The organism is Blastococcus jejuensis (genome assembly GCF_039534705.1).
GTDB lineage: Bacteria > Actinomycetota > Actinomycetes > Mycobacteriales > Geodermatophilaceae > Blastococcus_B > Blastococcus_B jejuensis.
Genome location: NZ_BAAAVV010000004.1, coordinates 56,298 through 112,196, shown reverse-complemented (window position 1 = coordinate 112,196; position 55,899 = coordinate 56,298). Strand labels below are relative to the sequence as shown.

At 74.3% G+C, this 55,899-nt stretch carries 59 protein-coding genes (2 of these 59 running past the window's edge); 27 read left to right on the top strand and 32 right to left on the bottom strand.

Annotation, left to right across the window (positions count from 1 at the left end; all coding sequences use genetic code 11):
* The 3 genes from ABD644_RS10125 to ABD644_RS10115 all read left to right on the top strand — a co-directional run.
* Window positions 1-441: the final stretch of a diacylglycerol/lipid kinase family protein gene (locus tag ABD644_RS10125; RefSeq protein WP_344688723.1), read on the top strand. The gene continues 447 nt to the left of window position 1, outside the view; 441 of the gene's 888 nt are visible here — the last part of the coding sequence; its start codon lies beyond the left edge, outside the window; the stop codon is at window positions 439-441.
* Window positions 442-512: 71 nt separating this feature from the next.
* Entirely contained in the window at window positions 513-3,362 is a 2,850-nt protein-coding gene (locus ABD644_RS10120; protein WP_344688722.1) for a DEAD/DEAH box helicase, read from the top strand.
* A gap of 100 nt (window positions 3,363-3,462) precedes the next feature.
* Window positions 3,463-4,074: a DUF4333 domain-containing protein gene (locus ABD644_RS10115; protein ID WP_344688721.1), complete on the top strand. Its 612-nt coding sequence runs from the start codon at window positions 3,463-3,465 to the stop codon at window positions 4,072-4,074.
* 21 nt (window positions 4,075-4,095) lie between these two features.
* Here ABD644_RS10115 and ABD644_RS10110 read toward each other — a convergent pair whose 3' ends face one another.
* On the bottom strand, window positions 4,096-5,013 hold the full coding sequence (locus tag ABD644_RS10110) for a 5'-3' exonuclease (protein WP_344689003.1): 918 nt from the start codon (window positions 5,011-5,013) through the stop codon (window positions 4,096-4,098).
* 77 nt (window positions 5,014-5,090) lie between these two features.
* Here ABD644_RS10110 and ABD644_RS10105 point away from each other — a divergent pair, with 77 nt between their 5' ends.
* The 4 genes from ABD644_RS10105 to ABD644_RS10090 all read left to right on the top strand — a co-directional run bounded on the left by ABD644_RS10105 (window position 5,091) and on the right by ABD644_RS10090 (window position 8,313).
* Window positions 5,091-6,245, top strand: a complete 1,155-nt coding sequence (locus ABD644_RS10105; protein ID WP_344688720.1) for a M24 family metallopeptidase — start codon at window positions 5,091-5,093, stop codon at window positions 6,243-6,245.
* Entirely contained in the window at window positions 6,220-6,714 is a 495-nt protein-coding gene (locus ABD644_RS10100) for an Lrp/AsnC family transcriptional regulator (RefSeq protein ID WP_425547423.1), read from the top strand. Before ABD644_RS10105 ends, ABD644_RS10100 begins: the two co-directional genes overlap by 26 nt.
* 18 nt (window positions 6,715-6,732) lie before the next feature.
* Entirely contained in the window at window positions 6,733-7,182 is a 450-nt protein-coding gene (locus ABD644_RS10095; RefSeq protein ID WP_344688719.1) for a nitroreductase/quinone reductase family protein, read from the top strand.
* Between the two features lie 126 nt (window positions 7,183-7,308).
* Window positions 7,309-8,313: a DUF2157 domain-containing protein gene (locus tag ABD644_RS10090; protein WP_344688718.1), complete on the top strand. Its 1,005-nt coding sequence runs from the start codon at window positions 7,309-7,311 to the stop codon at window positions 8,311-8,313.
* 6 nt (window positions 8,314-8,319) lie between these two features.
* On the opposite strand, the gene ABD644_RS10085 is transcribed toward ABD644_RS10090, so the two are convergent.
* The 3 genes from ABD644_RS10085 to ABD644_RS10075 form a co-directional block, all read right to left on the bottom strand.
* On the bottom strand, window positions 8,320-9,072 hold the full coding sequence (locus ABD644_RS10085) for an ABC transporter permease (protein WP_344688717.1): 753 nt from the start codon (window positions 9,070-9,072) through the stop codon (window positions 8,320-8,322).
* Complete coding sequence (locus ABD644_RS10080) at window positions 9,069-10,073, bottom strand: ABC transporter ATP-binding protein (RefSeq protein ID WP_344688716.1); 1,005 nt, start codon at window positions 10,071-10,073, stop codon at window positions 9,069-9,071. The genes ABD644_RS10085 and ABD644_RS10080 overlap by 4 nt, the downstream gene beginning before the upstream one ends.
* A 73-nt stretch (window positions 10,074-10,146) precedes the next feature.
* Complete coding sequence (locus ABD644_RS10075; RefSeq protein WP_344688715.1) at window positions 10,147-10,992, bottom strand: hypothetical protein; 846 nt, start codon at window positions 10,990-10,992, stop codon at window positions 10,147-10,149.
* 277 nt (window positions 10,993-11,269) lie between these two features.
* Here ABD644_RS10075 and ABD644_RS10070 point away from each other — a divergent pair, with 277 nt between their 5' ends.
* Together ABD644_RS10070 and ABD644_RS10065 are read left to right on the top strand one after the other, a co-directional pair.
* Window positions 11,270-12,451, top strand: coding sequence for a carboxylate-amine ligase (locus tag ABD644_RS10070; RefSeq protein ID WP_344688714.1), 1,182 nt, complete (start codon window positions 11,270-11,272; stop codon window positions 12,449-12,451).
* 10 nt (window positions 12,452-12,461) lie between these two features.
* The gene (locus ABD644_RS10065) at window positions 12,462-13,322 is read left to right on the top strand and encodes a lysophospholipid acyltransferase family protein (RefSeq protein ID WP_344688713.1); all 861 of its coding nucleotides are present in this window, start codon (window positions 12,462-12,464) and stop codon (window positions 13,320-13,322) included.
* Window positions 13,323-13,329: 7 nt separating this feature from the next.
* Here ABD644_RS10065 and ABD644_RS10060 read toward each other — a convergent pair whose 3' ends face one another.
* Together ABD644_RS10060 and ABD644_RS10055 are read right to left on the bottom strand one after the other, a co-directional pair.
* Window positions 13,330-13,860 (bottom strand): GNAT family N-acetyltransferase, encoded by a 531-nt coding sequence (locus ABD644_RS10060; protein ID WP_344688712.1) that lies wholly within the window; start codon window positions 13,858-13,860, stop codon window positions 13,330-13,332.
* Window positions 13,861-13,907: 47 nt separating this feature from the next.
* Window positions 13,908-15,317, bottom strand: a complete 1,410-nt coding sequence (locus tag ABD644_RS10055) for a KamA family radical SAM protein (protein WP_344688711.1) — start codon at window positions 15,315-15,317, stop codon at window positions 13,908-13,910.
* A gap of 130 nt (window positions 15,318-15,447) precedes the next feature.
* Between ABD644_RS10055 and kdd the strand changes: the two genes are divergently transcribed.
* The 8 genes from kdd (at window position 15,448) to ABD644_RS10015 (ending at window position 24,388) form a co-directional block, all read left to right on the top strand.
* The gene (gene kdd / locus ABD644_RS10050) at window positions 15,448-16,476 is read left to right on the top strand and encodes an L-erythro-3,5-diaminohexanoate dehydrogenase (protein ID WP_344688710.1); all 1,029 of its coding nucleotides are present in this window, start codon (window positions 15,448-15,450) and stop codon (window positions 16,474-16,476) included.
* On the top strand, window positions 16,473-17,987 hold the full coding sequence (locus ABD644_RS10045) for an amidohydrolase (RefSeq protein WP_344688709.1): 1,515 nt from the start codon (window positions 16,473-16,475) through the stop codon (window positions 17,985-17,987). The genes kdd and ABD644_RS10045 overlap by 4 nt, the downstream gene beginning before the upstream one ends.
* A gap of 82 nt (window positions 17,988-18,069) precedes the next feature.
* A complete protein-coding gene (gene kamD, locus ABD644_RS10040; RefSeq protein WP_344688708.1) occupies window positions 18,070-19,662 on the top strand; it encodes a lysine 5,6-aminomutase subunit alpha in 1,593 nt (530 codons plus the stop codon).
* A complete protein-coding gene (gene kamE, locus ABD644_RS10035) occupies window positions 19,655-20,401 on the top strand; it encodes a lysine 5,6-aminomutase subunit beta (RefSeq protein ID WP_344688707.1) in 747 nt (248 codons plus the stop codon). The genes kamD and kamE overlap by 8 nt, the downstream gene beginning before the upstream one ends.
* The gene (gene kal / locus ABD644_RS10030; RefSeq protein ID WP_344688706.1) at window positions 20,398-20,787 is read left to right on the top strand and encodes a 3-aminobutyryl-CoA ammonia lyase; all 390 of its coding nucleotides are present in this window, start codon (window positions 20,398-20,400) and stop codon (window positions 20,785-20,787) included. The genes kamE and kal overlap by 4 nt, the downstream gene beginning before the upstream one ends.
* A gap of 586 nt (window positions 20,788-21,373) precedes the next feature.
* On the top strand, window positions 21,374-23,032 hold the full coding sequence (gene lnt / locus ABD644_RS10025) for an apolipoprotein N-acyltransferase (protein WP_344688705.1): 1,659 nt from the start codon (window positions 21,374-21,376) through the stop codon (window positions 23,030-23,032).
* A complete protein-coding gene (locus tag ABD644_RS10020) occupies window positions 23,029-23,817 on the top strand; it encodes a polyprenol monophosphomannose synthase (protein ID WP_344688704.1) in 789 nt (262 codons plus the stop codon). Before lnt ends, ABD644_RS10020 begins: the two co-directional genes overlap by 4 nt.
* A gap of 67 nt (window positions 23,818-23,884) precedes the next feature.
* Window positions 23,885-24,388, top strand: coding sequence for an FxsA family protein (locus ABD644_RS10015; RefSeq protein ID WP_344688703.1), 504 nt, complete (start codon window positions 23,885-23,887; stop codon window positions 24,386-24,388).
* A 187-nt stretch (window positions 24,389-24,575) separates the two neighbouring features.
* On the opposite strand, the gene ABD644_RS10010 is transcribed toward ABD644_RS10015, so the two are convergent.
* The 6 genes from ABD644_RS10010 to ABD644_RS09985 form a co-directional block, all read right to left on the bottom strand.
* Window positions 24,576-24,920 carry an RNA polymerase-binding protein RbpA gene (locus tag ABD644_RS10010; protein ID WP_091322337.1) on the bottom strand — a complete coding sequence of 115 codons (345 nt, stop codon included), beginning with the start codon at window positions 24,918-24,920 and terminating at the stop codon, window positions 24,576-24,578.
* A 191-nt stretch (window positions 24,921-25,111) separates the two neighbouring features.
* A complete protein-coding gene (locus tag ABD644_RS10005) occupies window positions 25,112-25,804 on the bottom strand; it encodes a thymidine kinase (RefSeq protein WP_344688702.1) in 693 nt (230 codons plus the stop codon).
* A 47-nt stretch (window positions 25,805-25,851) separates the two neighbouring features.
* Window positions 25,852-27,216 carry an MFS transporter gene (locus ABD644_RS10000; RefSeq protein ID WP_344688701.1) on the bottom strand — a complete coding sequence of 455 codons (1,365 nt, stop codon included), beginning with the start codon at window positions 27,214-27,216 and terminating at the stop codon, window positions 25,852-25,854.
* Window positions 27,217-27,287: 71 nt separating this feature from the next.
* Entirely contained in the window at window positions 27,288-28,169 is an 882-nt protein-coding gene (locus tag ABD644_RS09995) for a lysophospholipid acyltransferase family protein (RefSeq protein WP_344688700.1), read from the bottom strand.
* Window positions 28,166-28,942: a glycerophosphodiester phosphodiesterase family protein gene (locus ABD644_RS09990; RefSeq protein ID WP_344688699.1), complete on the bottom strand. Its 777-nt coding sequence runs from the start codon at window positions 28,940-28,942 to the stop codon at window positions 28,166-28,168. The genes ABD644_RS09995 and ABD644_RS09990 overlap by 4 nt, the downstream gene beginning before the upstream one ends.
* A gap of 45 nt (window positions 28,943-28,987) precedes the next feature.
* Window positions 28,988-30,187 (bottom strand): MalY/PatB family protein, encoded by a 1,200-nt coding sequence (locus ABD644_RS09985; protein WP_344688698.1) that lies wholly within the window; start codon window positions 30,185-30,187, stop codon window positions 28,988-28,990.
* A gap of 94 nt (window positions 30,188-30,281) precedes the next feature.
* On the opposite strand from ABD644_RS09985, the gene ABD644_RS09980 reads away from it, so the two are divergent.
* On the top strand, window positions 30,282-30,689 hold the full coding sequence (locus ABD644_RS09980; RefSeq protein WP_344688697.1) for a hypothetical protein: 408 nt from the start codon (window positions 30,282-30,284) through the stop codon (window positions 30,687-30,689).
* 7 nt (window positions 30,690-30,696) lie between these two features.
* Here the strand turns inward: ABD644_RS09980 and ABD644_RS09975 are convergent, their stop codons facing one another.
* Complete coding sequence (locus tag ABD644_RS09975; RefSeq protein ID WP_344688696.1) at window positions 30,697-30,894, bottom strand: hypothetical protein; 198 nt, start codon at window positions 30,892-30,894, stop codon at window positions 30,697-30,699.
* A 654-nt stretch (window positions 30,895-31,548) separates the two neighbouring features.
* Between ABD644_RS09975 and ABD644_RS09970 the strand changes: the two genes are divergently transcribed.
* Together ABD644_RS09970 and ABD644_RS09965 are read left to right on the top strand one after the other, a co-directional pair.
* On the top strand, window positions 31,549-32,304 hold the full coding sequence (locus tag ABD644_RS09970; RefSeq protein WP_344688695.1) for a glycerophosphodiester phosphodiesterase family protein: 756 nt from the start codon (window positions 31,549-31,551) through the stop codon (window positions 32,302-32,304).
* A 21-nt stretch (window positions 32,305-32,325) separates the two neighbouring features.
* Complete coding sequence (locus ABD644_RS09965) at window positions 32,326-32,922, top strand: DUF4231 domain-containing protein (protein WP_344688694.1); 597 nt, start codon at window positions 32,326-32,328, stop codon at window positions 32,920-32,922.
* On the opposite strand, the gene ABD644_RS09960 is transcribed toward ABD644_RS09965, so the two are convergent.
* Window positions 32,912-33,466, bottom strand: coding sequence for a cysteine hydrolase family protein (locus ABD644_RS09960; protein ID WP_344688693.1), 555 nt, complete (start codon window positions 33,464-33,466; stop codon window positions 32,912-32,914). The genes ABD644_RS09965 and ABD644_RS09960 overlap by 11 nt on opposite strands.
* A gap of 130 nt (window positions 33,467-33,596) precedes the next feature.
* Here ABD644_RS09960 and ABD644_RS09955 point away from each other — a divergent pair, with 130 nt between their 5' ends.
* The gene (locus ABD644_RS09955; RefSeq protein ID WP_344688692.1) at window positions 33,597-33,959 is read left to right on the top strand and encodes a VOC family protein; all 363 of its coding nucleotides are present in this window, start codon (window positions 33,597-33,599) and stop codon (window positions 33,957-33,959) included.
* A 64-nt stretch (window positions 33,960-34,023) separates the two neighbouring features.
* Window positions 34,024-34,197, top strand: coding sequence for a hypothetical protein (locus tag ABD644_RS09950; protein WP_344688691.1), 174 nt, complete (start codon window positions 34,024-34,026; stop codon window positions 34,195-34,197).
* 4 nt (window positions 34,198-34,201) lie between these two features.
* Here the strand turns inward: ABD644_RS09950 and ABD644_RS09945 are convergent, their stop codons facing one another.
* Window positions 34,202-34,849: a LysE family translocator gene (locus ABD644_RS09945; protein ID WP_344688690.1), complete on the bottom strand. Its 648-nt coding sequence runs from the start codon at window positions 34,847-34,849 to the stop codon at window positions 34,202-34,204.
* 83 nt (window positions 34,850-34,932) lie between these two features.
* Between ABD644_RS09945 and ABD644_RS09940 the strand changes: the two genes are divergently transcribed.
* Window positions 34,933-35,637: a M50 family metallopeptidase gene (locus tag ABD644_RS09940; RefSeq protein ID WP_344688689.1), complete on the top strand. Its 705-nt coding sequence runs from the start codon at window positions 34,933-34,935 to the stop codon at window positions 35,635-35,637.
* A gap of 22 nt (window positions 35,638-35,659) precedes the next feature.
* Here the strand turns inward: ABD644_RS09940 and ABD644_RS09935 are convergent, their stop codons facing one another.
* Together ABD644_RS09935 and ABD644_RS09930 are read right to left on the bottom strand one after the other, a co-directional pair.
* Entirely contained in the window at window positions 35,660-38,020 is a 2,361-nt protein-coding gene (locus ABD644_RS09935) for a glycoside hydrolase family 65 protein (RefSeq protein ID WP_344688688.1), read from the bottom strand.
* Entirely contained in the window at window positions 38,017-38,748 is a 732-nt protein-coding gene (locus tag ABD644_RS09930; RefSeq protein WP_344688687.1) for an HAD family hydrolase, read from the bottom strand. Before ABD644_RS09930 ends, ABD644_RS09935 begins: the two co-directional genes overlap by 4 nt.
* Before the next feature lie 187 nt (window positions 38,749-38,935).
* Between ABD644_RS09930 and ABD644_RS09925 the strand changes: the two genes are divergently transcribed.
* A complete protein-coding gene (locus tag ABD644_RS09925) occupies window positions 38,936-39,478 on the top strand; it encodes a YbhB/YbcL family Raf kinase inhibitor-like protein (protein ID WP_344688686.1) in 543 nt (180 codons plus the stop codon).
* Window positions 39,479-39,624: 146 nt separating this feature from the next.
* The gene (locus ABD644_RS09920; RefSeq protein ID WP_344688685.1) at window positions 39,625-40,512 is read left to right on the top strand and encodes a serine hydrolase; all 888 of its coding nucleotides are present in this window, start codon (window positions 39,625-39,627) and stop codon (window positions 40,510-40,512) included.
* 28 nt (window positions 40,513-40,540) lie between these two features.
* Here the strand turns inward: ABD644_RS09920 and ABD644_RS09915 are convergent, their stop codons facing one another.
* Window positions 40,541-41,356, bottom strand: a complete 816-nt coding sequence (locus ABD644_RS09915; RefSeq protein ID WP_344688684.1) for a GNAT family N-acetyltransferase — start codon at window positions 41,354-41,356, stop codon at window positions 40,541-40,543.
* Between the two features lie 123 nt (window positions 41,357-41,479).
* Between ABD644_RS09915 and coaA the strand changes: the two genes are divergently transcribed.
* Together coaA and ABD644_RS09905 are read left to right on the top strand one after the other, a co-directional pair.
* Window positions 41,480-42,442 carry a type I pantothenate kinase gene (gene coaA / locus ABD644_RS09910; RefSeq protein ID WP_344689001.1) on the top strand — a complete coding sequence of 321 codons (963 nt, stop codon included), beginning with the start codon at window positions 41,480-41,482 and terminating at the stop codon, window positions 42,440-42,442.
* A 266-nt stretch (window positions 42,443-42,708) separates the two neighbouring features.
* Window positions 42,709-42,900, top strand: coding sequence for a DUF5999 family protein (locus ABD644_RS09905; protein ID WP_344688683.1), 192 nt, complete (start codon window positions 42,709-42,711; stop codon window positions 42,898-42,900).
* Between the two features lie 16 nt (window positions 42,901-42,916).
* Here ABD644_RS09905 and ABD644_RS09900 read toward each other — a convergent pair whose 3' ends face one another.
* The 14 genes from ABD644_RS09900 to ABD644_RS09835 form a co-directional block, all read right to left on the bottom strand.
* Window positions 42,917-43,519 (bottom strand): DinB family protein, encoded by a 603-nt coding sequence (locus ABD644_RS09900; protein ID WP_344688682.1) that lies wholly within the window; start codon window positions 43,517-43,519, stop codon window positions 42,917-42,919.
* Window positions 43,520-43,628: 109 nt separating this feature from the next.
* On the bottom strand, window positions 43,629-46,628 hold the full coding sequence (gene gcvP / locus ABD644_RS09895; RefSeq protein ID WP_344688681.1) for an aminomethyl-transferring glycine dehydrogenase: 3,000 nt from the start codon (window positions 46,626-46,628) through the stop codon (window positions 43,629-43,631).
* Between the two features lie 141 nt (window positions 46,629-46,769).
* The gene (locus ABD644_RS09890; RefSeq protein ID WP_344688680.1) at window positions 46,770-47,342 is read right to left on the bottom strand and encodes a MerR family transcriptional regulator; all 573 of its coding nucleotides are present in this window, start codon (window positions 47,340-47,342) and stop codon (window positions 46,770-46,772) included.
* Between the two features lie 300 nt (window positions 47,343-47,642).
* Window positions 47,643-48,131 carry a bifunctional nuclease family protein gene (locus tag ABD644_RS09885; protein ID WP_344688679.1) on the bottom strand — a complete coding sequence of 163 codons (489 nt, stop codon included), beginning with the start codon at window positions 48,129-48,131 and terminating at the stop codon, window positions 47,643-47,645.
* A 72-nt stretch (window positions 48,132-48,203) separates the two neighbouring features.
* The gene (ftsR, locus tag ABD644_RS09880) at window positions 48,204-48,941 is read right to left on the bottom strand and encodes a transcriptional regulator FtsR (protein WP_344688678.1); all 738 of its coding nucleotides are present in this window, start codon (window positions 48,939-48,941) and stop codon (window positions 48,204-48,206) included.
* Window positions 48,942-48,946: 5 nt separating this feature from the next.
* Window positions 48,947-49,465: an oxoglutarate dehydrogenase inhibitor Odhl gene (odhI, locus tag ABD644_RS09875; protein WP_344688677.1), complete on the bottom strand. Its 519-nt coding sequence runs from the start codon at window positions 49,463-49,465 to the stop codon at window positions 48,947-48,949.
* A 262-nt stretch (window positions 49,466-49,727) separates the two neighbouring features.
* Entirely contained in the window at window positions 49,728-50,132 is a 405-nt protein-coding gene (gene gcvH, locus ABD644_RS09870) for a glycine cleavage system protein GcvH (protein ID WP_344688676.1), read from the bottom strand.
* 66 nt (window positions 50,133-50,198) lie between these two features.
* Window positions 50,199-51,236, bottom strand: coding sequence for a DUF881 domain-containing protein (locus tag ABD644_RS09865; protein ID WP_344688675.1), 1,038 nt, complete (start codon window positions 51,234-51,236; stop codon window positions 50,199-50,201).
* A complete protein-coding gene (locus ABD644_RS09860; RefSeq protein WP_344688674.1) occupies window positions 51,233-51,565 on the bottom strand; it encodes a small basic family protein in 333 nt (110 codons plus the stop codon). Before ABD644_RS09860 ends, ABD644_RS09865 begins: the two co-directional genes overlap by 4 nt.
* 3 nt (window positions 51,566-51,568) lie before the next feature.
* On the bottom strand, window positions 51,569-52,522 hold the full coding sequence (locus ABD644_RS09855; RefSeq protein WP_344688673.1) for a DUF881 domain-containing protein: 954 nt from the start codon (window positions 52,520-52,522) through the stop codon (window positions 51,569-51,571).
* Window positions 52,519-53,190, bottom strand: coding sequence for a cardiolipin synthase ClsA (gene clsA, locus ABD644_RS09850; protein WP_344688672.1), 672 nt, complete (start codon window positions 53,188-53,190; stop codon window positions 52,519-52,521). The genes ABD644_RS09855 and clsA overlap by 4 nt, the downstream gene beginning before the upstream one ends.
* A 126-nt stretch (window positions 53,191-53,316) precedes the next feature.
* The gene (locus tag ABD644_RS09845) at window positions 53,317-55,383 is read right to left on the bottom strand and encodes an elongation factor G-like protein EF-G2 (protein ID WP_344688671.1); all 2,067 of its coding nucleotides are present in this window, start codon (window positions 55,381-55,383) and stop codon (window positions 53,317-53,319) included.
* A 12-nt stretch (window positions 55,384-55,395) separates the two neighbouring features.
* Window positions 55,396-55,593 (bottom strand): DUF1918 domain-containing protein, encoded by a 198-nt coding sequence (locus tag ABD644_RS09840; protein ID WP_344688670.1) that lies wholly within the window; start codon window positions 55,591-55,593, stop codon window positions 55,396-55,398.
* Between the two features lie 94 nt (window positions 55,594-55,687).
* Window positions 55,688-55,899, bottom strand: partial view of a hypothetical protein gene (locus ABD644_RS09835; RefSeq protein ID WP_344688669.1) — the end only. It continues 400 nt past the right edge of the window; 212 of the gene's 612 nt are visible here — the last part of the coding sequence; its start codon lies off the right edge, out of view; its stop codon occupies window positions 55,688-55,690.

Here is a 55,899-nt window from a genome sequence, read left to right as displayed (position 1 = left end):
AACCGGCTGCGCTGGCCGAAGGGCCGCCGGCGGTACGACGTCGCGGTGCTGGCGGAGCTGGCGCGGCTGCGGCCGCGCGAGGTGGAGCTCGTACTCGACGGCGAGGCGCACACCCTGCCGGTGACGCTGATCGCCGTCGGCAACACCCCCTGGTACGGCGGCGGGATGAAGGTCTGCCCGGGCGCCGACCCGACCGACGGCTTCTTCGACGTCACCGTCGTCGGCCCGATCAGCCGGCTCCAGCTGGTCCGCACCCGCCCGCTGCTGACCGCCGGGACGCACGTCGAGCACGCCGCCGTCACGGTGCACCGGGTGTCGCGGGTCGAGCTCGCGAGCCCCGGCGTCACGACCTACGCCGACGGCGAGCCGGTGGCGCCGCTGCCGGCGACGGCCGAGTGCGTGCCCGGCGCGCTGCGCATGGTCGGCACCGCCCGCACCTGAAGACACCCCGTCCCCCTCACCGCTCGCAGGCTCGCGGCGAGCCTCTGGACGGGGCCGCCTAACGTGGGGGCATGTCCAGCCCCGCGCAGCGGTACGCAGCCGCCCGGAGGCGCAGCGCCCACCCCACCCTCGCGGACTTCACCGCCGAGCTCGGCTTCTCCCTCGACCCGTTCCAGGTCGAGGCGTGCGAGGCGCTCGACGAGGGGTCCGGCGTCCTCGTCTGCGCCCCCACGGGCGCCGGCAAGACGGTGGTGGGCGAGTTCGCGATCCACAAGGCCCTGGCCGAGGGGCGCAAGGCGTTCTACACCACGCCGATCAAGGCGCTGTCCAACCAGAAGTACGCCGACCTCGTCGAGAGGTACGGGTCGGCGAAGGTCGGCCTGCTCACCGGCGACAACGCCGTCAACGGGGATGCCCCCGTGGTCGTGATGACCACCGAGGTGCTGCGCAACATGCTCTACGCCGACTCCCCGGCGATCGCCGGGCTCGGCTACGTGGTCATGGACGAGGTGCACTACCTCGCCGACCGCTTCCGCGGCGCCGTGTGGGAAGAGGTGATCATCCACCTCCCGCAGTCGGTCACCCTGGTGTCGCTGTCGGCCACCGTCAGCAACGCCGAGGAGTTCGGCGACTGGCTGGTCACCGTGCGCGGCCACACGAAGGTCGTCGTCAGCGAGGTGCGCCCGGTGCCGCTGTGGCAGCACATGCTGGTCGGCACCCGGGTGTTCGACCTGTTCTCGCTGCGGCCCTCCGCGCACGCGGGCGAGCACGGGGAGCTGCCGCGCGAGCTCTCCACGCGGGAGCGGGGCAGCTCGGTCGTCGACCCGGAGCTGGTCCGGTACGTGCGCGAGTACGAGCGGCGGATCGACAGCTGGGGCGGCGGGAACGGGGGACGGCGGGACCGCGACCGCGACTGGCACAAGCCGCGCTACAAGCCGCCGTCGCGCCCCGACGTCATCGGCCGGCTCGACCGGGCCGGTCTGCTCCCGGCGATCACCTTCGTGTTCAGCCGCAACGGCTGCGACGCCGCCGTCGGCCAGTGCCTGCGCGCCGGGCTGGGGCTCACCGACGAGCGCGAGCGGGCCGAGATCGCCGCGATCATCGACGAGCGCACCGGCGGCCTGCCGGAGGAGGACCTGCACGTCCTCGGCTTCTGGGAGTGGCGCGAGGGTCTGCTGGCCGGGCTCGCCGCCCACCACGCGGGCATGGTGCCGGCGTTCAAGGAGACCGTCGAGGAGTGCTTCGTCCGCGGCCTGGTCAAGGCCGTCTTCGCCACCGAGACCCTGGCGCTGGGCATCAACATGCCGGCGCGCTCGGTGGTGCTCGAGCGCCTGGTCAAGTGGAACGGCGAGGCGCACGTCGACGTGACGCCGGGGGAGTACACCCAGCTGACCGGGCGGGCAGGGCGGCGCGGCATCGACGTCGAGGGCCACGCCGTGGTCGTCTGGGCGCCGGGCATGGACCCCTCGGTGGTCGCCGGCCTGGCGAGCACCCGGACGTTCCCGCTGAAGTCCAGCTTCCGGCCCAGCTACAACATGGCGGTCAACCTGGTCAGCTCGTTCGGCCGGGCCCGCGCCCGCGAGCTGCTGGCGAGCTCCTTCGCGCAGTTCCAGGCCGACCGCTCGGTCGTGGGCCTGGCCCGGGCGGCGGCCCGGCACGAGCAGGACGCCGAGCGGTTCGCCCGGGAGATGCACTCCGACCACGGGGACGTCGGCGAGTACGCCCTCCTGCGGCGCCAGATCGCCGACCGGGAGAAGGAGCTGTCCCGCGACTCGCAGGCCAAGCGCCGCATCGAGGCCGCCGACGCGCTCGCCGCGCTGCGTCCCGGCGACGTCATCCGCGTGCCGTCGGGCCGCCGCCAGGGCCTGGCCGTCGTCCTCGATCCCGGTGTCACCGATCTCGCCGACCCGCGCCCCCTGGTGCTCACCGAGGACAAGTGGGCCGGCCGGCTCGGCTCCGCCGACTTCCCGGGGCCGGTGACCGCGCTGGCCCGCGTGAAGGTGCCCAAGCACTTCAACCACCGCAGCCCGCACGCCCGGCGCGACCTGGCGGCCACCCTCCGCAACGCCCGCGTGGAGCACGAGCTCGGTGTCCGCAAGACCAAGCACCGCTCCGCCGCCGCCGACGACCCGGTCCTCGCCGACCTGCGGCACGCCCTGCGCGCCCACCCCGTGCACGGCCTGCCCGACCGCGAGGAGCGGGTCCGCGTGGCGGAACGGTGGCTGCGGTCGGTGCGCGAGGCCGACGCGCTGCAGCACAAGATGACCGAGCGGACCGGCTCGCTGACCCGCCAGTTCGACCACACCTGCGACGTCCTCGAGGAGCTGGGCTACCTGGTCCCCGAGGTGGCGCCGCTGGTGCCGGCCGACACCGAGGTGATGGGCGCCGAGGACGACGTGCCGGTGGTCACCGATGACGGGCGGCGGCTCTCGCGCATCTGGTCCGAGGCCGACCTGCTGGTCGCCGAGTGCCTGCGGGCCGGTGTCTGGAAGGGGCTCACCGCCGCCGAGCTCGCCGCGGTGACCTCGACGCTGGTCTTCGAGGCCCGGCGCGACACCCCCGGCCTGGCCGCCATCCCCGCGGGGAAGGTCGCCGGCGCCGTGGCCGAGATGCGCCGGATCCGGTCGCGCCTGCAGGACGTCGAGCACGACCACGACGTCCCGGTCAGCCGCGATCTCGACCTGGGCTTCGCGTGGGCCGCCTACCGCTGGGCCGACGGGCAGAGCCTCGACCGGGTCCTGGCCGGCGCCGAGCAGGCGGGCACCGAACTCTCCGGCGGTGACTTCGTGCGCTGGTCCCGGCAGCTCATCGACCTGCTCGACCAGCTGGCCAAGGTGGCCGAGGATCCGGTGGCGAAAGTGGCCCGCGCAGCGGTCGACCGGGTGCGCCGCGGCGTGGTCGCCGTCGCCGTGGGGGGCTGACCTGCGATTCGTTGACCGCCAGGAGCGCTCGCCGTAGGGCACAATGCCTCCGCCCGGCGACCGGTCGCACGGGTAGGAACCGACGGTCGGGGAGAGACGAATGACCAATCCGCCGCAGGGCCCCTACGGGCAGCCCGGCCAGCAGCCGGGGCAGCCCTACGGCCAGCCCGGGCAACCCGGGTACGGCCAGCCCGGGTACGGACAGCCTGCTCAGCCCGGCTACGGCCAGCCGGCTCAGCCCGGGTACGGACAGCCGGCCCAGCCCGGCTATGGCCAGCCGGCCGCACCGCAGTACGGCCAGCCCGCTCAGCCCGGGTACGGCCAGCCGGCCGCACCGCAGTACGGCGCTCCCGCCCAGTACGGGGCGCCCGGGCAGTACGGCCCGGGCTACGGCGCGCCGGCCAAGAAGTCGAAGGCCGGCCTGATCGCGGGCCTGGTGGGGCTGCTCGTCCTGATCGTGGGCGCCGTCCTGCTGTTCGTGTTCCTGGGTGGGTCCACGGTCCTCGACCAGGGCGCCGTGGAGACCGACGTCGCCGCGCAGTTCCAGGAGCGCGAGGGCGTCGCCGTCGACCTCACCTGCCCGGCCGACATGGAGGTCTCCTCGGGGGCGACCTACGAGTGCACCGGCACCACCGAGGCCGGTGAGGAGGTCACCCTCCAGATCGCCATCACCGACGAGGAGAGCGCGGCCTACACCTGGACCGAGCCCTGATCTCCTGGCCGGCGCGCCGGATCAGTCCAGCGCGCCGGCCGGCCAACCCAGGGCGGCCCCCAGCCGCCTGAGCGACGACTCCAGCCCGTGCCGTTCGGCGAGGGTCGCCAGCGCACCGGGGTCGGCGGGGGAACGGGGGAGCGCGCCCTCGACCGGCGGCAGGTCGATGTCCTTCGCGACGGCGACCACGACCGGTGCGGCGTCGAGGTAGTCCGCGGCGGCGTGCATCTTCTTCAGGACGGCGGCGGTCAGCGGCGGCCGGGGGACGACGGTGCGCGCCACGGCCGCCCGGATGCCCGCCAGGTCCCCGAACTCGTTGATCAGCGCCGCAGCGGTCTTGGCGCCGACCCCGGCCACACCCGGCAGCCCGTCGCTCGGGTCGCCGCGCAGCACGGCGAAGTCGGCGTAGGAGCGGCCGGGGATGCCGTACTTCGCCGTCACGCCCGCCTCGTCGACCGTCTCGATGTCGGCGATCCCGCGGGCGGTGTAGAGCACCGTGACGCCCCGGGCGTCGTCGACCAGCTGGAACAGGTCGCGGTCGCCGGTGACGATGTCGACCGGGCCCCGCGCCCGCGTGGCCAGCGTGCCGATCACGTCGTCGGCCTCGTAGCCGGGCGCGCCGACGCGCTCGAGGCCGGCGGCGGCCAGCACCTCGACCAGGACGGGCACCTGAGGGCTGAGCTCGTCGGGGACCTCCTCGCCGCCCTCGGGGGCGACCCGGTGCGCCTTGTACGAGGGCAGGGCCGCCACGCGGAAGGCGGGCCGCCAGTCGTCGTCCCAGCAGGCGACCAGCCGGTCGGGGCCGTGCGCGGTGAGCAGGCGGGCGGTCATGTCGAGGAACCCCCGGACGGCGTTGACCGGCCGACCGTCGGGGCTGGTCACGCTGGTGGGCACGCCGTAGAACGCCCGGAAGTAGAGGCTGGCCGCGTCCAGCAGCATGGTGGTCACGGACGCGGACGGTAGCGCTCGGGCGACGAATGGGCTGTCGGCCGGGCGTGCCTGACTAGTCTGCGCACGTGGGAACCGCGACACAGACCGCCGGGATCAGCCCGCTCGTGACGATCGAGCGGGTGCACGCGGCGCGGGCGATCGCCGGTGAGCTCGGCGCCGACCTGCTCGTCCTCACGCCCGGCTCCGACCTGCGCTACCTGACCGGGTACCACGCGCACGCCATGGAGCGGCTCACGGCGCTGGCCGTGCCGCGGGTGGGCGAGCCGTTCCTGGTCGTGCCGCGGCTGGAGGCGCCGATGGTCGACGCGAGCCCCGCGGGGGGCCTGGGCCTCGACGTCCTGGCGTGGGACGAGACCGACGACCCGTTCGCGCTGCTCGCCGGCGCCGCCACCGCGCGGCTCGGCTCGGCGCCGGTGCGGGTCGCCGTCGGCGCGCGCACCTGGGCCGAGCACGCGCTCGGCGTCGCCCGGGCGTTGCCGGGCAGCGCGCTGGAGCTCGCGAGCCCGGTCGTCGACCGGCTGCGCATGGTCAAGACACCGGCGGAGGTCGAGGAGCTCGCCGCGGCGGGCGCCGCCATCGACCGGGTGCACGCCCGGATGGCGGACATGCTGCGCGTCGGGCGCACCGAGGCCGCGGTCGGCGCCGACATCGCGGCGGCCATCCTCGAGGAGGGCCACGTCGCCGTCGACTTCACCATCGTCGGGTCGGGGCCCAACGGCGCCAGCCCCCACCACGAGCTCTCCGACCGGACGATCGGCGCCGGTGACGTCGTCGTCGTCGATATCGGCGGGATGACGGCGACCGGTTACCGCTCCGACTGCACCCGCACCTACGTCGTGGGCGGGGCCGTGCCGCCCGACGTCGCCGAGTGGTACGCCGTGCTGCAGGCCGCGCAGGCGGCCGCGACCGCCGCCGTCCGGCCGGGGGTCACCGCCGAGCAGATCGACGCCGCGGCGCGCGCCGTCATCGACGACGCCGGCTGGGGCGAGCACTTCATCCACCGCACGGGGCACGGCATCGGGCTCGACACGCACGAGGCGCCCTACATCGTGGCGGGCAACGGCATCCCGCTCGAGCCCGGCATGGCCTTCTCGGTCGAGCCGGGCATCTACCTGGCCGGGCGCTGCGGCGCCCGGATCGAGGACATCGTGGTCTGCACCGACGACGGCGTCCGCACCCTCAACGACGGTCCCCGTGAGCTCGTCGAACTCGCCGGCTGAGCCTGGCGGCGACGCCGCCGCGCCCGCCCAGGCCGTGGACGTCGACCGCGCGCTGCTGGCCGCGCTGGCCCGCGACGGCCGCGCCAGCTACACCGAGCTGGCCGAGAAGGTGGGCCTGTCGGTGTCGGCGGTGCACCAGCGGGTGCGCCGGCTCGAGCAGCGGGGGCTGATCACCGGCTACAAGGCGACGCTGCAGGCCAAGGCGCTGGGGCTGCCGCTGACCGCGTTCGTGTCGATCACGCCGATCGACGTCGCCCAGCCCGACGACGCGCCGGCGCGCCTGGCCCACCTGTCGGCCATCGAGGAGTGCCACTCGGTCGCCGGGATGGAGAGCTACATCCTCAAGGTGCGGGTCGCCTCGCCGGACGCCCTCGAGGGGCTGTTGCAGGACATCCGGGCCGCCGCCAACGTCACCACCCGGACGACCGTCGTCCTCTCCACGTTCTACGAGGGCCGCCCGCCCATCTGAGGCCTCTAGCCTGCCCACGTGGCCTCGTTCTGGCTGACCAACCGGGTGGCCAACCCGGTGCTGCGCCGCGCGCTGCGGACGCCGGTGGGCCGGCGACTGGGCCGGGGTCTCGCGGTGCTCCGCTACACCGGCCGGCGCACGGGCACGCCGCACGAGCTGGTCTGCCAGTACGCCCGCGACGGCGACACGGTCTGGGTGCTGGTCGGGGCGGCCGACCGCAAGACCTGGTGGCGCAACCTGCGGGACGGCGCCGACGTGGACCTGTGGCTCGCGGGGGAGCACGTGCGCGCCCGCGCGGTCGCCGTGGAGGGCGCCGTCGCGCCCGAGGAGGCCGCCGCGGGGCTGACGGCCTACCTGGCGGCGGTCCCGGCGGCGGCGCGCACGCTCGGTCTGGCCCGGCACCCGCCGCCGGACGAGGTGGCGAGGGCCGCCACCCGGGCGACGCTGGTGCGCGCGACGCGGATCTGACCCGTCGCAGACCAAGGGCTGCGCCGATGAGCGGCCAACGTCCCTGGAACCGCAGGTCAGACCGCCTAGCCTCGGCACCAGGAGGTGCCGATCATGGTGAGCCCCGCACCCACGACTCCCGCACCGATGAGGCAGTCGATTCCCCGCGAGCAGCTGATGGGCGCGCTGGACCGGCTGCAGGCCGCCGGCACCTGGTCACCGGAGCAGGCCACGGCGCTGCTCGACGAGCTGGACCGCGGCGCGGGGCCGCCGGAAGGCCCCCCGCGCCCGGCGGGTGTCCCGCTCAGCAGCCGGCTCGCCGAGGCGGCCGCCTACGCCGGTGCCGCGCTCGTCGGCGCCGCCGGCGCGGTGCTCGTCGGGCAGCGGTGGGAGGAGCTGGGGCGCCCCGGCCGGGTCGCCGTCCTCGCCGGGATCACCCTCGTCCTCGCCGTCGTCGGCCTCGCGGTGGCCGCGGTCCGGCCGCGCGGCCGGCAGATCATGCTCGGCCCGGAGCACGCCGTCCGCCGCCGCCTGGCCAGCACCTCGCTGACCATCGCCGCGGGCACGGCCGCCGGGACCGCCGGCGTCCTCGTCACCGGGCACGGGCTGCTCGCCGCGGCCGTCACCGCCGTCGTCGCCGTCGCCGCCGCGCACTGGGTGGCCCCGAGCGCCGTCAGCGAGACCGCCGGACTCGGCGCGGTGTGCCTGCTCGCCATCGCGGTCCTGGACGAGGCGACCCCCGACCAGGAGTCGACGACGGCCACGGCCATGGTGCTCGCGTTCGCCGCGGTCGGGCTCGGCTGGGCGGCCCTCTCGCGTACCCGGGTGCTCACCGTGCCCACGCTCGGCCTGTCCCTCGGCCTGGTCGTCGCGCTCTACGCGGGCACGATCGGCGTCTTCGCCGAGCTCCAGCCGGGCGCAGCCATCGCCGTCGGGGTCCTGGCCGTCCTCGCCGTGGGCGGTCTGGCGTACTACGTCCGCACCGCGGAGTGGCCGGCCGCGGTCGCGGGGGTCCTCGCGCTGGCGATCCTGGTCCTCAAGTTCAGCAGCGACAGCCTCAGCCCGGTGGTCGCCGTCTTCCTGACCGGGCTCGTCCTGCTGGGCGTGGGTGCGCTGCTGCTCGTGCGCCGCCGGGCCGCGGGGCGGCGGTAGCGGCGGTCAGTCCCGGCGCAGCCGCCACGACGCGAGCGCCCAGCTCACCGCCCCGATCGCGGCCAGGACGGCGAGCATGCCGGGGTTCCAGCTGCCGCTGAACCACGGGTCCTGCAGGGCCAGGACCAGCGGCCGCAGGGGCGTCAGGGCGCCGACGGTGCCCATCGCGTCGGGCAGCACCTCCGGCGGGGGGCCGGCGCCGCCGAGGATCAGCAGCACGAACCAGAGCAGCACCCCGGCACCCTGTGCCGCGCGGGCGGTGGGCAGGACGGCGCCGAGCAGGATGCCGAGCAGGATCAGCGCCACCGTGCCGACGAGGAACGCCACGACCACGCCGACCGGGTCCTCCGCCGGCGCCGGGTCGTTGGTGAGGAACGAGAACGCCGTGACGACGGCGGCGCCGACCGCGGCCAGCCCCAGCCCGACCGCCAGCTGGGCCCCCAGGACGGCCGCGACGGGCAGGCCGGACGCGCGCATCCGGCGCAGCACCCCGCGCTCGCGGTAGCCGGCCAGCTGGGTCGGCACCGAGATCAGCCCGACCGAGGCGGCGACCAGGGAGATGTAGGCCGGCGTGTAGTACGTCGAGCCGCCGACGCCGCGGAAGACCTCGCCGGTCGGGTCCGGCTGGTCGCCGAACACGCCCCCGAGGACGACGACGTTCACGATCGGCAGCGCGAGCGCGAACACCAGGGTCACCGGCTCGCGCAGCAGCAGGAGCAGCTCGACCCGGCCCGACTCGGTCAGCACGCGCCCGTTCACCGGGCCACCGCCGTCCCTGGCTCGTCGCCCCGGGTCGGCGGGTCAGCGCCGTCCTGGGTGCCGTCCTGGGTGCCGTCGCCGACGAGCCGGATGTAGGCGTCCTCGAGCGTCGCCTGCCGGACGAGCAGATCGGCGGGCACGTGCCCGGTCGGGACCAGCAGGTGGCCGATGCGCAGCACGACCGCCGGTTCCCCGGTGACCTCCACGGTGGTGCCGTGCCGGCGGACGTCGCGGACCCCCGGCAACTCGGCGAACACGGGCAGCGGGAGATCGCTGCTGAACGAGGCGGTGAGCCCGCCGCCGTGGCGGTGTACGAGCTCGGCGGGCGTGCCGGTCGCCACGACGGCGCCGTCGCGCAGCACGACCAGCCGGTCGCAGAGGCGTTCGGCCTCGTCCATGAAGTGGGTGACGAGGACGATCGCCGCGCCCCGGTCCCGCACCCGTTCCACCAGCCGCCAGGCGTCGCGGCGGGCGGTCGGGTCCAGGCCGGTGGTCATCTCGTCGAGGAACACCAGCTCGGGGTCGTTGACCAGGGCGAGGGCGACGAACAGCCGCTGGCGCTGCCCGCCCGAGAGGCTGCCGAACGGCGCGCGGCGCTTCTCCCGGAGGCCCCACTCGCGCAGCAGTGCGTCGATGTCGGGCCGCCGGTCGCCCACGCTGGCGAACAGGCGGACGGCCTCGCCGACCCGGAGCCGGTCGGGCAGGGCGGCGTCCTGCAGCTGGCAGCCGATCCGCCGGCGGAGGGTGGCCACCTGGTGGCGAGGGTCGAGCCCCAGCACCCGGACGTCGCCCTGGTCGGGACGGCGGAGTCCCTGCAGGCACTCCACGGTCGTGGTCTTGCCCGACCCGTTGGGCCCGAGGATGCCGACGATCTCGCCCGGTTCGACGGTGAAGGACACGTCGTCGACCGCCGTCGTCTTCCCGTAGGTCTTGCGCAGGCCGCGCACCTCGACCGGGCGGTCGGCCGTCCGGGGCGAGGTCCGTGCGCGCGTCGTCGTCACCGCCCCGATCGCAGCCGAACCGGCGGGCGGGCCCCAGGGCCGGACGTCCCGGCGGTGGGGCCGCAGTGCCCGGTCACCCGGCCAGCCGCCCGGACCGGCTCAGCGCCCGGGCGGCGCGCACGACGCCGCGTGCGGCGACCGGGGGAGCGCCGGCGGCCAGCGCCAGCCGGCGGAAGGAGTCGTAGGACAGGTCCCGGTAGGCCGTGGCGAGCTCCTCGGCCGCGTCGCGGCGCGAGGGGGCGGCGGTGGCCCGCAGGTGCTGCGCCGTGCGGACGGCGTGCTTGGTGAACGTCACCTGCAGCGCCTGGGAGGACAGCCGGCCGCCGATCCGCGAGTCCAGCCCGGGCCCCCGGCGCAGCGCCGGCAGCACCCAGGGGCTCGCGGCGAGGGCGGGGTACCGGTTGCGCACGGTCTCCCACGCGAGCCAGGCGGTCAGCGCGCCCGGGACGGCCCACTCGCCGTCGTCGGTGGCGACGAGCAGGCGGCGGGTGGTCGCGCGCACCTGGTCCCGGCGCAGCGAGCGGAACGCGGCGACCGGCGCCGGCCAGCCCAGGGCGAGGGCGCACCAGGCCACCGCGCGCAGGTGCTCCGGGTCCTCGCTGCGCACCTGCGTCAGCGGGCGCAGATCCAGCTCCGGCGGGTCGGGTTCGGGCGTGGGCGCCCGCGGCAGGGCCAGGCCGCCGTAGCGGGCGACCTTGCTGTACAGCGCCACGGTCGCGGGCTTCCAGCCGCGGGCCGCCACCAGCGGCTCCAGACCGGTCGCGGCGAGGTCGTCGGGGCCCAGCCCCAGTTCGAGGGCGGCGTCGACCAGCCGGCGCCACTGGGGCTCGTAGCCCTCCGGCGGCCGCACGCGGCCCCAGGCGCGCGCCGGAGGCGGGGCGGGCATGTCGGGCAGCGGCTGCTGCCACGCACGTAGCATGACGGAACACTACCGTTATCCCCAACAATTCGTTGCGTTCCACTTGTGCGGACCTGCCGAACGGGGCCCGGCGCCCTCCGGGCGCCATCTCCGCAATCGCGGGAGGCGCGGCGGCGGGAGCAGGGTGAGCTGCAGGGGTGGTGGGACCGCAGGTCCCACCGAAGAGCCGGCTCAGAGTTGGGGATAACGGTTCGACAACGCGGGGGGCGTTCACCCGGGCGGGGGCCACCGGCCACCTCGGCCTGCGTTCCGGCTCCGCCATGGTGATCATGAGCGCGTGCGCAGCGTCGGGGTCGAGGAGGAACTGCTGGTGGTGGACCCCGCCGGCGTCCCCGTGCCCAAGGGCCCCGAGGCCCTCGAGGTCGCCGCCCGGCGCGGCGAGGGGGAGGACACCGGCGCACACGACCGTGCCGAGCGCGGCGAGGGGCACGGCGCGGACCCGGGTCACCTGATGCCCGAGCTCAAGGCCCAGCAGATGGAGCTCGGCACCCGGGTCTGCACCGACCTCGCCCACCTCGAGGGCGAGCTGCGCTTCTGGCGCGGGCGGGCGGAGTCAGCGGCCCGCGCGGTCGGTGCCCACGTCGCCGCCCTCGCCACCTCCCCGGTCCACGTCGAGCCGGTCGCGACCGAAGGGGAGCGGTACGGGCGGATCGTCGAGGTCTTCGACCGGACGGCCCGGGACGTGCTGACCTGCGGCTGCCACGTCCACGTCTCGGTCGCCGACGACGAGGAGGGGGTGGCCGTCCTCAACCGGATCCGCGGATGGCTGCCGGTGCTGACCGCGCTGACCGCCAACTCCCCGTTCTGGCGCGGCTCCGACACCGGCTACGCGAGCTTCCGGTCGCAGGTGTGGAACCGGTGGCCCTCGGCGGGCCCCAACGAGCCGTTCGCCGACGCCGCCGACTACCACCGCCTCGTCGGCGCCGTCCTGGCCACGGGCACCGTCCTCGACGACGGGATGGTCTACTTCGACGCCCGGCTGTCGGCCACCTGGCCCACCGTCGAGGTGCGCACGCCCGACGTCGCCCTGCACGTCGAGGACGCCGTCACGCTCGCCGGCCTGGTGCGGGCCCTGGTCGAGACCGCCGCCCGGGACGCGGCCGACGGTCGCCCGGTGCCCGACGTCCGCACCGAGCTCCTGCGGGTGGCCGCCTGGCGGGCCTCCCGGTCCGGGCTGGCCGACGACCTCGTCCACCCCGCGACCGGCACACCGGCCCCGGCCGCCGACGTGCTCGACGACCTGCTCCAGCACGTGCGGCCCGCGCTGCGCGACGCCGGCGACGAGCAGCGGGTCGACGACGGGATCGCCGCGCTGCTTCGGCGCGGGACCGGCGCGGACCTGCAGCGGCGGGTCCACCGGGAGACCGGCGACCTGGCGGCCGTCGCCCGTGCCGCCGTGGCCCTCACCGCCGGACGGATGCCCGACACCGCGGGCGCGGTCCCCGGCCCCACGGGATAGATTGCGCCACATGTACACCGCGAGCTGGCGCGACGTCGTCCGCCGCGACCTGTTCGGACCCTCGCCCGACCCGCGTGACAAGCCCTACCGGTTCGTCATCCGCGTCGTGCTGGTCCTGTTCAAGGCGTTTGGCTTCCGGTTCGACGTCCGGGGCTCCGAGCACGTGCCGGTCACCGGCGGCGCGATCATCTCGAGCAACCACGTCAGCTTTTTCGACTTCATGTTCCTGGGCCTCGGCGCGCTGCCGCAGCACCGGCTGGTCCGGTTCATGGCCAAGTCCGGGGTGTTCGAGCACTGGTTCGCCGGCCCGTTCATGCGGGCGATGCAGCACATCCCGGTCGACCGCAAGGCCGGGGCGGCCGCCTTCGAGTCCGCGGTGCGCGCCCTCAAGGACGGCGAGGTGGTCGGCGTCTTCCCCGAGGCGACGATCAGCACGAGTTTCACCGTCAAGGACCTCAAGGCCGGCGCCGCCCGCATGGCCGTCGACGCCGGGGTGCCGATCATCCCCGCCGCGGTCTGGGGCGGGCACCGGATCGCCACCAAGGGCCACAAGGTGGTCCTGCGCCGCCGGGTGCCGGTCACCGTGCTCCTCGGCGAGCCGATCGTCGCCGAGCCGGGGGAGAAGGCCCAGTCGCTGCTACGCCGCACCCGGGCCGCCATGGAGACGCTGCTCGACGAGGCCCACCGCAGCTACCCCGACCAGCCCGCGGGTCCCGACGACCGCTGGTGGCTCCCCGCCCACCTCGGCGGCACCGCCCCGACCCCGGAGGAGGCGGCGGCCGCGGACGCCGTCCGCGCCGCGGGCCACGGCCCGAAGACGCCGAAGAAGTCCCCGCTGGCGCGGATCACGGGCCTGGTCCGCCGCCGCTGACCGCGCATTAGTCGATCGTGGGCGGCGCCATCAGCCGGAAGGCCTCGAGCTCGACGTCGTACCAGCGGGTCATCCGGCCCAGCGGCGTCATGCCCAGCCGCCGGCAGACCGCCAGCGACGGCTCGTTGCCGGGCCGGACGACGGCGTAGACCTCGGGCAGCCCGGCCTCGAAGCCCCGCTGGATCACCGCCCGGGCCGCCTCGGTCGCGTAGCCGTGGTGCCACGAGTCGGGGTGCAGGTGCCAGCCGACCTCGACCTCGCCCACCCCGTTCGGCAGCGGCTTGAACAGCACCGTGCCCGCGACCACGCCGTCCTCGCGCTCCATCGCCCAGCAGCCGAAGCGCGGATCCCCGGCGTGCAGCGCCGCCCAGCGGCTCGGCAGCGCGGCCGGCGGCACCGACGGAGCCCCGCCCAGCCAGCGGGTGACCTCCTCGCGGCCGTACAGGTCCGCCAGGCGCGCGAGGTCGGCGGGGGAGTCCGTCCAGGGCCGGAGCCGCAGCCGGGCGGTGGTCAGCTCGGCACCGTCGTCGTCCCCCACGCCCCCTGCCTACCGGGCGGCGCCGGTGGCAGCCACCCGGGCGGGGCTCAGGCCGGCAGGTCGGCGGCCGACGCCGCGCGGCTGCTGGCCGCGCGCTCCTCAGCTGCCACCCGGTCGTGCTCGCGCTGCGCCCACCACGCCTGGCCGCTCTCGGGCAGCGTCGCGATCGGGTCGTAGTACGTGTAGCGGCGATCCAGGGCGGCCTCGTCGGTGCGCTCGATGCCGGTGCGGTAGTTCTTCGTCCAGTAGCTGATGCCCCGCTCGCGGTCGTACTCGGCGACCTGGTGCACCCACCGCTTGCCGACGTAGGGGACGTCGCACACGATCCGCGGCGTCGCGAAGCCGGGCAGGTAGCCCATGATGTCGTGCTGCAGCGTCTGGGCGTGGGCCAGTGAGACCCGCCAGTGCTCGGCACTGGGGATCATGTCGCACATGTAGAAGTAGTAGGGCGTGATGCTCGCCCCGTCGAGCAGCGCGAAGCACAGGTCGAGCAGCTGCGGCGCGGTCGCGTTGACCCCGCGCAGCAGGACGCCCTGGTTGCGCACGTCGCGGACCCCGGCGGCCAGCATGGCCTTCGCGGCCTCGGCCACCAGCGGGGTCACCTGCTGCGCGGCGTTGACGTGGGTGTGCACGGCGAGGGAGACGCCGCGCTCGCGGGCCGTCGTCGCCAGCCGGGTCATGCCCTCGACGACGTCGTCCTGCAGCCAGTGCTGCGGCATGCCCATGAGGGCCTTGGTCGCGAGCCGGATGTCGCGGACCGACTCGATCTCCAGCAGGCCGGCGACGAACGCCTCGAGGTTCTTGAACGGCAGGTTGGCGACGTCGCCGCCGGAGACGACGACGTCGCGCACGCCGGGGGTGGCCCGCAGGTAGTCGAGCATCAGACCCTGCCGGTCGACCGGCTTGAGCTCGAACTTCAGCTTGGGGACGGCGGGCGTCGAGTTGCCCACCAGGTCCATGCGGGTGCAGTGCCCGCAGTACTGCGGGCAGGTCGACAGCAGCTCGGCGAGCACCTTGGTGGGGTAGCGGTGGGTCAGCCCCTCGACGGCCCACATCTCGTGCTCGTGCAGCGAGTCGCGCGCGGCGTACGGGTGGCTGGCCGCGGCGCCCTCCAGCCGGTCGGAGGCGACCGGGAGCATGTACCGGCGCACCGGGTCGGCGAGCATCGCCGCGGTCGAGGGCACCTCCCCGGGCACCATCGTGTTGAGCATCTGCGGCGGGAGCAGCAGCGACATCGTCGCCCGGCCGGCCTGGTCGGCCTCGACGTCGGCGTAGAAGGACTCGTCGAGCAGGTCGCCGTAGACCCCGCGCAGCTGCCGGAGGTTCTTCACGCAGTTGACGCGCTGCCACTGGGCGCTGCGCCACTGCTCCTCGGTCACGTCGGCGAAGCCGGGGAGCCGCCGCCAGTCCGGTTCGACCAGCTCGCGAGCCACGTATTCGTACGGCTGCTCCAGCACTGCGTGCTCCCTCCGCGGGTCGACCCCGTCGATCCCTCACCAACACGGGCCACCTTACGGGAGAATCTTCGGTCATATGGCATCGACGCGATAGGTTCTCCTGCACCGAACGGGTGAGAGGGAGTGTTTCGTGGCTGGATCGACGGAGCGGGCACTGGGCGTGCCCCGGGTGCTCGAGCCCACCGGGGTGCTGCCCCAGGCGGCGCAGCGCCTCGACGCCTCGCCGGAGATCGGCCCGGACGAGGTGCGCATCGCCGTCGAGCGGCTCAACCTCGACGCCGCGTCGTTCCGCCAGCTCTCGGAGGCGCACCACGGCGACGGCGCTGCGGTTCGCGCTGCCGTCCTGGAGATCGTGCGCACCCGCGGGAAGATGCAGAACCCGGTCACCGGCTCCGGCGGCATGCTCATCGGCACCGTGGACGCCGTGGGCCCCGAGTCGCCCCTGGGCCTGCGGGTCGGCGACCGCGTGGCCACCCTCGTCTCGCTGACCCTGACGCCGCTGTCCCTCAGCGACGGGCTCGCCCGGTGGGACGGGCGCAGCGAGCAGGTGCCGGCCGAGGGGACGGCGATCCTGTTCGCCCGCTCCATCGCCGCCGTGCTCCCCGCCGACCTCCCCGACGCGGTGTCCCTCGCCGTCCTCGACGTGTGCGGCGCCCCCGCCGCGACCGCGCGCGTGGTCGAGCGGGCCGGGGCGCGCTCGGTCGTCGTCCTGGGCGCGGCCGGCAAGTCGGGCTGCCTCAGCCTGGCCGCGGCCCGCGCCGCCGGGGCCACCGAGCTCACCGGCCTGGTGCGCGACGAGGCGGAGGCCGCGGCGCTGCGCGCGACGGGGCTGGCCGACCGCGTCGTCGTCGCCGACGCCACCGACCCCCTGGCCGTCGCGGCCGCGGTGGGCACCCCCGCCGACGTGACCGTGGTCTGCGTCGACGTGCCCGGCGCCGAGCACGGCGCCATCCTCGCGACGGCCGACGGGGGGACCGTGGTCTTCTTCTCCATGGCCACGTCGTTCCCGGCGGCGGCCCTGGGCGCGGAGGGGATGGCGGCGGACGTGACGATGCTCGTGGGCAACGGCTACACGCCGGGGCACGCCGCCCTGGCGCTCGGCCTGTACCGGTCGGCCCCCGGCGTGCGCGCCCTGATCGAGCCGCGCATCCATCCATGAGCCTGCTGATCACCGACGTCACCGTCGGCGACCGGGCCGGCCGCGCCGTGCACGTCGTCGACGGCGCCGTCGCCTGGACCGGTGCGGCCGCCGACGCACCCGCGGCCGACCGGGTGATCTCGGGGGAGGGGGCGTTGCTCACCCCGGCGTTCGTCGACGCGCACGTGCACGCCACGGCGACCGGTCTGGCGCTCGCCGGTCTCGACCTCCACGGGAGGTCGAGCGTCCGGGACGCGCTCGCTGCGGTGACCGCACTGGTCGGGTCGGCCCCCGAGGGCATCGTGCTGGGCACCGGCTGGGACGAGACCGGCTGGCCGGAGGGACGCGGCCTGACGCGGCACGACCTCGACGCCGTCGTCGGTGACCGCCCCGCCTACCTGGCCCGCGTCGACGTGCACTCGGCCACCGTCTCGACGGCGCTGCTCGACCGGGTCCCCGGCATCACCGCCCTGCCCGGCTACGACCCGAGCGGCCAGCTACGGCTCGACGCCCACCACGCGGCGCGGCAGGCGGCCTACGGGTCGGTGGGCGCCGGCCAGCGCCGGACCGCCCAGCGAGCCACGCGCGCCGCCGCGGCGGAGCTCGGCATCGGCAGCCTGCACGAGATGGCCGGCCCCGAGGTGTCCGGCATCGAGGACCTCGCCGCCCTGCTCGACCTCGCGGCGGCCGAGCCGGGGCCGCGGGTGCTCGGCTACTGGGGCGAGCTGGCCGAACGCGGCGGCCTGGGACCGGTCCACGAGCTCGGCCTGGCCGGGGCCGGCGGCGACCTGTTCTGCGACGGCGCCTTCGGCTCGCACACGGCCGCGCTGAGCAGCCCCTACGTGGACCGCCCGGACACCGCCGGCGCACTGCGGTTCGAGACGGCGTCGCTGGTCGAACACGTGCGCGCGTGCACGCTGGCCGGCGTGCAGGCCGGCTTCCACTGCATCGGCGACGCCGCCGTCGGCCAGGTGCTGGACGCGATCGGTGCGGTGGTGGCGGAGCTGGGCGTCGCCGCCGTCCGCGCGTGCCGGCATCGCCTCGAGCACGTCGAGATGGCCGACGCCCGGGCGATCGCCCGGATGCGCGACTGGGCGGTGGTCGCCAGCGTCCAGCCGGCGTTCGACGCCGCCTGGGGCGGGGAGACCGGCATGTACGTCGAGCGCCTGGGCCACGACCGGGCGCTGGCGACCAACCCGTTCGCCGACCTCGCCGACGCCGGTGTCGCGCTGGCGCTGGGCAGCGACGCCCCGGTCACCCCGATGGATCCGTGGGGAGGGGTGCACGCCGCCGTCGACCACCGCACGCCGGCGTCCGGCCTGCGCCCGTTCGACGCGTTCGACGCCGCCACCCACGGCGGCTGGCACGCCGCCCGCGCCGAGCACCCCGGTGGCCCGCTGGCCGTCGGCGCCCCCGCCGACCTCGCCCTCTGGGCGACCACCGGCACGCTGTCCACCGTCCTCACCGAGCGGGCGCGGCCCACCTGCCGCCTGCTGCTCGTCGACGGCGACCCGATCGGAGAACTCCCATGACGCCCCCATCTCAGCTTTCGGTACAGAAAGCTCACGCGCACGGTTCAGCTTTCGGTACAGAAAGCGGGAAGGGAGACCTGCCGTGAGCACGCTGCACCTCGACCCGGCGCTGGTCGCGCGGGCGCGGGAGCTGGCCGCGCGCGCCGCGCAGCCGGTCGTCGACCTGGCGCACCGGCACACCACCGTGTCGGTCGAGCGCGCCGTGCTGCGGCTGGCCGGCCTCACCGGCACGGACCCGGTCACCGGCGAAGGCAGGACCGAGGACCGGGTGCCCTGGGTGAACCGGGTGGTCGACGCCGTCCGCGACCAGGTCGGCCTGGAGTCCGGCGTGGCGCTGCCCGTGTGGCACGCGCTCGCCTCGGGACGGACCCTGCAGTCGCTGGCCGAGGAGGTCGGCGCCGGGACGGCGCGGTTCGACATCCCCAGCGGTGCCGACGCCGAGCGCGCCCGCGCGGCCGCCCGCGACGCCGCGGCGCAGGGCATCGCCCGCATCGACGCCAACCGCCGCCGTCGGGACGAGCTCGTGGCGACGCACGGCGACCCGCCGCGCCGTCCCTGGATCTACCTGATCGTCGCCACCGGCGACATCCACGAGGACATCCCGCAGGCCCAGGCCGCCGCGCGGGCCGGCGCCGACGTCATCGCCGTCATCCGGTCGACCGGGCAGTCGCTGCTGGACTACGTGCCCGAGGGCGCCACGCGGACCGGCTACGCCGGCACGTACGCCACCCAGGAGAACTTCCGGCTGATGCGGGCCGCCCTGGACGACGTCAGCGCGGAGCTCGGCCGCTACGTGCGGCTGACCAACTACGCGTCGGGGCTGTGCATGCCCGAGATCGCCGTGCTGGCCGGGCTGGAGCGGCTGGACATGATGCTCAACGACGCGATGTACGGGATCCTCTTCCGCGACATCAACCCGCAGCGCACCTTCGTCGACCAGCGGTTCAGCCGCATGGTGCACGCCCGCGCCGGGATCATCATCAACACCGGCGAGGACAACTACCTCACCACTGCCGACGCCGTCGACGAGGCGCACACCGTCACGGTCAGCCAGCTGCTCAACGAGACGCTGGCCAAGGAGGCCGGCCTCGAGGACTGGCAGCTGGGGCTCGGGCACGCCTTCGAGATCCAGCCCGAGCGGGAGGAGTCCTTCCGCCTGGAGCTGGCGCACGCCCTGCTGGCGCGCAGTCTCTTCCCCGACGCGCCGCTGAAGTGGATGCCGCCGACCAAGCACATGACCGGCGACGTGTTCCGCGGCTACCTGCTCGACGGGTTCTTCAACCTGGCCGGGGCGCTCACCGGCCAGGGCATCCTGCTGGTCGGGATGATGACCGAGGCCGTCGTCACCCCGTGGCTGTCCGACCGCGACCTCGCGCTGCGCAACGTCGGCTACGTGCTGAACGCCGCGGGCAACCTTGCCGAGGACTTCGCCCCGCCGCCGGGCGGCTTCATCGACCGGCGGGCCGACACCGTCCTGCGCGAGGCGGTCGAGCTGCTGGAGCGGATCGCCGACCATCCCCGCGGGCTGATGGACGCGATCGCCGACGGCACGTTCGGCATCACCAAGCGACCGATCGACGGCGGCAAGGGCCTGGCCGGGGTCGTCGCGACCGGCCCCGACGCCTACAACCCCGCCCTGGAGCTGCTGGAGGAGAAGGAGGCCGCTCGTGCCTGACGGGACGATCATCCGGCCGTACGGGGACACCACCGGCGACGGGATGGTGCAGCTGTCCTTCACCCTGCCCGTGCCCACCGGCCCCAGGGCCGAGGGCGCTGCGCTGCAGCTGGCGAACAAGATGGGCATCGAGCCGGCGATGGTCGTGCACAGCCACGCGATCGACGCCGGCTACACCTTCTTCGTCGTCTACGGCAGCGTGCGGCACCTGGTCGACCTCGACCAGGTGCACGTCGAGGAGCGGGCCTACCCGCTGCTCACGGCCGGCGAGGTCAACACCGCCATCAGGACCGGCCTGCACCGCGAGCTCGTCGTCCTCGGCGCCTGCATCGGCACCGACGCGCACACCGTGGGCATCGACGCGATCCTCAACGTCAAGGGCTTCGCGGGGGAGAAGGGCCTGGAGTACTACCGGGAGATGGCCGTGACGAATCTCGGCGCCCAGGTCACCGTCCCCGAGCTGGTCGCCCGGGCCCGGGCCGACCGCGCCGACGCCGTCCTCGTGTCGCAGGTGGTCACCCAGAAGGACGCGCACCTGCGCAACACCCGGGAGCTGGCCGCCGCGTTCCGCGAGGCGATGGGGGAGGAGCGCCCCCTGCTCGTCGTGGGCGGCCCGCGCTTCGACCCGGCGATGGCCGCCGACCTCGGCGTCGACAAGGTCTTCGGCCGGGGGACGACACCCGGCGAGGTCGCCAGCTACCTGATCCACGCACTGATTCCCGAAAGGCAGCCCGCATGACCGAGCCCGACCCCCGACTGGGGCTCACCGTCACCCACCGCCGCTACGTGCCCTACGCGCACGCCCACTACGGGGGCTCGCTGGTCGACGGCGCCTACTCCCTGGGCCTGTTCGGCGACGTGGCCACCGAGGTCGCGATCGTCATGGACGGCGACGAGGGCCTGCTGGCCGGCTACTCCGAGGTCCGCTTCCTCGGCCCGGTGCGGGCCGGCGACGTCCTCGAGGCGACCGCGGAGGTGGTGCGGGTCGGCCGGCGCAGCCGCGAGCTGCGCTGCACGGCCCGGGTGGTCGCACGCGCCGAGCCGGACCGCGGTCCGTCGGCCGCCCGCGTCCTCGACGAGCCGCTGACCGTCGTCGAGGCGGTGGCCACGCTCGTCGTCCCGTGACGGAACGCAGCGGCGCGCACGCGGACCGAACCGACCGGCCGGACGAACGGCCTCAGGTCACGATCAGATAACAGTCCGGCTCGTGCCTCTCGCAGGCCGCGACCCGGCCGCGCGCAGTTCTTACAGTCCCTGCAGTTCCATCCGGGGCACCGACCGTCGCCTGCCGGAGCGAGCCGCGCGGGTCCACCGCGCCGCCCGCCCGACCGTCGCCGCCGGGCAACCCGGTGAGAGCCCGCTCGGACCCGCCTCATCAGACAACGGTCGAGCCGATCGCCGCCAGCGACCGGCCGTCCGGCCCGAAGACGCGGCACCGCGGCGCGGCCCCGCCGGCGCTGACACGGATGGGGGAAGGACCCCCTGCCCCCCACCGCTCGCAAGCTCGCGGTGGGACCCTGCAGGGGGCCGTCGCCGGTCGGAGCCCGTGCCGGTCGTCGGTGCAGGCTGGAATGGGATGCTGGGTCAGGACCGCGGCAACGGCGCAGCGGTCCGGACCCACGTCCGAGCGGCCTGGGTCGACCGACCCCCGGGCCGCTCCCGGGACGACCGTTCCGGGAGGCAGTGCGTGCCGGCAGCACCAGGTGGGCCGGTGACCGGCGCGAGGCCCCTGCCCAGGCCGGCCGATCCGGACGTCTCCGTCGAGGCACCCGCCCCGCGCCGACGCCTGCCCTGGCGCACCGCGCTGGCCGCGCTCGGCGGGGCCCTCCTGCTGCTCGCCTTCCCCGGCTACGACCTGCCGGCGCTGGCCCCCCTCGGGCCCGCCGCGCTCGCCCTGGCCGTGCGGGGGCAGCGCTTCCGGTCGGGGCTGTGGCTCGGCCTCGTGTTCGGGCTCGCCTTCTTCGTCCCGCTGCTGTCGTGGAGCGGCACCTACGTCGGGCAGGTCCCGTGGCTGGCGCTGGCCGGCATGGAGGCGATGTTCATCGCGCTGCTCGGCGGTGCCAGCGCCGTGACCTCCGGGCTGCGGCTGTGGCCGGTGTGGGCCGCGGCCCTGTGGGTGGCCGACGAGGCCCTGCGCGGACGTTTCCCCTTCGGCGGGTTCCCGTGGGGGCGGCTGGGCCTCAGCCAGACCGAGGGGCCGCTGATGTCGTTCGCGGCGTACGGCGGCGTGCCCCTGGTGAGCTTCGCCGTCGCCCTGAGCGGCACGCTGCTGGCCGCGGCGGCGCTGGCCCTGGTCAGGGCCTGGCGGGCGGCGTCCGTGCCGCGGGAGCCCGCCGCCGAGGGACCGGCCGAGGGACCCGCAGCGGGGCCGGCGGTGCGGGCGGCCGTCCTCGCCGTCGTCGCGGTGCTCGCCGTGCCCCTCGTGGGCGGCCTCGCCTGGCTGCCGCTGGCCGGTCCGTCGCTCACCGACGGCGGGCCCACCGCCACCGTCGCGGTGATCCAGGGGAACGTCCCGCGGGCCGGGCTGGACTTCAACGCCCAGCGCCGCGCCGTCCTCGACAACCACGTCCAGGCGACCCGGGAGCTCGCCGCGGCCGTCGAGGCCGGCCGCGAGCCCCAGCCCGACCTCGTCATCTGGCCGGAGAACAGCTCCGACATCGACCCGTTGCGCAACGACGACGCCGCCCGCCAGATCGACCGGGCGGCCGAGGCGATCGGCGTGCCGATCCTGGTCGGCGCGGTCACCGACGGGCCGGGCCGGTTCATCAGCAACACCGCCATCGTCTGGGACCCGGACACGGGGCCGGGGGACACCTACCTCAAGCGGCACCCCGTGCCCTTCGGCGAGTACATCCCCTACCGCTCCTTCTTCCGGTTCTTCAGCGACAAGGTCGACCTGGTCCGGCGCGACTTCTACGCCGGCAGCGACCCCGGGGTGCTCGACGTCGGGGGCACGCGGCTGGGCGACCTCATCTGCTTCGAGGTGGTCTACGACGGGCTGGTGGGCGACGTCGTCGACGGCGGCGCAGAGCTGCTCGTCGTCCAGACCAACAACGCGACGTTCGGGTTCACCGACGAGAGCGAGCAGCAGCTGGCCGCGAGCCGGCTGCGGGCCGTCGAGTACGGCCGGTCGGTCGTCGTCGCGGCGACCAGCGGCATCTCCGCGATCGTCGCCCCCGACGGCACCGTCGTCCGCTCCTCGTCGCTGTTCCGGTCCGCGGTGTTCGTGGAGGAGATCGCCCGGCGTGACTCGACCACGGTCGCCCTGCGGCTGGGACCGTGGCCCGAGTGGGCGCTGACCGCGCTGGCCCTGGGCGCCCTGCTGGTCACCATCGTCCCGGCCCTGCGGCGGGGGAGCGGCGCCCGATGACCGACCGGGTGCTGGTGATCGTCCCCACCTACAACGAGGCCGAGAACGTCGAGCGGATCGTCGAGCGGCTGCTGACCAGCGTGCCCGAGGCGCACGCGCTGGTGGTCGACGACGGGTCACCCGACGGCACCGGCGAGCTGGCCGAGAAGCTGGCCGCGCGCGACCCCCGGGTGCACGTGCTGCGGCGGGCCGGGAAGGCCGGTCTGGGCCCGGCGTACGTGGCCGGGTTCCGCTGGGCCCGCCAGCGCGGCTACGACGTCCTGGTCGAGATGGACGCCGACGGCTCGCACGCCCCCGAACAGCTGCCGCGCCTGCTCGCGGCGCTGTCGGGCGCCGACCTGGTCCTGGGCTCGCGGTACCTGCCCGGCGGGCGGGTCGAGGACTGGCCGGTGCACCGGCTGCTGCTCTCGCGGCTGGGCAACCGCTACACCCGCTGGCTGCTGCGGCTGCCGCTCACCGACGCGACCGGCGGGTACCGGGTCGCCCGGGCCGAGCTGATCGACCGGCTGCCCTTCGACGACGTCGCGAGCCAGGGCTACTGCTTCCAGGTCGACTGGGCCTGGCGGGCGGTGCGGGACGGCGCCCGCGTGACCGAGGTACCGATCACGTTCACCGAGCGGGCGTTCGGCAGGAGCAAGATGAGCCGTTCGATCGTTAGAGAAGCATTGGTACGGGTGACCGTGTGGGGTCTCCGGGACCGGCTGGCCGACTGGCTACCGGGCCGGGTCCAGCGGCCCGTGCCGGGACGACCCCGCGACGGCGGGCGGTCGAGCGCGGTCCGGTAGGCGGACCGGCCGCCGCCCCGCCGTCCGGGGAACAGGAGAGGCGGACGTCGTGAGACGCCGGTTGCGCATGGCGGTAGGGCTCCTGGCCCTGGCCGAGATCATCGTGTTCGCGCTCGTGGCGAGCTGGATCGGGATCGGCTGGACGATCCTGGCGGCCCTCGCCACGAGCGCCCTGGGGGGCCTGCTGCTGGCCCGCCAGGGGGTGCGCGCCCTGGGCGAGCTGCGCGAGCGCGCCCGGGCCCGGCGACCGGCCGGCCGCGAGCTCGGGGACGCGGGGCTGGTCGCGGTCGGCGGGCTGCTCATGGTGATGCCCGGCTTCGTCGGCGACCTGATCGGCCTGCTCTGCCTACTGCCGGGCACCCGGCCGCTCATCCGCGCCGGTCTCGCCCGGCTGGCCCTCTCGCGGGTGCCCGACCATCTCCGCGGTCCCGTCCGGGTGGACAGCAGCCGCACCGCGCCGGTCGACTCTCCCGGCCCGTCCGGCGGCTACGGCCGGGTGGAGGTCATCGAGGGCGAGGTCGTCACCGAGGTCGTGCGCGACACGCCCGGGCAGCGGCCACCGCTCGCCTGAGACGTTTCCGTCCGCGGGGTCATCGCGAGTTGATCATCGGATCCGTGCACGCGACACGGCCGGACACGCCGGGGAACCGGGCACGGATCCGATGATCAACAGCGGAGCGCCCGAGAGGACGCTCGGTGTGAGACGCAGAACGGCCCCGGTGGAGAACCACCGGGGCCGTTTCGCTGTCGTGCTGAGATCAGCTGGCGCGGGTGCGCCGACCGCGCAGGACCTCGAGCCGCTCGGCGAGGACCTCCTCGAGGTCCTCGACGGAACGGCGCTCCAGGAGCATGTCCCAGTGCGTGCGCGGGGGCTTGACCTTCTTGGGGGCCGGCTCGGCCCCGCCCACGAGCTTCGCGGCGGAACCGTCGAACTTGCACTCCCACGTGTCGGGGAGCTCGGCGTCGTCGGCGAAGGGCACCGTGAACAGGTGGCCCGACGGGCACCGGTACTCGGCGTACTGCCGCTCGATCGGCGCGGTGTTCCGCTCGGTCTCGTAGCTCACGCTGCCCAGTCGGCTGCCGCGCAGAGAACGCTCACCCATGGCACACCGTCCTCTCGTTCTTGATGTCGGTCAGGACTCGACGTCCGGCGAACAGGCCACTACCCATCGGACCGGGGAGTCAGAGAGATTAACGACGGAAAACCCCGAGAGATTCCGTCTAATCGGTGGTCCATCATCGCATGGGGGTGGATCCAGGGCTCCACCGCCCCCCGGAGGGGTGAGACCGCAGGTCAGGGGAGTGCCAGCTGGCCCGGTCCGGCCGCCGTCGGGCCGAGCTCGCCGCGGACGTAATGCCGCCGGCAGAGCACCTGGTAGCGCACGGCGGGGGCGTCCGCGTGCTCGGCCGGAGCGGTGTCGGCGACGACGACCGTCTCCCCGGAGCGGACCATCGCCCCCTCCACCACGCGGGCGTTGAGCAGCCCCGGCAGCCCGCACCAGCAGAGCACCTCGACCTGCACCCGCTGGACGTCGTCGGCGACCTCGAGCAGCCGCTGCGTGCCGGGGAACAGGCGGGTCCGGAAGTCGGTGGTGAGACCGAAGGCGTAGACGTCGACGTGGGACTCGTCGACCAGCTCGGCCAGCTGGTCCACCTGGTGCCCGGTGAGGAACTGCGCCTCGTCGACGATCAGGTAGTCCACCCGGTGCCCGCCGGCCCACCGCTCGCGGACCAGCAGCCGCAGATCGGTCGAGCCGTCGATCTCCACCGCCGCCCGCGACAGGCCCACCCGCGAGCTGATCTGCGGGGCGGCGGAGCGGTCGCCCTGGGTGACCAGCAGGCCGTGCCTGCCCTGCCGGTGCTGGTTGTGGTCGACCTGCAGCGCGAGCGTGGACTTCCCGCAGTCCATCGGCCCGTGGAAGAACCGCAGGTGCGCCGGGGCCGGGTGCCGCCGCCGATCGCCGGACGCCGGGACGGTGGCAGGCACGGGTAGCGGCACCGGCGCCCCCGGCCGGTCCACCGACTCGGTGCCCGTCACAGGCGCGCCGGGGGAGTGTTGCCGGCCGCCAGGACCGCGCGGCGCATCGGCAGCGCGGCCAGGGCCACGAAACCGGCCACGAAGAAGATCACCAGGCTGACGATGGCCAGCCGGTAGGAGCCGGTGAGCTGGTAGGTCAGGCCGAACGCGAGCGGGCCCAGCCAGCTGGTCCCGCGGTCGCTGATCTCGTAGAAGCCGAAGTACTCGGCCTCCTTGCCCACGGGGATGAGCTGGCTGAACAGCGACCGGGACAGCGCCTGGGTGCCGCCCTGCACCAGGCCGATGACCGCCGCCAGCGCGTAGAACTGGCTCACCGCGCCGGTCTGCAGGAAGAAGGCGGCGAGGAGCACACCGATCCAGGCGATCAGCGCACCCAGCACCACCCGCTTGGCGCCGTACCGCCCGGCCAGGCGGCCCAGGCCCAGCGCCCCGAAGATCGCGACCACCTGCACCATGAGGATCGCGCCGGTGAGCACGTCCTGGTCGAGGTCCAGCTCCTCGGTGGCGTAGGTCGCCGAGAGCGCGATGACCGTCTGCACGCCGTCGTTGAACAGCAGATAGGCGCCGAGGAACCACAGCGTCAGCGGGAAGGCCCGCATCTCCCGCAGGGTCAGGGCCAGCTGCCGGAAGCCGCTGTGCGCCCGCACGGCGTCGGGGTCGCGCACCGGTCGGTTGCGCAGCCGCGACACCGTGAAGACGGTGAACGCGCCCCACCACAGGCCCGCGGTCGCCAGACAGATGCGCACCGCCTCGCCGGTGGTCAGGCCGAGGGACTCGGCACCGATCACCAGGCCCAGGTGGACGGCGAGCAGCAGGGCCCCGCCGACGTAGCCGAAGGCCCAGCCGCGGCTGGAGACGGCGTCCCGGTCGTCGGGTCCGGCCAGGTCGGGCAGCCACGAGTAGTAGACGACCGTCGCCGCACCGAAGGCGATGTTGGCGACGGCGAAGAGCACCGCGCCGAGCAGCCAGCGGCCGTCGCCGACGAAGAACAGGCCGGTGGTCGCCAGCGCGCCCAGGAACGCGAACGCCGCGAGCATCTCGCGCTTGCGCCCGCTCCGGTCGGCGAAGGCGCCGGTGATGGGCAGCACGAGCACCTGCAGCAGCACCGACGCCGACAGCACGTAGGAGAACCAGCTGCCGGCCGCGATGGACAGCCCGAGGAAGGACAGCCGCTCGTCCGGGCCGGCCGCGTCCCGCGCCACCGCGGTCAGGTAGGGGCCGAGGAAGACGGTCGTCACCGAGGTGTTGAAGACCGACATCGCCCAGTCGTAGGAGTACCAGCCGAAGCGCTCGCGCTTGAGCGCATGGTCGACCTGCGGCGGGGCGGGGTGGGCTCCGGCGGTGGACGGGGCAGTGGTCACCGGCGCAGGCTCCCAGCCGACGACGGACGGGTCCAGCACCGCAGGGTCACGGTCGTGCTCATGTCCGGCGATCAGGGGACGTCATCGGGGACGACGCCGCCCGGGTAGGCCGCCACCGCCGTCGTCGGCCGGGTCGGGTCCAGCCAGGCGGGCCGGTCGCGCTCGCCGGCCCGCAGCGGGACCAGGCCGCGGGTGATCGCCGCGGTGATGCGGTACCGGGCGCGGTTGGCGTCGCCGACCCGGCCCATCTGCAGGTCGTCGAGCTTCACGGGGGGCCCGACGTGCACCCGGAGCGCGGGCCGGCGGACGATCGCCCGCAGCACGGTGCGCAGCTTGCCCCAGTCGTTGCCGTACTGCAGCACCTCGTGCGCGCCCCACTGGCTGACCGGGATGACCGGAACCCCGAGGCCCAGGGCCATGCGCGCCATGCCGGTCCGGCCCCGCTCGGGCCAGCCGTCGGGGGTCAGGCCGACCCGGCCCTCCGGGTAGGCGACGACGTGGCCGCCCTGGACCAGCGCCACCTCGGTGACCCGCACCGCGTGCCGGGCCAGTTCCGTGCCGCGCTCCACCCGGATCCCGCCGGTGCGTTCGAGCAGCGGGCCGGCGATCGGTGCCTCCATGATCCCGCCGGTGGCCATGATCCGGGGGAGGACCCCCACCTTGTGCAGGGCCACCGCGATCACGAACGGGTCGAAGTCGCCGATGTGGTTGGCGGCGAACAGCAGCGGGCCCCTGCGGAGCTCCTCCGGGATCCCGCCGGTCACCTCGACCCGCCCGAAGATGCTCACCAGCCACGAGAAGTTGCGCAGCATGAAGCGCCAGAACCACCAGGGCGGCGCGGCCGCGATGGCCATCTCGCGGGCGAACCACTCCGGGTCGTCGGGCTTGACCAGGCGGGCCAGGTCGTCGGGCAGCGGCGGGGTGCGCGGGCGCCACTCCCGGAGCCGGCTCATCGAGGCGCCCACTGACCGCGCTTCTCCAGCAGCTCGCGGAGCATCGCCGGACGGTCGGTCATGATGCCGTCCACCCCCATGTCGAGCATGCGCGTGCTCTCCTCCTCGGTGTCCACCGTCCAGACGTGCACCTGCAGCCCCCGGGCACGCGCCGCGGCGATGAACCGCTCGTCGACCAGGGCCCGCCCGCCGAGCTGGAGCGGCACCTGCGCGCACCCGGCCTGGATGCGGACCAGACCCGCGGCGCGGGGGGAGTAGGAGGACAGCCGCAGCGCGGCCACCCCCCGCGGCCCGAGCGACGTGCAGACCCCCGGGCCGAACAGGCGCCGGGCCGCGGCGATGCGGGCGTCGGAGAACGACCCCAGGCAGATCCGGTCGGCCACGCCGAGCCGGCGCACCGTGCGGACCAGCGGGGCCAGGACCCCGGCGGCCTTGATGTCGAGGTTGAACCGGACGTCGGGCCAGGCTCCGAGCAGGTCCTCCAGGCGCATGATCGGCTCGCGGCCGCCGATGCGGGCCCGCGACACCTCGGCCCAGGTCAGGTGCTCGACCCGCCCCGCGCGGTCGGTCACGCGCTCGAGGGTGGCGTCGTGGAAGACGACCAGCACGCCGTCCGCGGTGACCCGCACGTCGGTCTCGAGATACCGGTAGCCGAGCTCGACGCAGGCCTCGAAAGCCGGCTGCGTGTTCTCCAGGTGCTCGATGGCCCCGCCGCGGTGCGCCATCGCCAACGGGGTGTCCCCGTCGAGGTAGGCGTAACGCGCTGCGGGCACGCGTTCACGCTAGACGGGCCGGTCCGCCGACCGACGAGCCCCCGGTCAGCGGACCTCGACCGCGTCGGCCATGCGATCGACGATCTTCCGCAGGACGGGGGCGGGCGTCGCCAGGTTGAGCCGGACGTGCCCGGCCCCGGGCGCGCCGCACTCCGGACCGTCGACGAAGGCCACCCCGGCCCGCTCCAGGAAGAACGCACCGGGGGACTGCGGCAGGGCGAGCTCCCGGCAGTCCAGCCAGGCCAGGTAGGTCCCCTCGGGCGGGCGGTAGCGGACCTGCGGCAGCCGCTCGGCGAGCAGCTCGGCCAGGAGCCGGCGGTTGCGGTCCAGGTAGCCCAGGACGCCGGCGAGCCAGTCGCGTCCGTGGGTGTAGGCGGCCGTGTGCGCCAGCACGCCCGGCGTCGAGGCACCGTGGGTGGTGAGGAACCCGACGCGCGCCCAGTGCCCGACGTCGTCGTCGTTGCTGAGCAGCAGCTGTGCGGCCTTGAGGCCGGGCAGGTTCCAGGCCTTGGACGCCGACGTCGCCGTCACCGCGTGCCCGGCCGTGACCGGGGAGAGCGCGGCGTAGGGCCGGTGGACGGCGCCGGGATGGACCAGCGGCGCGTGGATCTCGTCGGAGAACACCCGGGCTCCGCGGCGGTCGACGACGTCGGCGAGCGCGAGCTGCTCCTCGGCGGTGAAGACCCGGCCGAGCGGGTTGTGCGGGTTGACGTGGACGACGAGGCCCGCACCCCGGTCCAGCGCACGGGCGATGCCGTCGAGGTCGTAGGTCGGCCGGCCGGCCTCCTCGACCATCGGGACCTGGATCAGCTCCCGGCCGAGCAGGAGCGGCACGACGAGGAACGGCATGTACGCCGGCGTCGGGAGGACGACGGGGCTGCCCGGCGGCGTGAAGTGCTCGATGGCGGCCTGCAAACCGGCGACGACGTCGGCCATCGGCGTGATCTGCTCCGGGGCGACCGCCCAGCCGTACCGGTCGGCGTGCCAGGCCGCGCAGGCCCGCGCCATCTCCGCGGCCGTCTCGGCGGGCAGGTAGCCCAGCCGACCGCGGTCCACGGCCTCGTGGAGGGCCGCGATGACCGCGGGGGCCGTGCCCAGGTCCATCTCGGCCACCCAGGCGCCGATGGCCGCGCCGTACCTCGTCCACTTCAGGCTGCCGGAGGCGCGCAGCGCGTCCTCGGTGAGCGCGTCGAAGGCCGGAGCGGGGTCGACGGGGAGCGCCTCGGCCGGTCTCTCCTGCGTCATCCGGTCCTCCGGCATCGTCTCCTGCGGACCACTCCTGGCGTGTCCGCCCCGTGTCGCCCACGTCTGTCGGCCTCGCCGTCTACCGTGCGCAGACGTGGCACAGCGACATGCGTCGGGCACGGCGACGGAGCTCCCGTTCTCCCCCGCCCCGAGCCGGGGGAGTGGCGAGGAACGACGGTGCGGCTGGTGCCGCCGGGTCCTCCCGCAGCAGGGGTCGGTCGGCCGGCCCCGCATGTACTGCGGCCAGGCCTGCCGTCAACGGGCCTACGAGCAGCGCGCGGCCACGTCGAAAGCGGGGCTGCCGGGCGACGTCGTCCTGGTGTCGCGCGCCGAGCTCGACGGGCTGCAGGACCGGCTGTACCAGTTGCGCTGCGCCCTCGAGGACGTGCAGACGCTGCTGACCGAGAAGCCGACGAAGGCCGAGTTGGAACGGTCACTGTCCGACCTGGTGCACTCGACCGGCCGGCTGGACCGGCTGTGGGTCACCGAGCGCACCGCCTGAGTCCACGTCAGCCGGTCGGGTCGTCCTGGCTGCCTTCTTCCTGGTCGGTGTCCTCCTGCGTGTCACCGCTGTCCTGGTCACCGCTGTCGTCGGTCGTGCCGTCGTTCTGGTCCTGACCGGCGGCCTCGCACCCCGTCATCGTCGCGCCGCCGCCGAGCAGGGCCAGCGTGGTGAACAGAGCCGCGAGCGGACGTCGTATGCGCATGACCCGACCCTACGAACAACCCCGCAACGCCGCCCCTCGAAGGCACGCACCCGGCACCGCGTCCGCGGTCGTCCGTGACCGTGCCGTGGAGTTCCCGCACGATGTGCCGTCCATCGACCTGGACCACCTTGATTGCGTCACTGTGACGTTAAGGGGTGGGTGTGGGCGGATGGGGGGAGTACCGCGCCGGACGCGGTCAGGAGGCTGTCGAGGCGACGCGGCCACCGATGACGCCTCCGGCAAGATCAACTGAGCAAGATCGTTTTCGGGGGAGTCGTGGACGAGGTGGCCGGGAGCGTCCGGCCGGATCTCCGGGAGCATCCGGCCGGCGTCCCGGAGACCGCGGCACGCGCCACCTGGTCCGGAGGGCCCGGACGGGATCGACCGGCTCGCGCGGATCGAGCGCTGCGTCGCGGTCGTCGGGTCAGGGGAGTGCAGCGGGGACGGACGACGAACGGCGTACCGAACCACCGGCGCGAACCCCTCTCGGGCGCCCCGGATCTAACGCCGATAATGCACATTATGTCAACTCATTGAGGTCTCATCGCCCTCGGTTGACCAGGTGCGCGCCGTCCCCTGCGCTATGGTCCGCACAGGGCCACCCCGCACAGGGCCACCCCGACCGCCCGGCAGGTTGTCGAAGGGACCCCGAACGTGAGTGTCGAGCCGTGGCTGACCGCCGGGCCGATCGCCCACCGAGGTTTCTACGAGGCCGACGCCGACACCCCGGAGAACTCCCTGGCCGCGTTCCGTCGCGCGGTCGCGCATCGCGTCCCGTTCGAGTTCGACGTCCAGCTCACCGCCGACGGGTCGGTGATCGTGTGGCACGACGCGGTCCTCCCCCGCCCCGGCGGCGGGACCGTGCCGGTACGGGAGGCGACCGACGAGGACGTCCGCGAGGTGCGCCTCGGGCACACCGCCGAGCGCATCCCCACGCTGGCCGACGTGCTCGCCGCGGTGGACGGTGCCGTCCCCGTGGTGGTCGACCTCCGCCGGTGGCAGCTCGATCGGCGCGGCACCCTCGAGCACCTGGTCGCCGCCGCGTTGCGGGACTACCCCGGCCCGGCGGCGGTGCAGTCCTTCGACCCCCTGGCCGTGTTCCGCCTCCGCCGGCTCCTGCCCGATCGTCCGGTCGGCCAGGCCTCGGGCGAGCTGCACTCCGCGAACGCGCTCGTCGCCACGGTCGGGCGGACGATGCTGACCAATGCGGTCACCCGACCCGATTTCGTCACGTACGAACTCAGCCGGTTGCCGTCGTACTGGACGTCGTTGTGGCGGAACCGGGGAATCCCGATACTGGCGTTCCCCGTCGACGACGAGCGGGACGAGGCGAAGGCCCGCCAGGTGGCGGACAACTTCTTCTTCGCGCGCTACGTCCCGCGGGAGTACCGCACCGAGGGCACCACCTGACCGGTCGTCGAGGGAGCCACCGTGAACCCAACTCCGCCGGCGTCGCCCCGGTCCTGGGGATTGTTCCGGCCGCCGCAGTTCGACGCGTGGAGCACCACCACCCCGGATCGCTTCAGCGCCCAGGCCGAGGCCTACGTCCTGAGGGTCCGGGCCTTCTACGACTCCCGGGCACGGTGGCACCGGCGCTTCTACCGGCTCAGCGGCATCATCGTCATCGTCCTCGGCGGCGCGCTGCCACTCATCGCGGCCAGCGAGTGGAGCAACAGCGACCTGCTGGTGTCGGTCACGGGCTTCACGGTCGCGACGGTCACCGCGCTGCGCGGGTTCTACCGCTGGGACTCCTCCTGGGTGCTGCTGCGCGCCACGGAGCTGGCGATCACCCGCCGGTACCTGCGGTGGAAGGCCGAGCAGGACGGTTCCGGAGCGGCCGGCGCCGACCGGGAGCGCGCCGCCGCGCTGCTGTGGGACATGCTCTCGCTCCGGGAGAACGAGTCGAAGAACTTCTTCAAGGACCTCCCGCTCGCCGAGCAGCTCGTGAGCACGGGAGCGGCCCCGCCGGAAGCGCCGCCGGACACCGGCGACGGCCCCGGGCGCGCGGGCCGGCCGCTCAGCGGCTGAAGGTGAGGTTCGCCGTGTCGGTCACCGCGGCCGTGCGGCCCGGGGCCGCCTGCTCCTGCCAGTACATGTTGGTGTGCGCGATGACCTTCTCCGGCGGCGGCGCACCCCACGCGCTGAGGTCCTCGGTCGTGTGGGCGTCGGCCACCAGGGTGACGTCGTAGCCCCGCACGAACGCGCCGTGGATGGTGTTGCGGATGCACTGGTCGGTCTGCGCCCCGGTGACGACGAGGTGCCCGATGCCGGCGCGGGCCAGGACGGCCTCGAGGTCGGTGCCCTCGAACGAGTCGCCGAAGGTCTTGTGCACCACCGGCTCGGACTCCCCGTGGGCCAGTTCCGGGACGTACTGCCAGGCCTCGCTCCCCTTCTCCAGCTGGTCGTCGGAGTGCTGCACCCACACGACCGGCACCCCCTCCCCCCGGGCCTTGTCGACGAGCGCGCCGATGTTGGCGACGACGGCGTCACGTTCGTGCGCCTCGCCGACGACGCCGTTCTGGACGTCGATCACCACCAGGGCGGTGTTGGGGCGGTCGGGCAGCGTGGTCACCACGGGCTCCTCTGGTCGGTCGGACGCGGGGATCGTAGGGCCGGCCACCGACACTCCGGGACGCCGCTCACTCCGCGGGCCCGGCAGAGTCTCCCCTCTCGAACCGACGTCCACCCGAGGGAGTCCCGCCGTGCCCGTCACCATCCGCCCGATCATCGTCACCGCCGACCTCGACCGGCTGCTGGCCTTCTACACCGGCCTGTTCGGCGCCACCGAGCTGATGCGCTTCCCCGACGACGGCCCGGTCTTCTATGTCGGCCTCGCGCTGGGCGACTCGGAGCTCGGCCTCTCCTTCGACGCGTCGGTCGCCGCAGGTGATCCCGGCCGGATGCTGCTGAGCATCGACGTCCCCGACGTCGACGCCCTGCTGCCGGACGTCGAGGGCCTCGGCGGCGCAGCGACCAGCGGCGCCAACGACATGCCGTGGGGCCAGCGGGTCGCCCACATCAAGGACCCCGACGGCAACGTCGTCAACCTGACCCAGACCCTCTGACGGACGCTGTTTCGTCACGGGGACCTACGGGTGTGCCCCGGCGGTCATCGGGTAGCGGGACGGCATGACCGAGCACCGGCACGACCCGTCCGGCACGCGCCGGGAGGAGACCGACCACCTGACCGACCGGGCCACGCTGCCGGGCGAGAACGACGCCTCGGCGTCCGCGATCCGCGGCGCCTACGAGGCCAGCGAGGAGGACAAGGAGCGCGGCAAGGCGGTCAAACCGGGCAACTGAGGCGTCACCGGCTGGAAACCGCCACGCGCACCCCGAGGCTCACGAGCACGGTGCCGCTGACCGCCTCGAGCCTGCGCCGGATCCTGGGTCGCCGGAACCACGCCCCCGCCCGGGCGACGCCGGCCGCCAGTGCCAGGTACAGCCCGGTCTCCACCGCGATCTGCAGCAGCCCGAGCAGCGCCGTCGTCGCGAAGACCGGCCCGTCCGCCGGCACGAACTGCGGGTAGAACGCGATCATGAAGACGGCGGCCTTCGGGTTGGCCAGCTGCACGACGACCCCCTCGCCGAACGCCCCCCACCAGTGCCGGCGACCCGGTCGCGGTGCCTCCTCGGCGGGCGCCGCGGCCGCCTCTCCCCTGTCCCGCCACGCCGCCCGCCACGCCTTGAGGCCGAGCACCAGCAGCACGATCGCCCCGACGATCCGCAGGACGACGTAGGCCACCTCCGACGCCGCCACGAGGGCCGCGAACCCGGCGCCGGCGAACAGCGCCCAGACGTAGAGCCCGGCCTCCAGGCCGAGCACAGTCGGCACGGCGCCGGAGAGCCCCCGCAGCGCCGCCCGGCGGAAGATCAGCGCCATCGCCGGCCCCGGGGACGCCGAGATCAGCAGCACGGCCAGCAGGAACGCCGGCAGCGTCGAGAGCAGGTCCACGCCGGCGATGGTGACACTCCCCTCCCCCGGCGTCGAACGTGTTGCGCGCGGGGTTCCCAGACCCGTGCGGTTGACTCGCCGGCGTGGATCTCCTCGGCCGATTCTGGGCGCGCGTCACCACCAGCGTCCCCGACCTCCCGACGGAGGTCCTCCTCGGGACGGCGGCCGCCGCGGCGCTGCTGGTCCTCTCCCCCAGCCTGTGGCGGGTGACCCGGCACGCCGTCACGATCGCGCACGAGGGCGCGCACGGCGCCGTCGCGCTGGCCGCGGGGCGCCGGCTCTCGGGCATCCGGCTGCACTCGGACACCTCGGGCCTGACCGTCTCGGCGGGCAAGCCGACCGGCCTGGGCATGGTGCTGACCTGCTTCGCCGGCTACGTCGGCCCGGGCCTGTTCGGCCTGGGCGCGGCCGCCCTGCTGGCCGCCGGGCACGCGGTGGGCCTGCTCTGGGCGCTCCTGCTGCTCCTGGCCCTGCTGCTCGTGCAGATCCGCAACTGGTACGGCCTGTGGTCGGTGCTGGCCACCGGCGGCGTCGTCTTCGCCGCCACCTGGTGGCTGCCGCCCGACGGGCAGGCCGCCTTCGCCGCGCTCGCGACCTGGTTCCTGCTCCTGGCCGCGCCGCGCGCCGTCCTGGAGCTGCAGGCGGTCCGCCGGCGGCGACGTACGCCGGACTCCGACGCCGACCAGCTGGCGCGGCTGACCCGGCTGCCCGCCGTCCTCTGGGTCGGCGCCTTCCTCCTCGTCGACGTCGGGGCGCTGGTCCTCGGCGGGAGCTGGCTGCTCCTCTGAGCCTCGTCTCCTCTGAGGTTCGTCAGTGCCGGGCGCGCCGCCGCGGTTCGCAGCCCGGCGGCTGGGTCACCGGATCGACCTTCGGCGCGGGCGGGATCTCCAGCTCGAGGTCCTCGTGGTCGACGGTCACCTGCCGGCCGTGGTGACGGATGTCCAGCGGTTCGCCGGCGACCAGCCGGTACACGGCCTTGTCCGGGGTGACCGAGACGGTCAACTTGCGCCCGCGGTAGACCACCCGGAACCGCAGCCGCGTGAGCCGCTCGGGCAGCCGCGGGCCGAACGTCAGCTCGCCGTTGTGGTCGCGCATTCCACCGAACCCGGCGACGGCGCCCGTCCAGCCCCCCGCCATCGAGGCGATGTGCAGCCCGTGGCCGGAGTTCTGGTGCAGGTTCTGCAGGTCGGTCAACGCCGCCTCGGCCCAGTACTCGTAGGCCAGCTGCAGGTGCCCGGCCTCGGCGGCGACGACCGCCTGCTGGCTGGCCGACAGCGACGAGTCGCGGGTGGTGCGGGCCTCGTAGTAGGCGAAGTTGGCGATCTTCTCCTCGAGGGTGAACGCGTCCCCGCGCAGGTGCAGGGCCATGACCAGGTCGGCCTGCTTCACCACCTGCTTGCGGTAGATCTCGAAGTACGGGTAGTGCAGCAGCAACGGGTACTTCTCCCGCGGCGTCGCCTCGAAGTCCCACTCCTCGTGGTGGGTGAACGCGTCGGACTGCATGTGCACGCCGCGCTGGGTGTCGTAGGGCACGGCCATGAGCGCGGCCGCGCGCAGCCAGGTCTCGACCTCGCCCGGCTCGACCTGGAGCCGCCCGGCCACGTCGGGCTGGCGCTTCACCGCCTCGGCGGCCTCGCGCAGGTTGCGCTGCGCCATCAGGTTGGTGAAGACGTTGTTGTCGACGACGGCGGTGTACTCGTCGGGCCCGGTCACGCCGTCGATGCGGAAGCCGTGCTCGGGGTCGAAGTGGCCCAGCGAGGCCCACAGCCGGGCGGTCTCGATCAGCAGCTCCGCGCCGAAGTCGCGATCGAAGTCCTCGTCGAGCGTGGCGTTGTAGTACCGGACCACGGCGTCGGCGATGTCGGCGTTGATGTGGAAGGCCGCCGTCCCCGCCGGCCAGTAGCCCGAGGTCTCCTCGCCGCGGATGGTGCGCCACGGGAAGGCCGCGCCGCGCATGCCCAGGACCCGTGCGCGCTCGCGGGCCAGGTGCAGGGTCGAGTGCCGCCAGCGCAGCGCGTCGCGGACCGCGTCGGGCACCGTGTAGGTGAGCACCGGGAGCACGTAGGTCTCGGTGTCCCAGAAGGTGTGCCCGTCGTAGCCCGGGCCGGTCAGCCCCTTGGCCGGGATCGCCTGGCGCTCGCCGCGCAGGCCGGCCTGCAGGACGTGGAACATCCCGACGCGCACGGCCTGCTGCATCTCGTCGTCGCCCTCGATCTCGACGTCCGCCTCGTCCCAGTGCTGGTCGAGCAGCTCGCGCTGCTCGCGCACCAGCCGCTCCCAGCCGGCGAGCTTCGCCGTCGCCAGCGCGGCCTCGACCTGGTCGCGCAGGGCCGGGCTGGACCGGCGCGACGACCAGCCGTAGGCGAGGAACTTGACCAGGCGCAGCGTGCCGCCCGGCGGGATGCGCGCGGCCAGCGTGTACCGGGCCAGGTCGCCCGAGGCCTCGATGTCCTCGGTGCAGGTGTCGGGGATCTCGATGACGTGGTCCATGCCGGCCGCCATGCGCAGCCGGCTGCGCTTGGTCTGGTGCACCAGCACCGCTTTGCGGCCCCGCGCGGCGAACAGCTCCGAGCGCAGCGGGTGGGCCAGCGCCGCCGCGGCGCGCGGGTCGTCGGACTCCGCGCCGGGGGCCGACTCGTTGGCCAGCAGGTCCGACTGCAGGGCGACGTAGAGGTCGCCGAGGTCGTCGGTGACCTCCACCTGGTACTCGATCGCCGCGATCGACCGGCGGGTCAGCGACACCAGCCGGGTGCTGGTCACCCGCACCGTGCGGCCACCCGGCGAGCGCCACTCCGTGGACCGGCGGAGCACGCCCGCGCGCAGGTCCAGCGTCCGCCGGTGCTCGATGATCTCGCCGTAGGTGAGGTCCAGCGGCGAGTCCTTGACCAGCAGCCGGATCAGCTTGCCGTCGGTCACGTTGACGACCGTCTGGCCCTGCTCGGGGAAGCCGTACCCGGCTTCGGCGTAGGGCAGCGGCCGCTCCTCGAAGAACCCGTTGAGGTACGTGCCCGGGACGACGACCGGCTCCCCCTCCTCGAACGAGCCGCGCATACCGATGTGCCCGTTCGCCAGCGCGAACACCGACTCGTGCACCCCGAGCGACGAGTGGTCGACGCCGACCTCGGTGAGCGCCCACGGCTCGATCGGGAACGAGGCCCGCCCCTCGGTCATGCCTGCTCTCCCATCAGCTCGTGGAGGTCCTGGACGACGACGTCCGCGCCGGCCGCCTTCAACGCCTCGGCCTGCCCGACGCGATCCACCCCGACCACGAAGCCGAAATTCCCGGCCCGCCCCGCGGCGACCCCCGAGATCGCGTCCTCGTACACGACGGCCTGCGCGGGCTCGTAGCCCAGCGCCCGGGCGCCGGCCACGAACGTGTCGGGTTCCGGCTTGCCGCGCAGCCCGTCCCGCCCGGCGACGACGCCGTCGATGCGGACGTCGATGAGGTCGGCGAACCCGGCAGCGGCGATGACCTTCTCCCCGTTGGCCGACGCGGTCACCACCGCCGTCGCGAAGCCCGCGTCCTTCACCGCCCGCAGGTAGGCGACCGAGCCCGGGTAGACCTCGACGCCGTGCTCGTCGAGCTCGGCCAGCACCATCTCGTTCTTGCGCGTGGCGATCGCGTGCACCGTCGCCGCGTGGGGCGGGTCGTCGTCCCCACCTTCGGGCAGGACGATCCCCCGGCTCGCCAGGAACCCGCGTACGCCGTCGGCCCGGTGCTTGCCGTCGACGTAGCGGTTGTAGTCGACCTGGCTGAACTCCGGCTGACCGGGTTCGTGCTGGCTCAGGTATTCGTCGAAGGTGCGTTTCCAGGCGGCGAAGTGGACGGTCGCCGTCCGCGTCAGGACGCCGTCGAGGTCGAAGAGGCACGCGCGGATGGGGTCCGGGAGGCCGAGCACGCCCAGAAGGTACCGGCGGCAGGGCCTCCGCGACGTCTTGTGCAGGACGCAGTCGTGTTTCGGTTTCCCGCCGCCACCTGCGCCCGGACCCGACGGGCGACACCCGCGGGTGCTGCCTAGGGTTCGCCCTGGGACGGTCGGCGGCCGACCGTCCGCGTTCCGCCCAGACCGAGGGAGAGGACTCCACGTGGCCGACCGACCGATCGAGTACAACCCGTACGACTTCCTGCCGCAGGTCCCGAGCTTCACCGTCACGAGCAGCGACTGCGCCGACGGCCAGCCGTTCGCGCAGCCACTCGTCAGCGGCGTCATGGGCGCCGGCGGCGAGGACCGCTCCCCCCAGCTCTCGTGGTCGGGCTTCCCGGAGGGCACCCGCAGCTTCGCGGTCACCGTCTACGACCCCGACGCCCCCACCGCGAGCGGCTTCTGGCACTGGGCGGTGGCCAACATCCCCGCCTCGGTCACCGAGCTGCCCAGCGGCGCCGGTGCCAAGGACGCGCCGAACCTCCCCGAAGGAGCGGTCCAGCTGCGCAACGACGGCGGGTTCGCCGGCTACGTCGGCGCCGCCCCACCCGCCGGGCACGGCCCGCACCGCTACTTCGTGTGCGTGCACGCCGTGGACGCCGACCGCCTCGACGTCGACGCGGACACCACCCCCGCGGTGCTCGGCTTCAACCTGTTCTTCCACACGCTGGCCCGGGCCACGCTGGTGGCGACCTACGAGCAGTGACAGGACCGCCGTTCCTCCCACGCCGCGCGCGCTCGGAGGACCCCGAGGGATGGCCGAACGGAGCCGGCCGGTGGCGGAGCGGCAGGGACGCGCCCCCGGTCCTTGAAGTTTGAAGTGACCGGCCGGTAGCGGCGGACCATGGCGGTATGCCGACGGCTCTGCGGCACCGGCCGGTCGCTCGCCTCCTGCTCCCGGTCGCGCTGCTGCTCGTGGTCCTCGCCGACGTCGTGCTCGACCCCCGGCGGGCACAGGCGGGCGGGCGGGCGCCCGCCGAGGTGGTCGCCGCGGTGACCGCCGCCTACGGGCAGGGCGGGGTGCTCGCCGTCGTCGTCGCCCGGCAGCACGAAGCGGCCACCGGCCTGTCGATCCGGGCCGTCGAGGCCCGGGCGGCGCGCACGGCCGCTCGCAGTGCCGACAACGGCCACGTGGCGCACCAGCCGTTCCCCTCCGCGTCGATGGTGAAGCTCTTCCTGGCGGAGGACGTCCTGCACCGCGCCCGTGCCGGCGTGCTCGCCCTGACGGCGGCCGACCACGAACTGCTCGCCGAGATGATCCGGCGCTCCGACGACCCCGCCGCCTCGGCGGTGTGGGTGCGGTTCGACGGCGCGCAGGCGGTGCGCGCGGTCGCCGACCGCTACGACCTGACCGGCACCGAGCCCCCGCGCCGGCCCGGCCAGTGGGGCGAGACGACGACGACCGCCCGGGACCTGGCCCGGTTCCTGACGCTGCTGCCGCTGCTCGCCCATCCCGAGGACGCCGCGACCCTCCTCGGCTGGATGCGGTCGGCCACCGCCCTCGCGGCCGACGGCTTCGACCAGCGTTTCGGCCTGTTCGGGACGCTGCCCGGCCGACCCGCGGTCAAGCAGGGCTGGATGTGCTGCGTCGAGGGTTCCCGCCACCTGCACTCGGTCGCCGTCATCGGCAGCCGGGTGGTCGTCCTGCTCAGCGAGGTGCCGCGAGCCGTCGGCTACGACCAGGCCCGGGCGTGGCTCACCGCGGCCGCCGCGGCCGTGCCCGCACCGCGGGGCGGCTGACACCGCCCGGCGCCGTCAGCCGGGGCCGTCAGCTGTCGTCGTCCGGGGGCTCGGCGACGCCCGTGGTGCCGATCCGGGCGAACCCGACCCGCTCGTAGACGCGGGCGACGTCGTCGTCGCCCGCGGTCAGGAAGACCATGTCGGCGCTCTCCAGGGCGTGCGCGACCAGCGCGGAGGCGAGCCCGGCGCCGAGCCCCCTGGCCCGCAGCCGCGGCAGGGTGGCGACCCCGACGACCTCGCTCACCTCGGTGCCGTCGACGTCGACCGGCTGGTGCGACCCGACGGCGACCGGCTCACCGTTCTCGACGGCGACCATCATCACCGTCCGGCCGGACGCGATGCGCTCGCGCAGCACCGCCGTCCGCGCCTGCACCTCGTCCGAGGTGTCCAGCGGAGCCTCGCGGACGTCGACCCGCCCGCCGGGATGCGCGAAGGCGATCGCGGCGACCCGCCGGTAGCGCGGCAGCTCCGGATCGTCGGCGCCGACGATGTACAGGCGGACCCCGGCCGGGAGCAGCAGCTCCACGGGGTCGGCGGCGACCAGCAGCGGGAGCTCGTCGACCGACAGCCCGGCCGCCGTGGCGGCCGCGGCCAGGCCCGGCGTGCGTTCCTGCACCCACTCCAGCGCCGGCGGCAGACCGGCGGCCTCCTGCAGCGCGACCGCGGCTCGCACGTCCGCGGCGCTCACCGGCCCCGCCCCCGGACGCGGTCGCGCCGGATAGGGCCAGGCGGGGTCACCGATCGGCACGTCGAGCGGCCCGGCCACCTCGATCCGCGCATCCCCGAGGGGCGCGGCGGCGAAGTAGCGCTCGACGCAGTCGAGCAGTCCCGGGCGGGTCGACACAGTCGAACCCTAGACGTGCGGTTCCGCGGTGGGCTCGACCAGCCACCCAAGCGCGCCGCGGCCGGTGCCCGCCCACCCGCCCGGGTGACCCGGCCGGGCGCCCGGACCGGTGCGGACGGCACGATGGTGCGTGTGACCGCCGGGACGCGCTCCTCCATCTCGCCGTACGCGGTGTTCGACCGCACCTCGTGGCGAGCGCTCGCGGCCGGTTCGCAGCTGCCCCTCGACGAGGCCGAGCTGCGTTCGCTGGCCACCTTCGGCGACCGGATCGACCTCGACGAGGTGGCGACGGTCTACCTCCCCCTCGCGCGCCTGCTCAGCCTGCACGTCACGGCCAGCCGCCGGCTCTGGGCGGCGCAGAGCGAGTTCCTCGGCGACTCGACGGACAAGGTGCCCTTCGTCATCGCGGTCGCCGGGAGCGTCGCCGTCGGCAAGAGCACGACCGCGCGACTGCTGCAGACGCTGCTCGCGGCCACCCCGGACGCACCCCGCGTCGACCTGGTCACCACCGACGGCTTCCTGCTGCCCAACGCCACGCTCGAGGCGCGCGGGCTCCTCGGCCGCAAGGGCTTTCCGGAGAGCTACGACCGGCGGGCCCTGCTGAAGTTCCTCGCCGACGTGAAGTCGGGGCGCGAGGAGGTCTTCGCCCCCGTGTACGACCACCAGGCCTACGACATCGTCCCGGAGGCACGGCAGGCCGTGGACCGGCCCGACATCCTGGTCGTCGAGGGGCTCAACGTCCTGCAGGCCGGGCGCCGGGCCGACGGCACGGCTCCCGAGGTGTTCCTCTCGGACTTCTTCGACTTCTCCGTGTACGTCGATGCCTCCGAGGCCGACATCCAGCGCTGGTACGTGGAGCGTTTCCTCGCCCTGCGCCGGACGGCGTTCCGCGACACGACCGCCTACTTCCACCGGTTCGCCGATCTGACCGACGACCAGGCCCGCGAGACCGCGCTCGGCATCTGGGCGGCGGTGAACGGGCCCAACCTGCGCTCCAACATCGCGCCCACCCGCTCGCGGGCGCGACTGGTGCTGCAGAAGGCGGCCGACCACTCGGTGCGCCGCGTCCTCCTGCGCAAGCTCTGACCCCACCCCGACGCGCCCCCCTCCCCCGCCCGCGACGCTCGACCGCCCGGCACCCTCCCCCGCCCGACACGCGCTGCCACCTGCGCAGATGCCTCGGCCCCGTCGTACCGCTGGCAGGACCTGACGACCCGTTGGGGTGATCTGGTGACCTGGGTCACGCTCGTACCGGCGGGTAACGGAGCACACTGCTCGAATCCGGTAATCGGACGAACACGGATTGTTACTCCCGGCACCGCGCCGGGACCGGAAACACGGATGTGATGACCATGTGCCACCACGTAACCACCTGCCCCGACGCCGACAGCGACGCCCGCGATCTCGCCGCGGTCGTGAGCAGCCACCCCGAGCAGGGCTGGCGCCTGCTGTGCAACGGCGTCGTCCTCTTCGACGACGACGGCGAGCTGCTGCCCGACGGTCGCGCCGTCGCCGACCACCACGTCTGGCTCGCCCCGGCCTGAGCATCGGCGGCGGCCCTCAGCCGCCGGCGGGCTCCCTCGCCGCCGCCCGTGCCGCCGTCTCGAGCCGATCCCGGTAGCCCGACCACCAGACCCGGTCGACCTCAGGCAGGTTGTCGTTGCCGTCTCGCAGGCCGGCCGCACCGTCGATCAGCTCGCGGACGATGTCGGCATGGCCCGCGTGCCGGTGGGTCTCGGCGATCACGTGCACGAGGACCTGGTGCAGCGTCACCGCCCGCCGGTCCGGGTGCCACCAGGACACCGAGCCCTCCGCCTCCAGCGGGAGCTCGCCGATCGTCGCGTCGGTGACCGCCCACGCCCGGCGGTAGAGGGCCAGGATCTCCTCGCGTGACTCCTCCGCCGTGGCCCACATGTCGCCGTTGGGCTCGGCGTCGTCGGCCAGCCAGGGCTCCACCTCGGCCACCGGCCGCCCGAACGTGGGCCCGAAGTAGCCCATCTCGACGTAGGCCAGGTGCTTCACCAGCCCCAACAGATTGGTGCCGGTCGGGGTCATCGGCCGCCGAACGTCGTACTCCGGGAGCCCGGCGAGCTTCCAGAGCAGCGCGTCGCGGCCCGTATGCAGATACCGGTGCAGGTGGGCCTTGGGCCCGGATTCGACCATGGCCGCCACCCTGCCATCGCCCACCGACAGGACATCGCTCCAGGACGCCCGGATGGCCCGTCCGGGTCCCGCCCCGAGCGTGCGAAGGGTGGGGAGGACGGGTCCTTCGTCAGGCGGTCGAGCCCACCACGTCGGCCGTCGTCCCCAGTTCGTCCGGGGCACCCGCGGACCGCTCCGGTGTCGAGCCGTTCGACGCGGCCGCGTGACCGCTGAAGTCGTGTTCGGCGAACGCCTCCGGCGAGGGGCACGAGCAGACCAGGTTGCGGTCTCCGTAGGCCTGGTCGATCCGGCGGACCGGGCTCAGGTAGCCGCGGCCGACCAGGCCGGGCACCGGGTAGACCGCCGTCGTCCGCGGGTAGGGCCGCTCCCACTCCCCCGCGAGCATCGCCAGCGTGTGCGGCGCGTTGCGCAGGGGGTTGTCCGTCCGGTCGTATTCGCCGTTGCCGACCTTGTCGATCTCCTCGCGGATGGTGATCATCGCGTCGACGAAGCGGTCCAACTCGGCCTTGTCCTCGCTCTCGGTCGGCTCGACCATGAGCGTGCCGGCCACCGGGAAGCTCATCGTCGGGGCGTGGAAGCCGAAGTCGATCAGGCGCTTGGCGATGTCGTCGTTGGTGACGCCGGTCGCCTTGGTCAGCGGCCGGATGTCGAGGATGCACTCGTGGGCGACCAGCCCGTCGGCGCCGGTGTAAAGCACCGGGTAGTGCTCGCGCAGCCGGGTGGCCACGTAGTTGGCGGCCAAGATCGCGTGCTCGGTGGCCGCGAGCAGGCCGTCGGGGCCCATCAGCCGCACGTAGGCCCACGAGATGGGCAGGATGCCGGCCGAGCCCCAGGGCGCGCCGGCGACGGCCGGCCCGGTGCTGCCGGTGTCGACCAGCGGGTGACCCGGGAGGAACGGCGCGAGGTGCTCGCGGACCCCGATCGGCCCGACGCCGGGCCCACCGCCGCCGTGCGGGATGCAGAAGGTCTTGTGCAGGTTGAGGTGGCTGACGTCGGAGCCGAACCGCCCCGGCTTGGCCAGCCCGACGAGGGCGTTGAGGTTCGCCCCGTCGACGTAGACCTGGCCTCCGGCGTCGTGCACCGCGGCGCAGATGTCCTGCACCGCGGTCTCGAACACCCCGTGGGTCGACGGGTAGGTCAACATGATCGCGGCGAGCCGGTCGGCGTGCTGGTCCACCTTGGCGTGCAGGTCGCCGACGTCGACATTGCCCGCCTCGTCGCACGCGACGACGACGACCCGCATCCCGGCCATGACCGCGCTGGCGGCGTTGGTGCCGTGCGCGGAGCTGGGGATCAGGCAGACGTCGCGGTGCTCCTCGCCGCGGGAGCGGTGGTAGCCGCGGATCGCGAGCAGCCCGGCGAACTCGCCCTGCGAGCCGGCGTTGGGCTGGACGCTGACCGCGGCGTACCCGGTGACCTCGGCCAGGGCGTCGCACAGCTCACCGATCAGCCGGGCGTAGCCGCGGGCCTGCTCGACCGGCGCGAACGGGTGCAGGTTCGCGAACTCCGGCCAGGTGATCGCGGCCATCTCGGTGGCGGCGTTGAGCTTCATCGTGCACGAGCCCAGCGGGATCATCGTGCGGTCCAGGGCCAGGTCCTTGTCCGAGAGCGCCCGCAGGTAGCGGAGCATCGCCGTCTCGGATCGGTGCGCGGAGAACACCGGGTGGGTGAGGAAGGGCGTACGCCGGCGCAGATCGCCCGGCAGCGCGTCGGCGCCGTCGTCGGCCAGCGCGCTCTCGTCGGCCGTGACGCCGAACGCCTCGGCGACGGCGCGCAGCGTCGCCACCGAGGTCGTCTCGTCGCACGCGACCGCGACGGTGTCGGCGTCGACCTGCCGGAGGTTGATCCGGCGCTCCGCGGCGGCGGCGACGACCTCGGCCGCGCGGCCGGGGACGCGGATCTCGACGGTGTCGAAGAAGTGCTCGTGCACGACCTCCAGGCCACCGGCGCGCAGCCAGCCGGCCAGGACCAGGGCGCTGCGGTGCACCCGCGCCGCGATCGCCGTCAGCCCCTCGGCGCCGTGGTACACGGCGTAGGCGCCGGCCATCACGGCGAGCAGCACCTGGGCGGTGCAGATGTTGCTGGTCGCCTTCTCGCGGCGGATGTGCTGCTCGCGGGTCTGCAACGCCAGCCGGTAGGCGACGTCGCCGTCGGCGTCGACCGAGACGCCGACCAGGCGGCCGGGCAGCTGACGGGCCAGGCCCTCGCGCACGGAGAGGTAGCCGGCGTGCGGGCCGCCGTAGCCCATCGGGACGCCGAAGCGCTGGGTGGTGCCGCAGGCGACGTCGGCCCCCCACTCCCCCGGTGCCTCCAGGAGCGTGAGCGCGAGCAGGTCCGCGGCGACGACGACGGACGCCCCGGCGGCGTGCGCCGCCTCGGCGAGGGCGCGGTGGTCGCGGACGGCACCGCTGGCGCCCGGGTAGGACAGCAGGACGCCGAACGCGCCGGCCTCGGGCAGGTCGGTGGGCCAGCCGGACGAGAGGTCGGCGACGTGCAGGCCGATGCCCAGCGGCTCGGCGCGGGTCTCGAGCACGGCGAGGGTCTGCGGCAGGGTGTCTGCGTCGACGACGAAGACCGCGTCGGCCGTGGCGCGGCCCGCTCGACGGACCAGCGTCATCGCCTCCGCGGCGGCGGTCGCCTCGTCGAGCATCGAGGCGCCGGCGACGGGCAGGCCGGTCAGGTCGGCCACCATCGTCTGGAAGTTGATCAGCGCCTCGAGCCGGCCCTGGCTGATCTCGGGCTGGTACGGGGTGTAGGCGGTGTACCAGGAGGGGTTCTCCAGCACGTTCCGCTGGATGACGGCGGGGGTGACCGTGCCGTAGTACCCCAACCCGATCATCGAGGTGAAGACCTCGTTCTCGGCGGCGCGCTCGCGCAGCTGCTGGAGCACGGCCGTCTCGTCCACCGCGGCCGGCAGGTCGAGCGGGGTGCGGTCGCGCACACCCTCGGGCACGCAGGCATCGGCGAGCTCGGCGAGCGAGGGGTGCCCGATGACGGCGAGCATCTCCGCGGTGTCGTCCGGGCGGGGCCCGATGTGGCGCCCGGCGAACGAGCCCGCCGGGTGCAGTGCGTTCAGTGACGGCAGCTTCTCGGCGAGCGGGTCCACCATTGCTCGGACGGTACCAGCGAGGGGCGCCCGTCCTCCGAGCTCCGGGGTGGGGTCGATCACGCCCGCTCCCGGGGCCGGTCTCGTGCTCTGCGAGTCCTGCAGAGCCCCGGAGGGACGGGAAAAACCCCTAGGGCGGAGCCCTCACACCGCGGCGCGGCGCCGGCGGCGCATCGACAGCTCGTCGTCGGCCGGGTTGACCGGCGCGCCGTCGATCCGCTCGGCGGGCAGCTCGGCGAGTTCGCCGGACAGCTCCCGGAGGGCGCCGGAGACGGCGATGCCGAAGACGCCCTGTCCGCCGGCGAGCAGGTCCACGACCTCCTCGGCGGAGGTGCACTCGTAGACGGTCGCGCCGTCGGAGAACAGCGTGACGTTCGCCAGGTCCTTGATCCCGCGGTTGCGCAGGTGGTCGACGGCCTTGCGGATGTTCTGGAGCGAGACGCCGGTGTCGAGCAGGCGCTTGACGACCTTCAGCACGAGGATGTCGCGGAACGAGTACAGCCGCTGCGTGCCCGAGCCGGTGGCGCTGCGGACGGAGGGCGCGACGAGCCCGGTGCGGGCCCAGTAGTCCAGCTGCCGGTAGGTGATCCCCGCAGCGGCACACGCCGTCGGGCCGCGGTAACCGACGAGATCGGTGTCGACCTCGTCGTACGCGGGAGCACCGACTGCGGCGTCGCTGAAGAGCTGACCCTGGGAGCCGTTGTCCTGGTCGCTCACGTCCAGCGTCCTCCTCTGTCCCGTCCCGCTCGCACGGTCCGGGTCGACGGCCTCGCACCTGCGGGGCACTGCGGCCCGCACTGGGGCCCGCATTGCGGCTCAGGGGCGATTGCACCCACTGACCTCAGGTGTCACACCGTTGTTGTTCGGAGACCGTAAGCCGGGGGGTGGGGTGGGTCAACTGAGCGGGGCGGCGTGTCGCCAGGCTCATCATTTCGAGTTGAGTCCGAGGACGGGACTGCCGATGTCGACAGGATGGCCCCGGACCGGCCCCCTCCCGGAGCGTGAGAGGGGCCGTTCTCAGGAGGCGCCGCCGGAGCCCGACCCGGCGCCGAAGTCCTCCGGCGAGATCTGGTCGAGGAACTCGCGGAACTTCTCCACCTCGTCCTCCTGCTCGTCGGGGATCTCGATCCCGACCTCGTCGAGCAGTTCCTCCGCGCCGTAGATCGGCGCCCCCGTCCGGACGGCGAGGGCGACCGCGTCCGACGGGCGTGCGCTGACGACCCTGTTCTCGCCGAACACGAGCTCGGCGATGTAGATGCCGTCGCGCATCTCGGTGATGTTCACGGCCTCGAGGGTCGCGCCGAGGGTGCTGACCACCTCGCGCAGGAGGTCGTGGGTCATCGGGCGGGCCGGCCGCACACCCTGCTGCTCGAAGGCGATCGCGGCCGCCTCCACCGCACCGATCCAGATCGGCAGGTACCGCTCCCCCTGCGTCTCCTTGAGCAGCAGGATCGGCTGGTTCCCGGGCAGCTCCACCCGGACACCGACGACTCGAAGCTCCTGCACGGTGGTGCTCCTCAGTTGCGGGCCCGGCGGGAAGGGGCGGGCGGTCACGACACGGTTCACGGTACGCCGGAGTCAGGGACGCAGGAGGTCCCGCAGTCGTGCCTCCAGCAGTGCAGTGTGCAGTTGCGCCGACAACGCCGCGAGCTCCCGGAGCTTCTCGGTCGCGCGCGCCCGGGCCTCCTCGGAGCGTGCGCGCAGCACCGGCGCCACGAGCTGCTCGACCAGGCCGGCCTCCCGCTCCACGCCGCTGCGGTAGACCCGCAGATGGCGCGGCTCGATGCCGTGCCGGGCCAGGCCCGCGGCCGCGCGCGCGATCGGCAGGTCCGAGGCCGGGTGCCGGCCGTCGGCGTCGGTCGCGAGCAGTCCGAACTGCACGCAGTCGGCCAGCTGGTCGGGTTCGAGGCCCGACGCGCGGGCGAACTGGTCGGCGGTCAGCGGCGGCACCGCGGTCTCGTCGTCGGCGTCGGGGACGGCCGGCGGCGGGACGGCCGCCGGCCCCCCGGCGGTCGGAGGCAGCGGCTCGCCGCGGTCGAGGGCCTCGAGGTGCTCCTTGATGACCCGCAGCGGCAGGTACTGGTCTCGCTGCGCGGCCAGCACGTAGCGCAGCCGGCTGACGTCGGCGCCGGAGAACTTCCGGTAGCCCGACGGCGTCCGCTGGGGGTGGACGAGGTCCTCGGACTCCAGGTAGCGGATCTTGCTGATCGTCACGTCGGGGAAGTCGTCGCGAAGAACGGCCAGCACCTCGCCGATGGTCAGTCGAGGCGTGCGCTGATCGGCGGCCTCCCCGAGCGCGCGTTCGCGCTCGGGCACCGGCACTAGCGAGCGGCCGGCTCGCCGGTCCGGGGACCGGTCAGGTAGACCAGGCGGAACTTGCCGATCTGCACCTCGTCGCCACCGGCCAGGGTCGCGACGTCGACCGGCTCGCGGTTGACGTAGGTGCCGTTGAGGCTGCCGACGTCGTGCACCGAGAACCCGCTGCCCTCACGGTGGAACTCCACGTGGCGCCGGCTCACGGTGACGTCGTCGAGGAAGATGTCGCTGTCGGGGTGCCGACCGGCGGTGGTGACGTCCTGGTCGAGCAGGAACCGGCTGCCGGCGTTGGGGCCGCGCTTGACGACCAGCAGGGCCGAACCGGCCGGCAGCGACTCCACGGCGCCGGCGTGCGCGTCGGCCGCGGCCTCGGCGATCTCCGGCTGCTCGGTGGAGTCCTCGCCGCCGACCTTGGGGATGACGCTGGTCGACTCGCCGACCCGCTCAGGGGAGAGCGCCGAGCCGCACTGCGCGCAGAAGCGACTGCCCTCGGGGTTCTCGTGTCCACATCGAGTGCAGTGCACGTTGCGTCTCCTCCGGTACGAGGGGCCCGCCGCGGGCCTCGGAACGGGCCGCGGGCGGCCGGCGGACGGCGGACCGGTCAGTCCGTCGTTGGTCGGCCGCCGCGTGGTGCGGCGGACCGTGGGTATGGAACCAGCCGGTCGGCCCGAGGGTCAACCGGACGTGCAGGGTGAGGAACGCTGGTCCTCGGGGTTCACCGGGGTCCGGGGTGCTCCAGCGAGAGCATAGTGATCTCTGCCGGTCCGGGGCCCGCCGGCGGCCCCGTCACGACGCGTCGACCAGCGCCTGGTACGCATCCGCGTCGAGCAGGCCGGACGTCGGGTCGCCGTCGTCGCCCGACACGCGGATCTCGACCAGCCAGCCCTCGCCGTACGGGTCGGCGTTGATGGTCTCGGGGGCGTCGGCGAGGGCCTCGTTGACCGCGCTCACCGTCCCGGCCAGGGGTGCGTAGACGTCGGAGACCGACTTGGTCGACTCGACCTCGCCGATCGGGGTGCCCGGGGTCACCTCGTCGCCGACGGCGGGCAGCTGCACGAAGACGATGTCGCCCAGCGCGTCCTGCGCGTGGTCGGTGATCCCGACCCGCACGACGGTCGCCGCGTCGTCGGTCCCCTGCACGAGCGCCCACTCGTGCTGGTCGGTGTAGCGGCGGTCGTTCGGGGTGGCCATGCGGCGATCGTCTCCCGGGCTCGGATTGCTGCGGACAGCGGGGGTGCCGGACTGCGTCCGGCGGGGCTACTCGTCGGTCGCCGGCGAAGCGTATTGAGGTGCGTCCAGCGGCCGCAACGCGTCGACGACGACGGAGTCGGACTGGGTGATGGCGACCGAACCGCCCAGCCGCGTCATGTCCTGGACGACGCCACCGGGGATGTTCATCGCCGTCTCCATGCCCTGCGGGTCGCCGATCACCACGAACTCGTAGGGCGCGGTGATCGGCCGGCCGTCGATCATCAGGTCGCCCGGCTGCCCGGTCACCGCGGAGGAGACCCCGATCCGGATCCCGTCGATCTGCATGGTCTCGGCACCCGCGCCGCGCAGCTCCTGGATCGCGTCGAGGACGTCGGCGACCCGCACCGCGTCCTCCGGGTCCCGGATCACCATCTCCAGCCCCGGCCCCTCGGCCGCGATCGTGCCGTTGAGGATGCCGATCGCCTCGGCCCGCGCCCGCGCCTCCTCCAGCGCCGTCGCGTTCCGGCTGTCGGAGTCGGTCAGCTGCTGCAGCGCGCTGCGCTGGTCGGCGATCTGCTCGCGCAGCCGCTGCTCCCGGGCGTTGAGGTCGTCGAGGATGCGGACCAGGTCCTCCTCGCGGGCCCCGGCGTAGTCCTGGTCGTCACCGACCGCCCGCACCTGGACGGCGAACGCGAACCCCAGCAGCAGCGTCAGGACGCCGATCAGGGCCGCCGCCAGCGGGTCCCGACGGCGACGTCGGCGGGCGGGTGCTGCCTCAGATTCGGCTGCCTCGGATTCGGCTGCCTCGGATTCGGCCGCCTCGGGTTCAGCTGCCTCGGATTCGGCTGCTTCGGGCTCGGCCGCCTCGGGATCAGCTGCCTCGGGTTCGGCGCCGGGTTCGGGCTCGGCCCCGGCTCCCGGTTCGGGCCCGGCGTCCGCCTCGCGCTCCGTCCCAGCCTCGACCTCAGGTGCAGGTCCAGGCTCCGGCGTCGCGGCAGCGGCCTGCTCCCCCGTCGTCGCCGGGCCGAAGGGGTGGCGCACGACGACGTCGTCGTCCCCCGACCCGTCGGGGCCGGGGACGTCGGGACGCCGGTCGTCACTCATGCCCGGAAGATGTGCCGGCGGATCGCCGCGGCGTTGCCGAAGATCCGGATCCCGAGGACGACGACGACCGCGGTGGACAGCTGCGCCCCCACGCCGAGCTGATCGCCGAGGAACACGATGAGCGCCGCCACGACCACGTTGGACACGAAGGAGATCACGAAGACCTTCGCGTCGAAGATGCCGTCGAGGCGGGCCCGCAGGCCGCCGAACACCGCGTCCAGGGCGGCGACGACGGCGATCGGCAGGTACGGCTGGAGCCACAGCGGCACCGTCGGCTCGAAGAACAACCCGAGGAGCACGCCGACCGCGAGTCCGATGATCGGGATCACGGGTCAGCCTCCGGGCCTTGGTTCGGTGTCTGTTTCGGTGCCTGTTTCGGTGCCTGGCTCGGTGTCCGGGTCGGTGCCCGGTGCGTCCGGGTCGCCGGCCGGCGAGGCGGCGCGCAGTTCGAGGGTGCTGGCCGCGGGCAGGGTCAGCTCGTCGACCTTGGCGAACTCGAACCGCAGGCCGAACGTGTTGGAGACGTCGGCCAGTGCGATGACCTGCGGGTTCTCGAGGAACCCCGCCGCCAGGTCGTCGGGGTCGCCGATGGCGCGGATCTCGTACGGGTTGGTGACCGGCCGGAAGTCGACGAGCACCGCCTCGCCGGCGAACCGGATGGCCGTGGTGGCGCCGAGGCGCTGGTCGTCGATGCTGATCGCCTCGGCGCCGGCGGCCCACAGCGCGTTGACCACGAGCTGGAGGTCGCCGTCACGGACCCTGCCGCTCGGGTCGACCTCCGTGGTGCCGCCCACCGGGTCGTCGTCGGCGTCGCTCTCGGCGTTGGCGAGGGTGACGAGCAGCCCCGGACCGGTGACCGCGACGGCCGCCGCACCCCGCTCGGCGCGGGCCAGGGCGTCGAGGGCCTGCTGACCGACCGCGCTGGCCGCCAGCAGGTCGTCGCGGGTCCGCCCGACCTCGAGGCGCAGGTCCTCCAGCTCGGCGGTGAGGTCGTCGCCGACGTCGGACGAGAGCTGGATGTCGTCGACGAGCGCGGCGCGCACCTGCTGCCGGCCCTGCGCGGTCGCCGCCGCCTGGTCGTAGGTGACGGCGACCAGCAGCCCGGCGCCGACCATCGTGAGGGCGACGAGCACGCGGCCGCGGCCGCGCGCGGGCCGCGACGGCTCGGTCCCGGCCCGGCGCGCGGCAGCCTGCGCGTACGCCGGGTCGAGCGTCTCGGCCAGGACGTCGTCGAGCAGGGAGGCGCCCATCGACCGCAGGCCCCCACCCCGTGGCGTCCGGCTCATGGAGCCGTCCCGACGCCGGCAGCGGCGCGCTCGGCGCGGACCAGACCGGCCACCTGGATCAGGTAGAGCCCCCCGGCCAGGACGTAGAGCGCCGTCCCCCAGATCGTGAACGCCCACGCGAAGGGCTCGATCGCCGTCGCCAGCCAGCCCTCACCGGCGGCGAGGAGCAGCCCGGGGAACGCGTACAGCAGGAGCAGCGTCGCCGCCTTGCCCAGGTAGGCGACCTGCAGCGGCGGGTACCCGTGGCGGCGCAGCACCAGCAGCGCCACGCCCAGCATGAGCTCCCGGCCGACCAGGAGGACGACGACCCAGAGCGGCACGATCTCCCGCAGCGCGAGCGCGACGAGGGTGCTGACGATGTAGAGCCGGTCGGCCGCAGGGTCGAGCAGGGCGCCGAGGCGGCTGTACTGGTTCAGCCACTTGGCGAGCTTGCCGTCGGCCCAGTCGGTGATCCCGGCGATCATCAGCACGGCGACGGCCCAGCCGTCGGCCTCGGGGCCGAGGAGCAACCAGAGGAACAGCGGAACCCCGAGCAGCCGGAGCACCGAGAGCGCGTTCGGGAGCGTCCACACCCGCTCGGGCAGCGCGTCACGGTCCAACGTCGTGGACTCCCCGGTCGCGGTGTCAGGAACGCGGGCAGCCGCCGACGGTCCGTTCGACGACGTCACGACTCCTCCAGACCGCCCGACAGCCCGCTGCCACCGCCCCCGAGGCTAGTGTCCCGCGAGCCGTGGCCGGGAGGCGGCGCACCGATGGCCCCGGGCGTCACACGGAGCCGGGACCATCGGCGTGCCTCAGGCGGGGACCGCGAGGTTGGCCGGCGCGGGCTCGTAGCCCAGGGGACGGCGGTCGAAGCTGCCCGTCCCGTGGGTCACCGACCGGAGCACGCCCGGGTAGGTCAGCAGCTCGATCTCCGGCACCTCGGCGCGCACCGTCGTCCGGTCGCGCGTCGGGTCGGCCTCGCTGCCGGTGACCCGAGCGCGCCGGCCGGAGAGGTCGCTCATGACCGACCCGACGTACTCGGCCGGGACGAGCACCTCGATCTCGCACCAGGGTTCGAGCACCCGCGTGCCGGCCGCCGCCGCCAGCTCGCGCAGGGCGAGGGCGCCGGCCGCCTGGAACGCCGCGTCCGAGGAGTCGACCGAGTGCGCCTTGCCGTCGACCAGGGTGACGCGCACGTCGACGATCGGGCGGTCGCCGCTGACCCCCCGCTCGGCCTGGGTCCGGATGCCCTTCTCGACGCTGGAGTGGAACTGGCTGGGCACGGTGCCGCCCACGATGCGTTGCTCGAAGACCACCCCCGAGCCGGGCGGGCCGGGCTCCCCGTCGACGACCACGACCGCATACTGGCCGTGCCCGCCGGACTGCTTGACGTGCCGACCGGTGACCTGGGCACTGCCGGCGAGCGTCTCGACCATGGGCACGCGCACCGGCACGGTGGTCACGGCGACGCCGTGGCGGGTGCGCAGTCGCTCGAGCAGCACCTCGGCGTGTGCCTCCCCCACGCACCACAGCAGCAGCTGGCCGGTGTCGGGGCGGCGGTCCAGCCGCACGGTCGGGTCCTCCGCCACGAGGCGGGCCAGCGCGGTCGCCAGCCGGTCCTCGTCGGCGCGGGACGCGGCCTCGACGGCCACCGGCAGCTGCGGCGTGGGCAGGTCCCACGGGCGCATGAGCCGGGGATCCTCGGGCGACGACAGCGTGTCCCCGGTCTCGGCGCTGCCGAGGCGGGCGACCGCGCAGATGTCACCGGCCGGGCAGGCGGAAACCGGTCGCAGGGTGGCGCCGAGCAGCGAGGAGACCGCGCCGATCCGTTCGTCGATGTCGTGGTCGGGGTGCCCGCGCTCGCTCATGCCGTGCCCGGACACGTGGATCGGGATGTCGGGCCGCAGGGTGCCGGAGAAGACCCGCACCAGCGAGACGCGGCCGAGATAGGGGTCGGTGGTCGTCTTGACGACCTCGGCGACCAGCGGGCCGTCGGGGTCGCAGCCGATGGCCGGGGTGGGCGAGCCGTCGGGACGGGTGACCGGCGGGCACCCGTGCTCCGTGGGGCAGGGGAAACCGGAGACCAGGAGTTCCAGCAGCGCGTCCATGCCGATCCCGGCCAGCGGCGCCGCGCACAGGACCGGGTGGAAGTGGCCCCGCGCGACGGCGGTCTCGAGGTCGGCGATGAGGTCGGCCTGGGCCAGCTCGTCGCCGGCGAGGTAGCGCTCCATCAGCGCCTCGTCCTCGCTCTCGCCGATGATCCCCTCGATCAGCTCCGACCGGAGCCGGTCGGCGTCGGGCGCGTCGACGCCCGGGTCCAGCAGCGACACCAGCCCGCGGACGGCGCCGTCGGGACCCCGGTCGACGAGGTGGACCGGGTACACCCCCTCCCCCAGCATCGTCTGGCACAGCCGGACGGTCTCCTCGACGTCGGCCCGCGCCCGGTCGAGCTGGGTGATCACCACCGCGCGCGGCATGCCGACGGCCGCGCACTCCTCCCACAGCTGCACGGTGGAGGCGTCGACGCCGTTGACGGCGGAGACGACGAAGAGCGCGGAGTCGGCCGCGCGCAACCCGGCCCGGAGCTCGCCGACGAAGTCCGGCGACCCGGGGGTGTCGAGCAGGGTGACCCGGTGCCCGGCGTGTTCCACCGTGGCCACGCCCAGCGAGACCGACCGCTGCTGGCGGACCTCCACCTCCTCCGTGTCCAGGCAGGTCGTGCCGTCCTCCACCCGCCCGGCCCGCGGCAGCGCGCCGGTGGCGACGAGGAGCGCCTCGGCCAGGGTGGTCTTGCCTGCGCCCGCGTGACCCACGAGGGCCACGTTGCGCACTTTGTCGGCGGGCCGCGGTTCGGGGGCGGCGCCGGTGTCCTTCGCCATGAATCCGGCCCCTCAGCTGTGCGAGGGGCCGGCGGCGACGATGGTGGCAGTGCCCTGGGGGAAGAACAGGCCTTCGTGCCCGTCCTCCCACCGCACCCGGTAGGGCGGCCCGCCGTCGGGCTCGTGGCACCCCATCACCTCGCCGGTGCGGTCCGACTCCCCCTGGTGGGTGGAGCGGACGATGATCGTGTCCCCGACGTGCGCTTCCACGGCGACCTCCCAGGCGGTGCACGGACTGTGGTGTGGCTCACAGCCTGCCCCGCGGGCAGGGTCCGATCAAGGCCTGCAGGCGGCGCCGCGACGTTCACCGGCGCGGTTCTCGGCCGACGGTCGCCGGTTTCGGGGCAGGAGCACCAGACGCCTCCGCCTCCGCGCGTACGAGCCGGAGCACCGGCCGGCCCATGGCCGACACGAACCGGCCGACCAGGGTCCAGTAGCGCGCGAACTGCCGGCGAGCCTCGTCGTCGGTGCACCGGACCCGGATCTCGGTCACGAGCACCGAGTCCGTGGCGTAGG

What these genes read in the sequence shown, in the direction of transcription:
- ABD644_RS10120 (WP_344688722.1), top strand. Translation starts at nt 513, where the DNA reads ATGTCCAGCCCCGCGCAGCGGTACGCAGCCGCCCGGAGGCGCAGCGCC.
- ABD644_RS10115 (WP_344688721.1), top strand. Translation starts at nt 3,463, where the DNA reads ATGACCAATCCGCCGCAGGGCCCCTACGGGCAGCCCGGCCAGCAGCCG.
- ABD644_RS10110 (WP_344689003.1), bottom strand. Translation starts at nt 5,013, where the DNA reads ATGCTGCTGGACGCGGCCAGCCTCTACTTCCGGGCGTTCTACGGCGTG.
- ABD644_RS10090 (WP_344688718.1), top strand. Translation starts at nt 7,309, where the DNA reads ATGAGGCAGTCGATTCCCCGCGAGCAGCTGATGGGCGCGCTGGACCGG.
- ABD644_RS10075 (WP_344688715.1), bottom strand. Translation starts at nt 10,992, where the DNA reads ATGCTACGTGCGTGGCAGCAGCCGCTGCCCGACATGCCCGCCCCGCCT.
- ABD644_RS10065 (WP_344688713.1), top strand. Translation starts at nt 12,462, where the DNA reads ATGTACACCGCGAGCTGGCGCGACGTCGTCCGCCGCGACCTGTTCGGA.
- ABD644_RS10045 (WP_344688709.1), top strand. Translation starts at nt 16,473, where the DNA reads ATGAGCCTGCTGATCACCGACGTCACCGTCGGCGACCGGGCCGGCCGC.
- kal (WP_344688706.1), top strand. Translation starts at nt 20,398, where the DNA reads ATGACCGAGCCCGACCCCCGACTGGGGCTCACCGTCACCCACCGCCGC.
- ABD644_RS10020 (WP_344688704.1), top strand. Translation starts at nt 23,029, where the DNA reads ATGACCGACCGGGTGCTGGTGATCGTCCCCACCTACAACGAGGCCGAG.
- ABD644_RS10015 (WP_344688703.1), top strand. Translation starts at nt 23,885, where the DNA reads ATGGCGGTAGGGCTCCTGGCCCTGGCCGAGATCATCGTGTTCGCGCTC.
- ABD644_RS10010 (WP_091322337.1), bottom strand. Translation starts at nt 24,920, where the DNA reads ATGGGTGAGCGTTCTCTGCGCGGCAGCCGACTGGGCAGCGTGAGCTAC.
- ABD644_RS09995 (WP_344688700.1), bottom strand. Translation starts at nt 28,169, where the DNA reads ATGAGCCGGCTCCGGGAGTGGCGCCCGCGCACCCCGCCGCTGCCCGAC.
- ABD644_RS09985 (WP_344688698.1), bottom strand. Translation starts at nt 30,187, where the DNA reads ATGACGCAGGAGAGACCGGCCGAGGCGCTCCCCGTCGACCCCGCTCCG.
- ABD644_RS09975 (WP_344688696.1), bottom strand. Translation starts at nt 30,894, where the DNA reads ATGCGCATACGACGTCCGCTCGCGGCTCTGTTCACCACGCTGGCCCTG.
- ABD644_RS09950 (WP_344688691.1), top strand. Translation starts at nt 34,024, where the DNA reads ATGACCGAGCACCGGCACGACCCGTCCGGCACGCGCCGGGAGGAGACC.
- ABD644_RS09935 (WP_344688688.1), bottom strand. Translation starts at nt 38,020, where the DNA reads ATGACCGAGGGGCGGGCCTCGTTCCCGATCGAGCCGTGGGCGCTCACC.
- ABD644_RS09920 (WP_344688685.1), top strand. Translation starts at nt 39,625, where the DNA reads ATGCCGACGGCTCTGCGGCACCGGCCGGTCGCTCGCCTCCTGCTCCCG.
- coaA (WP_344689001.1), top strand. Translation starts at nt 41,480, where the DNA reads ATGGTGCGTGTGACCGCCGGGACGCGCTCCTCCATCTCGCCGTACGCG.
- ABD644_RS09905 (WP_344688683.1), top strand. Translation starts at nt 42,709, where the DNA reads ATGTGCCACCACGTAACCACCTGCCCCGACGCCGACAGCGACGCCCGC.
- ABD644_RS09900 (WP_344688682.1), bottom strand. Translation starts at nt 43,519, where the DNA reads ATGGTCGAATCCGGGCCCAAGGCCCACCTGCACCGGTATCTGCATACG.
- gcvP (WP_344688681.1), bottom strand. Translation starts at nt 46,628, where the DNA reads ATGGTGGACCCGCTCGCCGAGAAGCTGCCGTCACTGAACGCACTGCAC.
- gcvH (WP_344688676.1), bottom strand. Translation starts at nt 50,132, where the DNA reads ATGGCCACCCCGAACGACCGCCGCTACACCGACCAGCACGAGTGGGCG.
- ABD644_RS09865 (WP_344688675.1), bottom strand. Translation starts at nt 51,236, where the DNA reads ATGAGTGACGACCGGCGTCCCGACGTCCCCGGCCCCGACGGGTCGGGG.
- ABD644_RS09855 (WP_344688673.1), bottom strand. Translation starts at nt 52,522, where the DNA reads ATGAGCCGGACGCCACGGGGTGGGGGCCTGCGGTCGATGGGCGCCTCC.
- ABD644_RS09845 (WP_344688671.1), bottom strand. Translation starts at nt 55,383, where the DNA reads ATGGCGAAGGACACCGGCGCCGCCCCCGAACCGCGGCCCGCCGACAAA.